The 57671-nt window shown below is 41.8% G+C and carries 54 protein-coding genes, 3 rRNA genes, 2 riboswitches and 1 other annotated feature (2 of these 60 running past the window's edge); of the genes, 44 read left to right on the forward strand and 13 right to left on the reverse strand.

Annotation, left to right across the window (positions count from 1 at the left end):
* Positions 1-632: the 5' portion of a potassium channel family protein gene (locus tag B7E06_RS08230; protein ID WP_082233521.1), read on the reverse strand. Its footprint begins 367 nt before the window's first position; the window shows 632 of its 999 coding nt (coding positions 1-632); the start codon lies at positions 630-632; its stop codon lies off the left edge, out of view.
* A gap of 107 nt (positions 633-739) precedes the next feature.
* Entirely contained in the window at positions 740-1294 is a 555-nt protein-coding gene (locus B7E06_RS08235; RefSeq protein WP_082233522.1) for a thioredoxin family protein, read from the reverse strand.
* Between the two features lie 118 nt (positions 1295-1412).
* Here B7E06_RS08235 and B7E06_RS08240 point away from each other — a divergent pair, with 118 nt between their 5' ends.
* Positions 1413-2471 carry a M20/M25/M40 family metallo-hydrolase gene (locus tag B7E06_RS08240; RefSeq protein WP_082233523.1) on the forward strand — a complete coding sequence of 353 codons (1059 nt, stop codon included), beginning with the start codon at positions 1413-1415 and terminating at the stop codon, positions 2469-2471.
* Positions 2472-2617: 146 nt separating this feature from the next.
* Positions 2618-2755: riboswitch (FMN riboswitch) on the forward strand.
* Positions 2756-2947: 192 nt separating this feature from the next.
* Complete coding sequence (locus tag B7E06_RS08245) at positions 2948-3496, forward strand: ECF transporter S component (RefSeq protein ID WP_245807804.1); 549 nt, start codon at positions 2948-2950, stop codon at positions 3494-3496.
* A gap of 36 nt (positions 3497-3532) precedes the next feature.
* Here B7E06_RS08245 and B7E06_RS08250 read toward each other — a convergent pair whose 3' ends face one another.
* The 4 genes from B7E06_RS08250 to B7E06_RS08265 all read right to left on the reverse strand — a co-directional run bounded on the left by B7E06_RS08250 (position 3533) and on the right by B7E06_RS08265 (position 5990).
* Positions 3533-3823, reverse strand: a complete 291-nt coding sequence (locus tag B7E06_RS08250) for a TspO/MBR family protein (protein ID WP_082233525.1) — start codon at positions 3821-3823, stop codon at positions 3533-3535.
* Between the two features lie 8 nt (positions 3824-3831).
* Entirely contained in the window at positions 3832-4206 is a 375-nt protein-coding gene (locus tag B7E06_RS08255; RefSeq protein ID WP_082233526.1) for a TraR/DksA family transcriptional regulator, read from the reverse strand.
* Between the two features lie 31 nt (positions 4207-4237).
* The gene (locus B7E06_RS08260; protein WP_082233527.1) at positions 4238-4624 is read right to left on the reverse strand and encodes a hotdog fold thioesterase; all 387 of its coding nucleotides are present in this window, start codon (positions 4622-4624) and stop codon (positions 4238-4240) included.
* 424 nt (positions 4625-5048) lie between these two features.
* Positions 5049-5990 (reverse strand): 1,4-dihydroxy-2-naphthoate polyprenyltransferase, encoded by a 942-nt coding sequence (locus B7E06_RS08265; RefSeq protein ID WP_082233528.1) that lies wholly within the window; start codon positions 5988-5990, stop codon positions 5049-5051.
* 214 nt (positions 5991-6204) lie between these two features.
* Between B7E06_RS08265 and B7E06_RS08270 the strand changes: the two genes are divergently transcribed.
* The 9 genes from B7E06_RS08270 to ytkD all read left to right on the forward strand — a co-directional run bounded on the left by B7E06_RS08270 (position 6205) and on the right by ytkD (position 15484).
* Positions 6205-7596 (forward strand): isochorismate synthase, encoded by a 1392-nt coding sequence (locus B7E06_RS08270; protein WP_082233529.1) that lies wholly within the window; start codon positions 6205-6207, stop codon positions 7594-7596.
* Positions 7596-9323 carry a 2-succinyl-5-enolpyruvyl-6-hydroxy-3-cyclohexene-1-carboxylic-acid synthase gene (gene menD / locus B7E06_RS08275; protein ID WP_082233530.1) on the forward strand — a complete coding sequence of 576 codons (1728 nt, stop codon included), beginning with the start codon at positions 7596-7598 and terminating at the stop codon, positions 9321-9323. Before B7E06_RS08270 ends, menD begins: the two co-directional genes overlap by 1 nt.
* A 5-nt stretch (positions 9324-9328) precedes the next feature.
* Positions 9329-10129 (forward strand): 2-succinyl-6-hydroxy-2,4-cyclohexadiene-1-carboxylate synthase, encoded by an 801-nt coding sequence (gene menH / locus B7E06_RS08280; RefSeq protein WP_082233531.1) that lies wholly within the window; start codon positions 9329-9331, stop codon positions 10127-10129.
* Between the two features lie 38 nt (positions 10130-10167).
* Entirely contained in the window at positions 10168-10986 is an 819-nt protein-coding gene (gene menB / locus B7E06_RS08285; RefSeq protein WP_082233532.1) for a 1,4-dihydroxy-2-naphthoyl-CoA synthase, read from the forward strand.
* Positions 10987-11068: 82 nt separating this feature from the next.
* Positions 11069-12532, forward strand: a complete 1464-nt coding sequence (locus B7E06_RS08290; RefSeq protein WP_082233533.1) for an o-succinylbenzoate--CoA ligase — start codon at positions 11069-11071, stop codon at positions 12530-12532.
* 1 nt (position 12533) lies between these two features.
* Positions 12534-13628 carry an o-succinylbenzoate synthase gene (gene menC, locus B7E06_RS08295; RefSeq protein ID WP_082233534.1) on the forward strand — a complete coding sequence of 365 codons (1095 nt, stop codon included), beginning with the start codon at positions 12534-12536 and terminating at the stop codon, positions 13626-13628.
* A 59-nt stretch (positions 13629-13687) separates the two neighbouring features.
* Positions 13688-14443, forward strand: coding sequence for a hypothetical protein (locus B7E06_RS08300; protein WP_082233535.1), 756 nt, complete (start codon positions 13688-13690; stop codon positions 14441-14443).
* A gap of 60 nt (positions 14444-14503) precedes the next feature.
* The gene (locus B7E06_RS08305; protein WP_082233536.1) at positions 14504-14839 is read left to right on the forward strand and encodes a hydrolase; all 336 of its coding nucleotides are present in this window, start codon (positions 14504-14506) and stop codon (positions 14837-14839) included.
* A 174-nt stretch (positions 14840-15013) separates the two neighbouring features.
* On the forward strand, positions 15014-15484 hold the full coding sequence (gene ytkD / locus B7E06_RS08310; protein ID WP_082233537.1) for an RNA deprotection pyrophosphohydrolase: 471 nt from the start codon (positions 15014-15016) through the stop codon (positions 15482-15484).
* 67 nt (positions 15485-15551) lie between these two features.
* On the opposite strand, the gene pckA is transcribed toward ytkD, so the two are convergent.
* A complete protein-coding gene (gene pckA / locus B7E06_RS08315; RefSeq protein WP_082233538.1) occupies positions 15552-17144 on the reverse strand; it encodes a phosphoenolpyruvate carboxykinase (ATP) in 1593 nt (530 codons plus the stop codon).
* Positions 17145-17306: 162 nt separating this feature from the next.
* On the opposite strand from pckA, the gene B7E06_RS08320 reads away from it, so the two are divergent.
* A complete protein-coding gene (locus tag B7E06_RS08320; protein WP_179134013.1) occupies positions 17307-17687 on the forward strand; it encodes a thiol-disulfide oxidoreductase DCC family protein in 381 nt (126 codons plus the stop codon).
* Between the two features lie 60 nt (positions 17688-17747).
* Positions 17748-17859, forward strand: a riboswitch (SAM riboswitch).
* 176 nt (positions 17860-18035) lie between these two features.
* The gene (gene metK / locus B7E06_RS08325) at positions 18036-19238 is read left to right on the forward strand and encodes a methionine adenosyltransferase (RefSeq protein WP_082233540.1); all 1203 of its coding nucleotides are present in this window, start codon (positions 18036-18038) and stop codon (positions 19236-19238) included.
* Positions 19239-19441: 203 nt separating this feature from the next.
* On the opposite strand, the gene B7E06_RS08330 is transcribed toward metK, so the two are convergent.
* Positions 19442-19954, reverse strand: coding sequence for a gamma carbonic anhydrase (locus B7E06_RS08330; RefSeq protein ID WP_082233541.1), 513 nt, complete (start codon positions 19952-19954; stop codon positions 19442-19444).
* 61 nt (positions 19955-20015) lie between these two features.
* Here B7E06_RS08330 and B7E06_RS08335 point away from each other — a divergent pair, with 61 nt between their 5' ends.
* Positions 20016-20786, forward strand: coding sequence for an alpha/beta hydrolase (locus tag B7E06_RS08335; protein WP_082233542.1), 771 nt, complete (start codon positions 20016-20018; stop codon positions 20784-20786).
* Positions 20787-20804: 18 nt separating this feature from the next.
* Complete coding sequence (locus tag B7E06_RS08340) at positions 20805-21884, forward strand: tetraprenyl-beta-curcumene synthase family protein (RefSeq protein WP_281249051.1); 1080 nt, start codon at positions 20805-20807, stop codon at positions 21882-21884.
* On the opposite strand, the gene mnmM is transcribed toward B7E06_RS08340, so the two are convergent.
* Positions 21879-22451, reverse strand: coding sequence for a tRNA 5-(aminomethyl)-2-thiouridylate-methyltransferase MnmM (gene mnmM / locus B7E06_RS08345; protein WP_082233543.1), 573 nt, complete (start codon positions 22449-22451; stop codon positions 21879-21881). The genes B7E06_RS08340 and mnmM overlap by 6 nt on opposite strands.
* Positions 22452-22769: 318 nt before the next feature.
* Positions 22770-22982 (forward strand) — a binding site (T-box leader).
* A gap of 52 nt (positions 22983-23034) precedes the next feature.
* Here mnmM and leuS point away from each other — a divergent pair.
* The 7 genes from leuS to B7E06_RS08380 all read left to right on the forward strand — a co-directional run bounded on the left by leuS (position 23035) and on the right by B7E06_RS08380 (position 31695).
* A complete protein-coding gene (leuS, locus tag B7E06_RS08350; RefSeq protein WP_082233544.1) occupies positions 23035-25449 on the forward strand; it encodes a leucine--tRNA ligase in 2415 nt (804 codons plus the stop codon).
* A gap of 118 nt (positions 25450-25567) precedes the next feature.
* Positions 25568-25879: a rhodanese-like domain-containing protein gene (locus tag B7E06_RS08355; RefSeq protein WP_245807704.1), complete on the forward strand. Its 312-nt coding sequence runs from the start codon at positions 25568-25570 to the stop codon at positions 25877-25879.
* Between the two features lie 18 nt (positions 25880-25897).
* A complete protein-coding gene (locus B7E06_RS08360) occupies positions 25898-26230 on the forward strand; it encodes a rhodanese-like domain-containing protein (protein ID WP_245807705.1) in 333 nt (110 codons plus the stop codon).
* A 296-nt stretch (positions 26231-26526) separates the two neighbouring features.
* Positions 26527-28093, forward strand: a 16S ribosomal RNA gene (locus B7E06_RS08365).
* A 165-nt stretch (positions 28094-28258) separates the two neighbouring features.
* Positions 28259-31183 (forward strand): 23S ribosomal RNA (locus tag B7E06_RS08370).
* Positions 31184-31249: 66 nt separating this feature from the next.
* Positions 31250-31363 (forward strand): 5S ribosomal RNA (gene rrf / locus B7E06_RS08375).
* The 16S, 23S and 5S rRNA genes sit together here, the layout of an rRNA operon.
* 80 nt (positions 31364-31443) lie before the next feature.
* Positions 31444-31695, forward strand: coding sequence for a hypothetical protein (locus B7E06_RS08380; RefSeq protein WP_245807805.1), 252 nt, complete (start codon positions 31444-31446; stop codon positions 31693-31695).
* A gap of 14 nt (positions 31696-31709) precedes the next feature.
* Here B7E06_RS08380 and B7E06_RS08385 read toward each other — a convergent pair whose 3' ends face one another.
* Positions 31710-32972, reverse strand: coding sequence for a BaiN/RdsA family NAD(P)/FAD-dependent oxidoreductase (locus B7E06_RS08385; protein ID WP_082233545.1), 1263 nt, complete (start codon positions 32970-32972; stop codon positions 31710-31712).
* A gap of 103 nt (positions 32973-33075) precedes the next feature.
* On the opposite strand from B7E06_RS08385, the gene B7E06_RS08390 reads away from it, so the two are divergent.
* Positions 33076-34695 carry a putative polysaccharide biosynthesis protein gene (locus B7E06_RS08390; protein ID WP_082233546.1) on the forward strand — a complete coding sequence of 540 codons (1620 nt, stop codon included), beginning with the start codon at positions 33076-33078 and terminating at the stop codon, positions 34693-34695.
* A gap of 9 nt (positions 34696-34704) precedes the next feature.
* Positions 34705-35430, forward strand: coding sequence for a pseudouridine synthase (locus B7E06_RS08395; RefSeq protein WP_082233547.1), 726 nt, complete (start codon positions 34705-34707; stop codon positions 35428-35430).
* Between the two features lie 45 nt (positions 35431-35475).
* Here B7E06_RS08395 and B7E06_RS08400 read toward each other — a convergent pair whose 3' ends face one another.
* Positions 35476-35694, reverse strand: coding sequence for a DeoR family transcriptional regulator (locus tag B7E06_RS08400; RefSeq protein ID WP_082233548.1), 219 nt, complete (start codon positions 35692-35694; stop codon positions 35476-35478).
* Between the two features lie 157 nt (positions 35695-35851).
* Here B7E06_RS08400 and B7E06_RS08405 point away from each other — a divergent pair, with 157 nt between their 5' ends.
* From B7E06_RS08405 to B7E06_RS08440, 8 genes are all read left to right on the forward strand, one after another.
* Positions 35852-36871 carry an ion channel gene (locus B7E06_RS08405; protein ID WP_082233549.1) on the forward strand — a complete coding sequence of 340 codons (1020 nt, stop codon included), beginning with the start codon at positions 35852-35854 and terminating at the stop codon, positions 36869-36871.
* The gene (gene pepV, locus B7E06_RS08410; protein ID WP_082233550.1) at positions 36871-38238 is read left to right on the forward strand and encodes a dipeptidase PepV; all 1368 of its coding nucleotides are present in this window, start codon (positions 36871-36873) and stop codon (positions 38236-38238) included. The genes B7E06_RS08405 and pepV overlap by 1 nt, the downstream gene beginning before the upstream one ends.
* Before the next feature lie 65 nt (positions 38239-38303).
* Complete coding sequence (gene thpR, locus B7E06_RS08415) at positions 38304-38876, forward strand: RNA 2',3'-cyclic phosphodiesterase (protein ID WP_082233551.1); 573 nt, start codon at positions 38304-38306, stop codon at positions 38874-38876.
* A gap of 78 nt (positions 38877-38954) precedes the next feature.
* A complete protein-coding gene (locus B7E06_RS08420) occupies positions 38955-39758 on the forward strand; it encodes a hypothetical protein (protein ID WP_082233552.1) in 804 nt (267 codons plus the stop codon).
* A 116-nt stretch (positions 39759-39874) separates the two neighbouring features.
* Complete coding sequence (locus tag B7E06_RS08425; RefSeq protein WP_281249150.1) at positions 39875-40759, forward strand: diacylglycerol/lipid kinase family protein; 885 nt, start codon at positions 39875-39877, stop codon at positions 40757-40759.
* 148 nt (positions 40760-40907) lie between these two features.
* Complete coding sequence (locus B7E06_RS08430; RefSeq protein WP_245807706.1) at positions 40908-41720, forward strand: phosphotransferase family protein; 813 nt, start codon at positions 40908-40910, stop codon at positions 41718-41720.
* A 521-nt stretch (positions 41721-42241) separates the two neighbouring features.
* Positions 42242-42883: a tRNA (guanosine(46)-N7)-methyltransferase TrmB gene (gene trmB, locus B7E06_RS08435; RefSeq protein ID WP_082233555.1), complete on the forward strand. Its 642-nt coding sequence runs from the start codon at positions 42242-42244 to the stop codon at positions 42881-42883.
* Between the two features lie 62 nt (positions 42884-42945).
* The gene (locus B7E06_RS08440) at positions 42946-43806 is read left to right on the forward strand and encodes a YtnP family quorum-quenching lactonase (protein WP_082233556.1); all 861 of its coding nucleotides are present in this window, start codon (positions 42946-42948) and stop codon (positions 43804-43806) included.
* 45 nt (positions 43807-43851) lie between these two features.
* On the opposite strand, the gene B7E06_RS08445 is transcribed toward B7E06_RS08440, so the two are convergent.
* Positions 43852-44172 (reverse strand): PepSY domain-containing protein, encoded by a 321-nt coding sequence (locus tag B7E06_RS08445; RefSeq protein ID WP_082233557.1) that lies wholly within the window; start codon positions 44170-44172, stop codon positions 43852-43854.
* Positions 44173-44323: 151 nt separating this feature from the next.
* Here B7E06_RS08445 and B7E06_RS08450 point away from each other — a divergent pair, with 151 nt between their 5' ends.
* Both B7E06_RS08450 and B7E06_RS08455 read left to right on the forward strand, forming a co-directional pair.
* A complete protein-coding gene (locus B7E06_RS08450; protein WP_082233558.1) occupies positions 44324-45391 on the forward strand; it encodes a M42 family metallopeptidase in 1068 nt (355 codons plus the stop codon).
* 74 nt (positions 45392-45465) lie between these two features.
* Positions 45466-45984 (forward strand): DUF84 family protein, encoded by a 519-nt coding sequence (locus B7E06_RS08455; RefSeq protein WP_082233559.1) that lies wholly within the window; start codon positions 45466-45468, stop codon positions 45982-45984.
* 941 nt (positions 45985-46925) lie between these two features.
* On the opposite strand, the gene B7E06_RS08460 is transcribed toward B7E06_RS08455, so the two are convergent.
* A complete protein-coding gene (locus tag B7E06_RS08460) occupies positions 46926-47366 on the reverse strand; it encodes a YtoQ family protein (RefSeq protein ID WP_082233560.1) in 441 nt (146 codons plus the stop codon).
* 205 nt (positions 47367-47571) lie between these two features.
* Between B7E06_RS08460 and B7E06_RS08465 the strand changes: the two genes are divergently transcribed.
* From B7E06_RS08465 to ytxJ, 10 genes are all read left to right on the forward strand, one after another.
* Complete coding sequence (locus tag B7E06_RS08465) at positions 47572-48591, forward strand: PTS sugar transporter subunit IIC (RefSeq protein WP_245807707.1); 1020 nt, start codon at positions 47572-47574, stop codon at positions 48589-48591.
* Positions 48592-48627: 36 nt separating this feature from the next.
* Positions 48628-48945 (forward strand): thioredoxin family protein, encoded by a 318-nt coding sequence (locus tag B7E06_RS08470; protein WP_082233561.1) that lies wholly within the window; start codon positions 48628-48630, stop codon positions 48943-48945.
* A 149-nt stretch (positions 48946-49094) separates the two neighbouring features.
* A complete protein-coding gene (locus tag B7E06_RS08475) occupies positions 49095-49913 on the forward strand; it encodes a DUF1444 domain-containing protein (protein ID WP_082233562.1) in 819 nt (272 codons plus the stop codon).
* Positions 49914-49915: 2 nt separating this feature from the next.
* Positions 49916-50521, forward strand: a complete 606-nt coding sequence (ytpR, locus tag B7E06_RS08480) for a YtpR family tRNA-binding protein (protein ID WP_082233563.1) — start codon at positions 49916-49918, stop codon at positions 50519-50521.
* A gap of 150 nt (positions 50522-50671) precedes the next feature.
* On the forward strand, positions 50672-53578 hold the full coding sequence (locus B7E06_RS22075; protein WP_245807708.1) for a DNA translocase FtsK: 2907 nt from the start codon (positions 50672-50674) through the stop codon (positions 53576-53578).
* A gap of 96 nt (positions 53579-53674) precedes the next feature.
* Positions 53675-54787 carry a nicotinate phosphoribosyltransferase gene (locus tag B7E06_RS08490; protein ID WP_082233564.1) on the forward strand — a complete coding sequence of 371 codons (1113 nt, stop codon included), beginning with the start codon at positions 53675-53677 and terminating at the stop codon, positions 54785-54787.
* 210 nt (positions 54788-54997) lie between these two features.
* Positions 54998-56305 (forward strand): UDP-N-acetylmuramate--L-alanine ligase, encoded by a 1308-nt coding sequence (gene murC, locus B7E06_RS08495; RefSeq protein WP_082233565.1) that lies wholly within the window; start codon positions 54998-55000, stop codon positions 56303-56305.
* Positions 56306-56464: 159 nt separating this feature from the next.
* Positions 56465-56899, forward strand: a complete 435-nt coding sequence (locus tag B7E06_RS08500) for a DUF948 domain-containing protein (RefSeq protein WP_082235963.1) — start codon at positions 56465-56467, stop codon at positions 56897-56899.
* On the forward strand, positions 56899-57318 hold the full coding sequence (locus B7E06_RS08505) for a YtxH domain-containing protein (protein ID WP_082233566.1): 420 nt from the start codon (positions 56899-56901) through the stop codon (positions 57316-57318). Before B7E06_RS08500 ends, B7E06_RS08505 begins: the two co-directional genes overlap by 1 nt.
* Before the next feature lie 58 nt (positions 57319-57376).
* A protein-coding gene (gene ytxJ / locus B7E06_RS08510) for a bacillithiol system redox-active protein YtxJ (protein ID WP_082233567.1) crosses the window boundary here: on the forward strand, positions 57377-57671 show its 5' portion. Its footprint extends 32 nt past the window's final position; 295 of the gene's 327 nt are visible here — the first part of the coding sequence; it begins with the start codon at positions 57377-57379; its stop codon lies off the right edge, out of view.

A 57671-nucleotide genomic window follows, 5' to 3' on the forward strand; every position in this document is an offset into this window, starting at 1 on the left:
TCTGGGTGATGCCCTTTTAGCGAGACAATTTGATGAATAACTGACTGGTCGGCTTCTCGCTCCGTTTTTGACTGATCAGCAGTAATAATCGCTTTTTTAGCCTCACAAACATTTGCCTTTTCCAGTGTTTCCTCTACGGTTGGATCGCCATGAATGAAGTGAACATGAGAATGGCTTTCATAAAGCTTATTCATCGTACGATCGATGAGAACAATATGGTCTTTGCATTTATTACTTTCCATCATTTCAATGAGCTGTCGGGTCCGTTCATTCCAGCCCACAAGAATGATGTGGTCTTTTCCTTTAAACGTCACTTTCCCATTAGACAAATCTTGTTCATGTTTGACGGTTGCAGCCGATAAAGTAGCCATATAAAAAGTAACGAGCCCTCCACCAGTTAGAATAAGAAATATTGCAATAATTCTTCCCGGCATACTTAAAGGAACATAGTCCCCATACCCGACGGTTGCTCCCGTAACAAAAGCCCACCATAGACCATCAAAAAAAGTAGGAAAGTTTACAGGCTCATACAGGTGGATTAACATACCGAAAAAGAGCATCATAACGAAGACTGTAGCAAGCAGTCTTAAAAACAAAGGAATTTGAAAATATAATCGGATCCATTGCTGCATAAATACGGACGCTCCTCTTTTTTAGTCAGTATGTGTCTTTAAGAGGAATTTCAAACATTGTAGAGAAGCAAAGAAAGTATCCCACCACGTAGATGGAATACTTTCTCTTAAGGCGTGAGAACTTTTTTCAGATCTTTATAAACAAAAGCTCGAAAGTCCTCATTATCGCGAAAGGCTTTAGTAATAAACTGATACATTTCCTGCTGTTTGTTTTCAAAATCTTTCTCATCCTCTTTCGGAAGATGAGAGGAGGCTTTATCTAGGAATTGCTGAACTTCCGGAGCCCGTGGACCCCAGTTGAGGTATTCATTTCCTGCTTCGTTTATTATAATGATTTTAGGTATGGACCGGGATGTTCCATTGGACAAGTATTGATCCATTAATTCCAGGTTTTCATCCCGCTGCAGAAAGTGCGTATTAATGTGAGCCTTTTCAGCAATTCTGAGAAAAATCGGGATGTTAAGCATTGCATCTCCACACCAGTCTTCTGTCAAAATGATCGCTCGTAAATTCTTTGTTTTAAGTAAAGCAAATAAGGGTTCATCCTCTGTTGGGACTTTAAAATGTTCATAAATGTATATAAAGTTTTCTTTATGATTTTTCATAGAATCCACATATTCCTGGGCCGTAACCCCTTTTTCAAACCATTCATTTAATTCCATAAGAAAAACCTCCTCGTCAATTTCACACAGAGGTACATACCCTTATTCGTTTAACGTTACTCTCATTTTTTATATATATAAAGATGGTATAATTTAGATAACCTAGGAGGGATTACATATGAAACCACATGAAAAAGAATTCTTGTTTGACTTATTAAAGACGCCATCACCTTCAAGTATGGAAATGGTGATTCAAAAGAAATGGATGAAAGAAATTAAACCTTTCGCAGAAGAAATGGTGACAGACCATGCCGGAAACGCCATAGCTGTGCTTAATCCTCAAGCAGAATTTAAAATTTTGCTTGCAGGTCACTGTGATGAAATAGCCTTAGTAATAAATAGAATAGATGAGCGAGGTTTTCTTCATTTTGAAAAAATGGGAGGCATTAATCCTAAGGCTGCAGTCGGTATGAAAGTGAAGGTGCTCACTGAAAATAGAACGCTCGACGGGGTAATTGGTGTAAACGCCCAACATCATGGAGGGTTAAAAGGAGATTTTGATCTGGAGGATCTGTTCATTGATTGTGGAGCGGAATCTAAAGAGGAAATCAGTCAGTTTGTAAGTATTGGAGACTTAGCTGTATATAAACGTGAGCCGGAGTTATTAATGGACCGCTTCATTACTGGAAGGGGATTGGATAACCGAACAGGCCAATTTATTGTAGGCGAAGTAATCAAAAGGCTGTCTAAGAAGAAGTTAAATGTCGGCGTTTATGCAGCCAGTACAGTGAATGAAGAAACAAACATGGGGGGAGCTTATTTTGCGGCTGCTGGAGTGCAGCCTGATATGGCTATCGCCTGTGACGTCACTTTTGCCACTGATTATCCAGGAGTGAATACGAGTAAATATGGAGATGTGACGCTCGAAGGCGGCCCGGTTTTAGCAAAGGGTGCACCGATTAACCGCAAAATTAATCAACTTCTTATAAAAAGTGCCGAAGCACTTCATATAGATGTACAATATGAATTGACTTCTCGAGCGACTGGTACCGACGCTGATCGGATGCGGCTCACCGGAAAAGGGGTCCCGGTTAGTCTCGTGTCTCTGCCCCTAAGATATATGCATTCTCCAGTTGAAACAGCGAGTATAAAGGATATTGATGAGGAAATTGATCTCCTTGTGCACATGATTGAAAATTTAACAGGAAAAGAAAGTTTAAATCCACTCGATGATTAAGCAATACACCCCATGGAGAATGGATGGTTCATATGGAGTGTTCCCAAAGGCCATTAATCTAATGTAAAGGCCTGGGTTTGTGAAGAACATTATGCTTGCAGAAATATTATATTCTGTATAAAATAAAGCTACAAACCTATATCGATTCAAATCTTCGGGGCAGGGTGCAATTCCCGACCGGCGGTGTTAAGCGAGAGCTTTTAGTCCGTGACCCGCATTTTTTTGCGGTGGACCTGGTGAGAATCCGGGGCCGACAGTTATAGTCTGGATGGGAGAAGATGTCGAGCAAATAAAAGATAGTATATGGCTATCTTTATTTAACTTTGGACAATCCGAGCCCCTGAAGCTTTTAAGCTTTAGGGGCTCTTTCGTGCAGGATGCTCACCTTCATCTTGGGATGCGAATCGATATAACAGATGAAGGGGGCACGTAAAGTGTATTTAAATCAAGAGTCAAAACTGTTAAAGCTTGTAATTATGGCGTTGCTTGGAACGATCTCTATGCTGCTAATGTTTCTGAATTTTCCACTTCCAATGCTTCCGCCGTATCTAAAGGTCGATTTTAGTGAAATTCCAGCATTGCTGGCTGCCTTAATGTTTACTCCGGCGGCAGGCATTATAGTCGAGGGGTTAAAAAACCTGCTGTATTTAATATATACAGGCGCAGCTGATCCGATCGGCGTAGTCGCTAACTTTTCCGCAGGTGTATTGTTTATTGTACCTGCTGCTATGATTTATCATAAGTTTAAATCTACGAAAAGTTTAGTCGCCGGTCTTTCAACAGGAGCTTTAGTAATGGCAGTCGGCATGGGAATTCTAAATTATTTCATCGTACTTCCGGCATATGCCATGTTTATGGGGTGGGAAACGATGAGTTCACAGGTCAAGTGGGCCACCATTCTGGCAGGTATCCTACCGTTTAATCTTTTAAAAGGAATTATTGCAGGGGCATTGTTTGTACCTGTCTTCATAAAATTAAAGCCTTGGTTTCAACAAAAAGTTTGGCAGAAATCACCTGCTGCATAAGAAAAGAGCGGTCCTCAAGCGGACTGCTCTTTTTCTTTAAAGAAATATTGTTTCTGAGGGGTTCATTCGATAGATAGTAAATGCCAGATACACAGCGAAGCTGCTCCACAAAATATAAGGGATGAGAAGCAGGCTGCTGACCTTACTGATTTTCCATAATAAGACGGATAGGAAAAGAGCTGTGAGGGCTACCAATACACTGTCTATAAAAGCCAGCAGCAAATCCTTTTGTCCAAACTGGAAATAACTGAACAACTGGTTGAAAAGATAGTTAAGGATAAGTAATGCAATCACTAACTTTGGGGGGCGGGTGAATCCTGTTATCATAAGTCTTCTTACAACTGTTCTTCTTCTGCTTCGTCAACATTAATTCGCGCCGTTGGCATAACCTCAAGTCTTTCTAAAGGTATCTCTTTGCCTGAAACTACACTTTTACCGTAGGTTCCTTCTTCAATTCTCTGCAGGGCATCATTTATATCGATTAGTTTTTCTCTTGTCTGCTCATATAAGGTTTGTTCCTTTGATCTTTCATGGGCAAAGGTTCCTAAATCACCTGGGTGATCAGATACACTGGATAACTCCCCTTCAAAGTCACTGGATGAATCCTCGTTCGATTTTTCCTCCCTGTATCGGTCTAATTCTGCTTCTGTTTCTTGCTTCATTTCTTCGAGCTGTTTCTTAAATTCCTGAACCTGTTTTTCAGATAGCATATTTTAAACTCCTTTCCTGTCGCTAGGAGCCTTAACGCGCTACGACTCCAATCGTACATCTGGAGACCGAGATCAGTTGATCTTTTTCATCGGTGATTTTAATTTCCCAAACCATTGTTGCTTTTCCAATATGAAGGGGTACAGCTTTACCTGCAACTTTCCCTGTACGCACGCTTTTAACATGATTTGCGTTTATTTCAATCCCAAACACCTGCTGTTTCTCAGGGTCTATGTTTAAAAATGCCCCGATGCTTGCCGCTGATTCAGCAAGTGCTACAGATGCTCCTCCATGTAAGAAGCCCATTGGCTGATGTGTCCTGTGATCAACCGGCATACTCATGATGACCTCTGAAGGAGTCGCGCTTTCGACTTCGATTCCTAACGATTCCATTAGTGTGTTTTTTAGTGAAAAATCCATGTGATCGCTCCTTTAAATAATTCCCTTATGTACATAAATCAAACCTAACGCAAAAAGAATGGTTTTACCATTCTTTTTTAAGAATTTTAAGCGATACTTTGAAAATAGGAAAGGAAACCGGGGGAAATTATCGTTAAACTTAAAGCTTTCCGTTTTTCGATATTATAAAGCAAGAGTCATGTTAATAGCGAGATTTCTGCAGGGAGAAAAAGCTGTGGTGAGATCTGCGAGTGCAGCGAGCTAGCTCACCGGCTCCCCGTGGAAAGGGAGGGAATTCCGAGCCGCTTTTTCTCTCATTGCGGTACCTCAGTTTAATAAAGCTCACTATTAAAGCTTTGCAAGTAACGGTTCACAAAAAAAGACGTGAAATCAAAATGAACATCTTGATTTCACGTCTTTATAGCAGCTGCCTCTTTTCCTGGCTTTAAAGCGGTACAATTAGTTGCAGAAGCAAAGAAATACCGAGAAGCAGGCCATACATTGTGTTTGTCTGTGCTGTGGCTTTCATAGCCGGCATCATTTCGAGCGGCTGTTTTTTTCCAGCGAAACCTTTAACAGCCTGAACGGCTTTTTTAATACTCAGGAATGAAATAAGTGACCATATCGGCAGACTGCCTGAAATGATAAATATTATTGTCAGCAGATAAGCCAGTGTGAAAATGATGGCAAGAAAGCGGGTCGCTCCTTTATGACCGAACATGATGGCGAGTGTTCTGCGGCCGTTTTCAGCATCTCCTACACGATCACGAATATTATTTGCAAGCAGAATAGCTCCGATGAAAATAGCAACGGGTATAGAAATCAGAAGGACTGTCCAGTTGATGCTTAATGTCTGGATAAAATAGCTGATTCCTATAATAATTGGTCCCATAAAAAAGCCTGCTGTAATTTCGCCTAGCGGAGTGTAGGCAATCGGGTAAGGACCACCAGTGTATAAATATCCAAACAGCATAGACACCAGACCGATTAATGCTATCCACCAGCTTGAGGAAGCACAAATGTAAACACCTAAAAGGGCTGCAGTGACCAGGCAGCCGATGGCTAAAAGAAAGACCGTACGCGGATTTATTCCGTCCCGTACAATAGCGCCGCCAATACCGACTGAATTTTCATTATCCAGTCCTTTGACGTAATCATAATATTCATTGAACATATTAGTAGCAATCTGTATAAGGATGGACGCTATTAACATGGCCATGAACAGTCCTAGATGAAAAGCCCCATCAATGGCGGCTAATACAGATCCTATAAAGACAGGGACAAAGGCAGCTGTCAAAGTATGGGGCCGTGTTAATCTCCACCATACTTGAAATCCGTCCCGTTCATTCAAGGAAGCTTTCATATTTTGATCAGAAACAGAGCTCATGGAGTTTCTCTCCCTTGTAGTAATATCATATCAATATAAGTTTAGGGAAAGGGTTCTAAAGTGTCAATCCTTGTAAGAATATGCTTTGAAAAGTAAGGATTCCTTGAGTCCTGGACGGAAAGGGAATAAAATAGAAGAGGGTCTGCATTTAAAGAAAGATAGATAATAGACCGATTAAAGAGTGCGTCCCTTGTCAGGGATGGGAGGAATTTCAATGCTTCATATAAAAATACCTCAGATTGAAGAAATCGTAGAGGAAGCTATAAATCGTGCGGCTTTAGAAAAGGAGCCGCAAGTCATAAGCTATGTAGAACAAATTGATACAGCGGACAGCATCGCCTTTTTAGATAGAGCTAAGCAAATTTCACCTCATCGTTTGTATTGGAGAAGTGCCGATGAAGAGTTTGTATTAGCCGGAGCCGGTTCTGCCAAGCGGGTTTATTCAGGGGATGATCATCGGTTTAATGAAATTGAAGCGATGTGGACAACCTTGCAGGAAAAGGCTGAAGTGTATGATATGTACGGTGAAAAAGGGACAGGGCTCGTCGCTATCGGCGGTTTCAGCTTTGATTCACTGGAGGAGAGAGCTGCTCCTTGGGAAGCTTTTCCCGACAGTCAGATGACTATCCCTATGTATTTACTTACAAACAAAGGCGAGAGTTCCTTCTTAACAACGAACCTTTTAATTTTTAAAGAAGATCATACTCAGCAGATTATTCATCAGATAAAGAGCGATAAGAAGCAGCTTTTACATGGGAAGCGAACAGAGCTTAACTTGCCGGAACGTATTAATACACTTGAAGTCCAGCCGGAAGAATGGAAGAGAAGTATCCAAAAAGCAACCGAATATATAAAAGGGGGACAAATGGAAAAAGTTGTTCTTGCCCGTGAGCTCCGTGCTTTATTTAAAGAGGAGGTTCAGTTGGCAGCTGTAATTGAAAAGCTGTCAGAAACTCAGCCTAACAGCTACATCTTTACTGTCGAAAGCGGAGGGTCACATTTTATCGGTGCTACTCCTGAGCGGCTGGCGAAAGTGGATAATCAGCAGCTGATCTCTACTTGTCTTGCAGGGACTGCTCCTCGCGGTAAAACGGACAAGGACGATAAAAAACTGGGCCAGGCTCTCCTTGATGATCCTAAAAACCGCCAGGAGCATGATTTTGTCGTGCAAATGATTCGTGAGGCTGTGGAAGCCTGCTGTTTTGATATCGAGATTCCTGAAAAGCCGGTACTATACCCGCTTAGAAATCTGCAGCATTTATATACACCTGTAACCGCAACGCTTGAAGACGGGTACACTTTACTGGATGTAGTCTCAAGGCTTCACCCCACACCGGCTCTCGGCGGCATGCCGCAGCAGAAGTCCGTTGATTATATCCGTAACAATGAGACGCTTAACCGCGGCTGGTATGCAGGTCCAGTCGGCTGGTTTGACGGCCGGAATAATGGGGAGTTTGCTGTAGCCATCCGTTCGGCTCTTATTCAAAAGAATAAAGCTTCTTTGTTTGCCGGTTGTGGAGTTGTCGAAGATTCTGATCCAGAAGCAGAATACGATGAAACAGGGGTTAAACTTAAGCCAATGCTGTCTGTTTTAGGAGGATATTGATGGATCACATAACTAACCTTTCTAGATATATCACGCACTTTGCCGACCAGTTTGTCGATTCAGGAGTTAAAGACACAGTGATTTCTCCTGGATCTCGTTCTACACCATTGGCTTTAGCATTTAAAGAGCATGAGGAAATGAATACATGGTTAAATTTAGATGAACGATCGGCTGCTTTTTTTGCTTTAGGTTTAGCTAAAGCAAAGCAAAATCCAGTTATTCTAGTCTGTACCTCGGGTACGGCTGCGGCTAACTATTACCCTGCTATAGTGGAAGCATACTATAGCAGGGTTCCTTTGATTGTTGTAACAGCCGACCGCCCGCATGAGCTGAGAGATGTCGGTGCTCCCCAGGCAATTGAACAGATGAACATGTATGGTTCTTATGTGAAGTGGTTCCATGATCTTGCCCTTGCGGATGAAAAATTGCTTTTTTATGTACGTAAACAGGCGTCGCGCGCTGTTTTAGAAGCAACTTCTGAACAGGAAGGCCCTGTCCATATTAACGTACCGGTTCGTGAACCGCTAGTGCCTGATTTTACAATGGAAGGGCTCTGGAGCAATGGAGCACCTTCTCTTCCAGTGCCTGCCAAAGGGGAAACGAAGCTTTCTGATGAGCAGGTGAAACGTTTTAAAGAGTTGGTGCTCAGCGATCAAAAGGGCTTAATTGTTTGTGGTCCCCAAACCGATATGAAGCTGCCTGAAGCTTTAACTAACTTGGCTTCAAAAGCGGGATTGCCGGTTTTTGCTGACCCTTTGTCCCAGCTGAGAACTGGAAAGCACGATAAGCTTAATATTATTGAAAATTACGATTCCCTGCTTAAAGGTGAGGATGTTAAGAATCTGCGGCCGGATTATATCATTCGTTTTGGAGCTATGCCTGTTTCAAAAGCATACCTAAAATGGATTCAGAAGCATGAATCTCAAATTACACATTATGTGGTAGATAAGAACAGCAGTTACCGGGAGCCAGCTGGTGTGGCCACTCATTTTATATGGTGCGATCCCCGGCTGTTCAGTGAGCAGTTATCTTCAGAGTTTGAAGCTGGAAGTGCTGTGAATACCTGGCTGGATACCTGGCAGAATTTTAACATCACGGCTAAAGAAGAAATGCTTCGTGACCCCGAAGAAGAGCTTAATGAAGGCCATGCCGTTGTTTATTTATCAGAAGCTATACCTGATCAATCAATTTTATTTATAGGTAACAGTATGCCGATTCGTGAAGTAGACAGCTTTTTTATGTCTTCTCCAAAATCGATTGAGCTGATGGCCAATCGTGGAGCTAATGGAATTGACGGTGTTGTTTCTTCGGCAATTGGAGCAGCGGCTAGTGGAAAGCCGGCGACATTGCTAATAGGCGATGTTTCATTTTTTCATGATATAAATGGACTGTTAGCAGCCAAACAGATGAATATTGATCTTACCGTTGTTGTCATCAATAATGATGGAGGCGGGATTTTCTCTTACCTTCCTAAAGTTGGCGAAAATGAGCATTTCGAAGAGCTTTTTGGTACACCGCTAGGGATTGATTTTACCGGAATTGTAGAGACATATGGAGGCGACTTCCAAAGAGTCACAAGCTGGGAAGGTTATAAAAAAGCCTTATCTCGAAGTTATAATGAAAAAGGACTTCAGGTGATTGAAGTTGTGACAAGCCGCGAAACTCATGTGGAGTTTCACAAAGAGCGCTGGAGAAATATTGAAGAAGCGGTTCGCTCAAGAAGGTGATAGACATGTATGTAAAAGTGAAGGATAGAAAGTATTGGCTGGAGGATACAGGAGGAGAAGGAATCCCTTTAGTATTTCTTCATGGATTTACCGGCAGTGCTGATACTTTTAATGAATCGATTTCCTTATTCTCCAGGACCTGGAGGACAATTAAGGTGGATATGCCCGGCCATAGAAAGACAGGAGAATTAGGTGAAATTCGAATGAAAGAGTTTTGCGAGGATCTTCATCATATTCTTAAGGAAATGAGCCTGAACAAAATTCACTTAATTGGATATTCGATGGGAGGACGCTCCGCTCTTTCTTTTGCTGCCTATTACCCGGAGATGATAGACAAGCTAGTGCTTGAGAGCGCCTCCCCTGGTCTTGCTAATGTAGGGGAACAACTGGAACGACAGAAGAAAGATCAACATCTCATTGAAAAGTTAATGGCTCAAGGACTAGAAAATTTCGTGAATATGTGGGAAAGAATTCCTCTATTCGATACACAGAAGATGCTTCGGAAAGAAGTAAGAGACCGTATAAGAAAAGAACGGATGAGCCACACGTCTAAAGGACTTGCAGAGTCTTTAGCCGGTATGGGGACAGGGAGACAGCCTTCCTGGTGGGAAAAGCTTCCTGAGCTGTCTCATGATGTACTTCTTGTTGCTGGAATGGAAGACTATAAATTCATCAAACTGAATGAAAAGATGGAAAAGCTCTTACCTCATGCAAGGTTTCATAAAATTCCTGATGCTGGGCATGCTGTTCATGTAGAAAAGCCGGAGTTTTTCGCTGAAATTGTAGAAGAATTCATGTTACAATAGATATTGCGCAATGAAAGCACGTTAGGAGGATTTGTCTTATGAAGTATAATTGGGTTACAGAACGTACGTATGATGACATACTGTACGAAACATTCGAGGGTATTGCTAGAATCACAATAAACAGACCGGAAGTGAGAAATGCTTTCCGGCCGCAGACGGTTCAGGAATTGATTGATGCTTTTGCCTATGCTCGTGATGATTCCAAGATTGGAGTAATTGTTCTTGCGGGAGCTGGGGAAAAAGCATTCTGTTCAGGCGGTGACCAGGGTGTCAGAGGACACGGAGGTTATGTAGGGGATGATAAGATTCCACGCTTAAACGTTCTTGACTTGCAGCGCTTGATCCGTGTGATTCCGAAACCTGTAATCGCTGAAGTTTCTGGTTATGCGATTGGCGGAGGTCATGTATTACATATCGTTTGTGATTTAACGATAGCTGCTGACAATGCGATCTTTGGACAGACCGGCCCTAAAGTTGGAAGCTTCGATGCCGGTTACGGTGCGGGTCTTCTTGCACGTATCGTAGGCCATAAGAAAGCAAGAGAAATCTGGTTCTTATGCCGTCAATATGATGCACAGGAAGCCAAAGAAATGGGACTTGTAAATACAGTTGTCCCACTTGATCAGCTGGAGGATGAAGTTGTGCAATGGTGCCGTGAGATTCTTGAGAAATCTCCAACCGCCCTTCGTTTCTTGAAAGCCTCCTTTAATGCTGATACGGATGGACTCGCTGGTCTTCAGCAAATGGGCGGAGATGCCACACTTCTTTATTACACAACAGAGGAAGCAAAAGAAGGACGAGACGCTTTTAAAGAGAAGCGTAAACCGGACTTCGATAAGTTCCCGAGATTTCCTTAATTCATTCATTGAAAAATGAACATACGAAAAGGGCTGTCCTTTAGGGCCAGTCCTTTTTATTAGATAAAAGGTGGGAAAAACTATGGAGATTCCTCATTGGCTGGAGAAACAGGCAGATCTGCAGCCGGACCGGCCGGCGATTGAATTAGAAGACGGCTTATCCATCACTTTTCTCGAACTGCGGAATCGAAGCAGGAAGACAGCTTACGGTTTAATAGCATCAGGCGTAAAAGAAGGAGATCATCTAGCCATCCTGGCAGCTAATCATGATCAATACGCAGTTTTAGTTCATGCCGCCAGTTACATCGGAGCAGTTGTTGTTTGTTTGAATACTCGTCTTACTGTTCATGAGCTTACCTTTCAGGTGAGTGACGCAGATGTATCACATTTGGCTGCAGATCAGGAACAGATGGGTAAAGCCGTGCAGGTTAAAGAAGAGCTGCGGAAGCCATTAGCTCTTTATGAGCTCAACGATCTTCCTGAAAGTAATGACAGTTTTACACTTCAGGAATTTTTAAACCTCGATAGTATTTTTACAATGATGTATACGTCGGGGACAACCGGACGCCCGAAAGCTGTGATGCATACTTATGGTAATCATTGGTTCAGCGCCGTTGCTTCTTCCTTGAACCTTGGTCTTTATGCAGAGGACAAATGGCTCGTCTGTCTTCCCGTCTTTCATGTAGGCGGCTTTTCTCTTTTAATGAAAAATGTTATTTACGGCATGGAGATTGTTTTATTTAAAGGCTTTGATCAGAAAAAAGCAGCAGAACAGATTTTAAACAATGGAGTGACCTTAATATCTGTTGTTACCGTAATGCTTCAAAGATTATTAAACAGTGAGATTAGAAAGTTTCCTGATCACTTTAGAGGGGCCCTGCTTGGCGGTGGGCCCGTGCCCGTACCACTTCTAGAAGAGGCAAAAGCTAGAAGGCTGCCTGTCTTTCAATCTTATGGCATGACGGAAACAAGCTCCCAGATTGCCACACTATCTCCGGAGGCAGCCTTTAAAAAGGTGGGTTCTGCCGGTAAAGCTCTGGGTCCTGCCAGCTTGAAAGTTATGGATGGAGATACTGAAGCTGCTGCGGGACAGATAGGAGAAATTTTTGTGAAAGGCCCTATGGTGACACAGGGGTATTATAAGCAAAAGAATATTTCTACAGATTACCTTGCTACAGGGGATTTAGGTTATTTTGACACTGAAGGTTTTTTATATGTTGTCGATCGGGTAAAAGATATGATTATTTCTGGTGGAGAAAATATATATCCCGCTGAAATAGAAAGTGTAATTCATGGAATACCCCAGGTTGCTGAAGTGGCCGTAACAGGACTGGCTCACGAAAAATGGGGAGAAGCGCCTGCTGCTTTTATCGTTTTAAAGGCCGGGGCTTCTCTCACATCAGAACAGGTGCTTAGTTATTTGAAAGATAAGCTTGCACGGTATAAGCTTCCTCAAAAGGTTTATTTCATAAATGAGCTGCCGAGAAATGCTTCAAATAAATTAGTGAGAAGAAAACTGCCTGAATATTTGCAGGAGCAGGATTAATATGAATATAAAAGAAGTCAGGCTTATAGAAATCGATCTTCCTTTAAAAAAACCGTTTACTACCAGTCAGGGGACCTTAAGGAATCGACCGGTAATCATTGTAGAAGTAAAGGATGACTGCGGATTAACGGGTTACGGAGAGGTGACAGCTTTTCCCACTCCTTTCTACACTGCAGAAACCACCCAGACAGCATGGCACATCCTGACAGACTTCTTGCTTCCCTCTGTTAAACACCTTGATCATCCCGAACAATTTCACCAAAGTGTGTCCACTATAAAAGGGCATCAGATGGCAAAAACGGGGGTGGAAGGTGCCCTATGGGATCTATATGCCAGACAACAGAAAATAAGCTTAAGTGAGCTTATCGGCGGTGTAAGAACAGAGGTGAAAGCAGGGGCGGTAATCAGCCTTGGCAGTCGTACTGCGGTTGAAATAGATGGTTTGCTGGCTGAGGGCTATTCCCGCTTCAAACTTAAGGTGGAAAAGGGAAAGGAAAGAGAGAAGATCATGGCTGTACGAAAAACACATCCTGATCTTCCGCTTATGATTGATGCAAATGGAATGTATGGAGAAGAGGAAGTGGAGCACTTGATCAGCTTAGACGATCTGGGTCTCTTAATGATTGAGCAGCCATTTCCAGCTGGGGATTTTTACTTGCATCATAAAGCTCAGAAGAGGATGAGTACACCTCTTTGCCTGGATGAATCGATTGAAAGCTGTGCCGATGCGAAACAGGCAATTGCATTAGAGAGCTGCCAGGTTATAAATATTAAAATCAGCAGAGTGGGCGGTTTATCGGAAGCCATTAAAATTCATGATCTTTGTCAGGCTCATGGTATTCCTGTCTGGTGCGGCGGTATGGTAGAAAGCGGTGTTTCAAAAGCCCATAATCTTGCACTGGCTTCACTGCCAAACTTTCGGTTTCCGGGAGACCTTTCCGGCTCTCAGCGCTATTTTGAACAGGATATTATAGAGCCTTATCTTGAAGTAAACCGTGGCTGTCTTTCTGTACCTACTGAAGAAGGTATTGGTGTATCTGTGAATGAAAATATCCTTCACCGTCTGGAAACGCGAAAATACAGCTTGTCTTTTTGACAACATTGGTTCTTTACGAATAAACTTAAAACCAGAAAAATGACGGCAGAGGTGACAGTATGGTTTTATTAACTAGAGATGAAGAAATCTTTCTAAGTGAAAATTTTAAATATTTCTTAGATACCACTCCTCAGGAAGAGAAGCTCGGAGTAGTGAAGGGCGATTCTTTGCTGTGTAAAAAAGGTGTACAGGAAACACTTGATGAGATTCATGCTTACATGGAGTCAGAGTTCTTTTTAACGACGGCGTCTATATTATCTAAGCGCTATGGAAATTTTATCGCAACGATTCCGTTGGCATCGATGACTTTATTTAATAAATTCCCAAATATGAATTTGAGCAATGTGGAATTCATAAGAGTAGATGAGAAGAAAAAATGGCTGCCGCGTCTGCGTCTGCTATCTAAAGAGGTAAGTCAGCCGGGGAATAAGTCGCGAGAGCAGTGGATGAAAGAGGAGCTTGAGCATCTTTTCCGTGAAGTAGTTCAGCCGGTGTTCCTCCATATTAACCATCTGACACGTTTGTCGTTGGATGTCATGTGGGAAAATATTGCGGTATATATGTTCCGTTTTTATGAAAGACAGGTGACCGAATGGTTCACACCTGATCAAGCAGAAAAGATGAAGCAGGACTTTTATTTTATTGTAAAAGACCTTCCCGGTGAAACATTCGGTGCCAGTAAAAATCCTTTTACGTACTTTCTTGATCAGCCAAAGCTTGATACAGGAGCGAGGCAGAGGAAGTGCTGCTGTTTATCCCATAGGCTGCATACAGACAGTGATTTCTGTAAAGTATGTCCAAAACGATTTAATTAAAAGAAACAATTAATAAAACCTTCTTAGTTGGCAAACCCTACAGCTAAGGAGGTTTTTTGAATGAGTAAGAAACCGTATTATGTGAACATGGGTACAAAAGAAATATCAATTAACCATGATGGAAATAACGATGACTTTATTATTTATGCAGATGAGTATGATTTGCTTTTGCTTAGAGAGATTTTTGATGAAGCGGATAATGCAGATATCCGTTCATTTTTTCGCTCTCATGTTCCATTTCAGCCTTATCATCAGGATAAAGACAATGATGAGTATGATCAGGATATGAAGAGCGCTTTTCGGATGATCTATGAGCTTGGCGATGAAAAAACAAGAAATCATATTGCAGGAATGGGCGTTCTGGAAGATCTTCAAAACAATAATCCGCAACAATAGGATAGCAGTTCCGGCTGTCGGGGATTTCCCGGCTGCCTTTTTTTACACTATTTTAGTGATATGCGGAAATACTACGTCTTCAGGAGTTTTTATTACTCTCCGCTTATGATACGATTTAAGACAGAGGAAATTAAAGAAAATTACATACTTCGTATTAAAGGCAGATGATCTGAGGTGAAGATTTTTTATGATTTTTATAGGAACCAAGTAAAGCTGTCCTTTGAGGACCACCCTTTTTCTAATTCTCCAAAGCATGTTTGGGTTATTTGCCGATATGAGGATCAGTGGCTGTTAACAAAACATAAAGATAGAGGAATCGAGTTTCCTGGAGGGAAAGTGGAAGAAGGAGAAACGGCAGAACAGGCTGCATTAAGAGAAGTATTCGAGGAAACGGGAGCTTATGTAGACAGCCTTCACTACATTGGCCAGTATTATGTCTCGGGTAAAGGCGGCACTATTATTAAAAACGTGTATTACGCTAAAATAAATAGGCTTGAGGAACAGCCTCACTACTTTGAGACAGATGGTCCGATTTTATTAAACAAGCTTCCCGGCAGCTTAAAGAATAATAAATCGTACAGCTTTATGATGAAGGATGAGGTGCTTCCTCAATGCTTAGAAATTATTGAAGACCGAGCCTTATAAACAAATAAAAAACCGCGCTTAAATCCAGCGCGGTTTTTTTATATATGAGGAGATGAGGAAACAATAATCAAGATCTGCCAAACAGCGGACCGGCCTCTTTAATTTCCTGAGTGGCTCCTTTAAACTGTTTGAAATTATCATGGAATTTGGATGCAAGCTCATGAGCTTTTTCATCGTAAGCATTCGTATCTTTCCAGGCTTTTCTCGGAACAAGTACTTCATCAGGTACACCCGGACAGTGTGTTGGGATTTCAAGGCCAAATACCGGGTCGGTATAAGTGTCAGCTGACTTAAGCTCACCCTCAAGTGCCGCATGAACCATGGCTCTTGTATGGGCCAGATTCATTCTTTTACCAGTGCCGTATGCACCCCCGGTCCATCCTGTGTTCACGAGATAAACTTCACTGTCAAATTGATCGATTTTCTCTCCCAGCATCTCCGCATAAACGGACGGTGCTAATGGCAGGAAAGGAGAACCAAAGCATGTTGAAAACGTAGCCTGCGGTGAAGTGACCCCCCGTTCTGTACCGGCTAACTTACTCGTATACCCGCTCAGGAAATGGTACATAGCCTGCTCTCTGGACAGCCTGCTAATAGGAGGCAGTACACCTGTAGCGTCAGCTGTGAGGAAGATAATTGTTCTAGGATGCCCCGCCACACTCGGGTTAATGGTATTATGAATATGTTGCAAAGGATAAGCTGCTCTCGTATTTTCGGTCAGTGTTGTATTTTCATAATCGGGTTCATGTGTATATGGATCCAATACTACGTTTTCCAGTACGGCACCAAATCGAATAGCACTGAAAATCTGCGGCTCTTTTTCCTCGGAAAGATTAATACATTTGGCGTAGCATCCGCCTTCTATATTTGAAACACCGTAATTTGACCATGCATGTTCATCATCACCAATCAGTCTTCTGTTGGCATCGGCTGACAAAGTCGTTTTTCCTGTTCCGGATAACCCGAAGAACAGACCGACATCACCTTCGCTTCCTACGTTCGCAGAACAGTGCATGGGAAGTACATTGTTCTGGGGCAGAAGAAAGTTCATAACAGAGAAGATTGATTTTTTAATTTCGCCCGCATATTCAGTTCCGCCAATAAGCACAATGCGGTGTTTAAAAGAAATTAAGATAAACGCTTCAGAGTTCGTTCCATCTGTTTCTGGGTTTGCTTTAAATGTTGGAGCTGAAATAACAGAAAATTCCGCTTCATGGCTGTTAAGTTCTTCGTGAGTAGGGCGGATAAACATCTGGTGGGCAAACAGGTTGTGCCAAGCGAACTCATTAATCACTTGGATAGGCAGTCTATAGCGGTCATCAGCACCCGCGTAGCCTTTAAAAACAAAAACTTCATCTTTTTCCTTTAAATAGTCCAGAACTTTGTGGTATAAATTAATGAAAACGTCCTCATCGATCGGGCGGTTAGTTTTTCCCCAGTTTATCTGATCTGATGAAACATCATCATTTACAATAAACTTGTCGTTTGGGGAGCGACCCGTATAAGCACCCGTCGTAGCCTGAATGGCACCACTTTCTGTCAAAGTTCCTTCTTTTCGGGAAAGTATTTTCTCAACTAAAAGAGGAACGGATAAATGGTGATGAACATTAGATTGGTTTAGTAATTGGTTAAGTTCAGACATTTGATTAATCGTACTCATATGTGTCTACCCGCCTTTACAAAAATATTGAATTGAACCCGAATGGTCAACTTTGAAATAAAGTATAACACATTAGAGTTATTAGTCCATACTAATTTTGAAAATGATTATTTTTATTTTATTCAGGAGTTTTCCATAGTGTTATCGAGAGGGTGTGAAAATATGAACAAAGCAATCGCATTATACGACGATCATTGTTTTTTGTGCCGGCAAACAAAGAAAATGCTGCAGCCTCTCGATTGGTTCGGGTTCATTAAATGGCAGCCCCTTGAACAGTTTGTAAATGACTATAAAATTTCCTACCAAAGTGCAGAAGTTCTTAAAAAAGAAATTCATATCGTTACATATAAGAAAGAAGTAAAAAAAGGATTTGAAGGGATGAGTTATTTATTTCAAAAAATGCCCCTGCTTTTTCCTCTTGGATTAGTAATGAACCTCCCGGGGGCTTCGCTTGTTGGAGCGCCCATATATAGATGGATAGCGAGAAATCGCTACCGCTTATTTAAGGCGCGGTGTGAAAGTAGTTCCTGTTCTATTTCATAAACCTGGGATACTAATTGACATGTTTCCTTGATTTCGATACTATTAGTCCGAACGGATACTCTCTTATCCAGAGCTGGTGGAGGGACAGGCCCTATGAAACCCGGCAACCCGTCATTCACTTGGCATGGTGCTAACCTGAAGCAAAGCTTTACATGGCTTTGGACGATAAGAGCGAAAGGAAGCGACACCTTTCCTCGAGTGTAGGAAGGGTTTTTTCTTTTTATAAGCACATATCGATACCCATAAAATTCTAATATATGAAATTTGTGCGTTTATAAACTTCTAAAAAAGATACGGGTAAAGAGTTCCGTCGAATCTTTGTACTTAACAGAAGGAGGAGTTTACAGAATGCCTGCCAACCGCCGGTTATTCACATCAGAATCAGTTACGGAAGGTCACCCCGACAAAATATGTGACCAGATTTCAGATTCTATTTTAGACGAAATTTTAAAAAATGATCCCAATGCCCGAGTGGCTTGTGAAACAACTGTAACTACAGGTTTAGTCCTCGTTTCAGGAGAAATCAGTACGAATACTTATGTAGACATTCCTGCAATCGTTCGCCAGACAATTAAGGATATTGGCTATACGCGGGCAAAATACGGCTTTGATGCCGATACATGCGCAGTACTTACAGCCATTGATGAACAGTCTCCTGATATTGCAGGCGGAGTAAATGCCTCTTTAGAAGCCAGAGAAGGAAAAATGACAGATAAGGAATTAGAAGCGATCGGTGCTGGAGACCAGGGTCTAATGTTTGGGTTTGCTAATAATGAAACGGCTGAACTGATGCCACTTCCAATTTCCCTTGCTCATAAATTGTCTAAACGCCTTTCAGATGTGCGTAAAGACGGTACACTTAACTATTTAAGACCCGATGGAAAAACCCAGGTAACTATCGAATATGATGAAAACGACAAGCCTTTTCGAGTAGATACGATTGTTATATCTACACAGCATGCAGAAGAGATTACCCTTGATAAAATTCAAAAAGATATTCAGGAACATGTGATTGCTTCAGTCGTGCCATCTCACCTTATCGATGACCAGACGAAATATTTTATTAATCCGACTGGACGATTTGTTATTGGGGGACCTCAAGGTGATGCAGGATTAACAGGAAGAAAGATTATTGTCGATACCTATGGCGGCTACGCCCGTCATGGAGGCGGAGCTTTCAGTGGGAAAGACGCGACAAAGGTCGACAGATCAGCTGCTTATGCCGCTCGTTATGTAGCTAAGAACATCGTTGCTGCCGGATTAGCTGAATCCTGTGAAGTACAGCTGGCTTATGCTATTGGTGTAGCTCAGCCTGTTTCTATCTCCATCAATACAAATGGAACCGGCCAAGTGGAAGAAGAGAAATTGGTGGAGGTTGTAAGAGAATTATTTGACCTTCGACCGGCAGGAATTATTAAGATGCTCGATCTGCGCCGTCCAATCTATCGCCAGACTGCAGCTTACGGTCACTTCGGACGTACAGATGTAGAGTTTCCTTGGGAAAAGACAGATAAGGCGGAACAAATTAAGAAAGTCTTAAACCAGAAATAACAATAAAAACCGCTGTCCTTAGGATAGCGGTTTTATTTGTTGAAAAACTTCTAATTGCTACTGGATTACGTTCTGAACAGGGAATCATAATGCTGAGGTATAGGATTTTCCTCCAACTATAGCGTTCCCGCTGCCCAATAATGTAAAGGCGGGAAATGGCGAGAAGCCTGAATGGAGATAGAGCCAAAGGTCTCTCTTCTAACTTAAGGCTGCAGTTTCTTATAAGCTTGTCCCTTATCAACATACGTTTTTCGTATTCGATCCAGTTCCTTATAGTCATTTTCTGTTAGTTCTCTGACAACCTTTGCAGGCCGTCCTAACGCCAGGGTGCGCGGTGGTATCTTTTTACCGGGCGGCACGAGACTGCCAGCTCCTATAAATGCTTCTTCCCCTATTTCTGCTCCATCAAGGATCAAGGACCCCATCCCAATCAGCGCATTTTTCTTAACATGAGCAGAATGCAAAGTTACTTGATGCCCCACTGTTACTCCGTCTTCAAGGATAAGAGGCTGATCAGGACTTTGGTGAAGCATACTCAAATCCTGAATATTCACCTGCTTTCCGATTTTTACCGGGGCAACATCTCCACGGATAACAGTCTTAAACCAGATGCTCGATTCTTCATCAATACTTACATCACCTGTAATAACCGCATCTTCCGCTACATACACAGAGTCGTCTATTTTCGGAAACTTTCCATTATATTCGCAAATCATAAGCATCCCCCTTATAATATTAGATAGATTTAGTATAGCAAATAGCAGGAGGAACGATTAAATGCTGAGTCCTAAAGCAACCGTGGTTATCGTTCATGGCGCTTTTGAGCATTCAAAGCGATATACTCATATTATTAACAAACTGAATGAGGATGGTTACAGTGTAATCACAGGTGATCTTCCCGGCCAGGGAGAGTCTGATGGTAAAAAGGGACATATTATCTCTTTTGATGAGTATTTACATAAAGTCATGGAATGGATCAATAAAGCAAATGAAGAAAGACCGGTTTTTTTACTTGGCCACAGCATGGGCGGCCTTATTTCAATAAGACTGATGCAGAAGCTATACCCGCATATTGATGGCCTCATTCTTTCCTCTCCGGCACTTGGGCTTGGACAGAGAGCTTCAAAACCAATGGAGCTGGCCAGTCTTGTGTTAAATAAATTATGGCCGAATCTGCTTGTTTCCTCTCCTGTAGATGCTGAGATGGTAACAGGTAACCCTGAGATTATCGAGAGCTATAAAAATGATCAGCTAATATTGAAAAAAGTATCCATTCGCTGGTATCGTGAGTTTCAAAAAGCGATTCAGCAGGCTTTTAAGCATGTGAAATATTTTCCGGACCTTCCTGTTTTAATTATGCAGTCAGGTCGGGATGTATTGGTAGATCCAAAGAAGACGTACGAATGGTTTCATCTTATTAATACAGAAGAAAAAACATATAAAGAATGGCCTGATTTTTATCACGAATTGTTTAATGAGCAGGAATGGGAACAAGCTTATATGTATATGCTTAATTTTATGGAACAGCAATTATCACGCAGGAAATAGGTTAAAGGAGAGAGTGTCGTGTCTGTAAAAGTCCCAACACAAGCCGTACCTTTGATGCTTAAAGTTTATAAAGATGTTTTTCCAAAAGTGCATAGGGAACTGAACAGTTGGAAGGAAGAGGCTGAATTAATTCCTGATCCCGAACTTCGCACACAGGCCCTGGCGAGTATTGCTTCAAAAACTTTCCACTGTGAAGGCGGAGGGATATATGCACTGCTTGCTGAAGAGCGGATGGGGGAAGCTGTTCGATTTATTGTCGCCTATCAGACTATAAGCGATTATTTAGATAATCTCTGCGACCGGAGTACATCTATGGATCCTGATGATTTCAGACAGCTTCATCAGTCGATGACAGATGCGCTTACGCCGTCTAATGAACTAAAAGATTACTATGCTTTTCGAAAAGAAAAAAATGATGGCGGCTATCTGGAGAATTTAGTTCGAACCTGCCAGTCCGTCCTGCGCCTGTCAAAAGAATATAAGGTAACTGAGCCTTATACGACGAGACTTGGCTGCCTTTATAACGACCTGCAGGTACATAAACATGTAAAGGAAGAAGAACGGCTGCCACGGTTGAAAAGCTGGTTTGAAAACCATCAGGAAAAGGGACAAAACTTAAAATGGTACGAGTTCTCTGCATGCACAGGTTCGACACTCGGCATTTTTTGTCTTGTGTCGTATGCCCTGGCAGGCAAAATGAATAAATCACTTGCTGAAAGAATAGAAGAGAGCTATTTTCCTTATATGCAAGGCCTTCATATCTTACTGGATTACTATATTGACCAGGAAGAGGACAGGATAGAAGGTGATTTAAATTTCTGTTCATATTATGAGCATGAAGAAATGATGAAGGAGCGGTTTGTTTATTTTGTGGAACAGACAAACCGCTCCATCCAATCCCTTCCTGACCGTGGTTTTCATGAAATGGTATATGAAGGTCTGGTAGGAATGTATTTAGCTGATCACAAAGTGAAAGCCATTCAACATGCGAAAGACTTTGTAAGATCTATGCTTAAAGCAAGCGGAAAAAAAGCTACATTTTTTTATATTAATACGAAAATGTACAATCGGTTTAGAGGATTTAAAACGGCTTTATAGCTTTTCGATGGCAATAATAAATGGCGGATTATTTTTCTGGTTAATAAAGCCGTATTGCAGGACTTGAAAATTTTTCTGGCTTAATTCACTTGTATATTCAAGAACTGCTTCCTTTTCTTCCGCCCCGCCCGGATGGCCATGATAGACGACTAATACAACCATTCCTCCAGGCTGAAGGTATTCAAGAATGGAGGATAGAGAGCTAATCGTCTGGTTTTGATGTGTCACAATTTTTTTATCGCTTCCCGGAAGGTATCCGAGGTTAAAAATTGCGGCTTTTAATTCTTCCAGATGCTCTGTAGGAATCGTTTCTTCAATTTCGTGATGACTCTTATGAAAAAGCGTAACATTTCTATCTAATCCCAACTCTTCCAGGCGGGCTTTCGTATTATCAATCGCCTGCTTTTGGACATCGAACCCATAGACATGACCGCTTTTTCCGACGAGTTCGCGTAGTAAAACTGTATCGTACCCATTACCGCATGTACCATCGATCGCTATGTCACCATCTCGAAGGGTGGATCTCATTAATTCATGCGCAAATGGAATCACTCTTTTTAAATTCATGCATAAAGCTCCTTTACCTTTTAATGCTGGCTAAGCTAGTTTAGCATGAAATTTATCATTTCTGAATTCTATTATTCAGAAGAACCGGGCTCAGTTTTTAGGGTAATTCCTTTTTGCCGGCTGAACGGTACGCTTTGGGGTCTTCTTCGTTTTATGAGAAGAAGCATTTGTACTGGCAGCTTTCCGAATCGGTTTCTTCACGGCCCGTCCTCCTTATATTTAAGGTATAAGTAAGGTTTCCTCTCATCTTTTTAAATAAACATGTTTTTCCATTGCTTGACAAAGAGCAGGGGTTTCATTAACATTACGGGTAGATATGTAATGACGTTGAAAAGGATTAGTAATATAAGCGCAAGAAATAGAGAGTCCGCGGATGGTGCAAGCGGTCCTTGTGCTTAGATGAACTCACCTTGGATGTCGAAGAAGTGAAAGGTAAGTAGCTTCTTCCGGTAAATGGCCGTTATCCATTCTAAGTGGGCGTTCCAGGCGCTAATTTGGGTGGTACCGCGGGAGAAGTCTCTCGTCCCTGATTTTGTTAGGGATGAGTGGCTTTTTTTTATTACTTTAAGCAGGAGGAATTTCAATGGCTTTCGATCACAAGAAAATTGAAAAGAAATGGCAGTCGTATTGGCTGGAAAACAAAACATTTAAAACAGATGCTGATTCTCATAAAGAGAAATTTTATGCGCTCGATATGTTTCCTTATCCTTCAGGTGCAGGCCTGCATGTAGGCCATCCAGAAGGTTATACAGCAACAGATATCTTATCCCGTATGAAGCGGATGCAGGGATATGAAGTTCTTCACCCGATCGGCTGGGATGCCTTTGGACTTCCGGCAGAACAATATGCTCTTGATACAGGAAACGATCCGGAAGAATTTACAGCTCAGAATATAGGTACATTTAAGCGCCAGATCCAGGAGCTTGGTTTTTCCTATGACTGGGACCGTGAAGTAAATACGACAGATCCTGATTATTACAAATGGACACAGTGGATCTTTTTGAAGCTTTATGAAAGAGGTCTTGCCTATATAGATGAAGTACCGGTAAACTGGTGCCCGGCTCTCGGCACAGTCCTTGCCAATGAGGAAGTAATTGATGGCAAAAGTGAGCGGGGCGGTCATCCTGTAGAACGTCGGCCAATGAAGCAGTGGATGCTGAAAATAACCGCTTATGCTGACCGTCTGCTTGAAGATTTAGAAGAGCTGGACTGGCCGGAAAGTATAAAAGATATGCAGCGCAATTGGATTGGGAAATCAGAAGGTGCTGAAATTACATTTGATGTCGCTTATCACGAGGCGTCTTTCGACGTATTTACTACCCGTCCTGATACTTTATATGGTGCAACATATGCAGTTCTATCTCCGGAGCATTCATTAGTGAGCAAGATTACAACAGATGAACAGCGTAGTAAAGTAAACGAATATGTAGATGCCGCTAAAAATAAGAGTGAGCTTGAAAGAACAGACTTAGCCAAAGATAAGACCGGAGTATTTACAGGAGCTTACGCGATTAATCCAATCGATGGCAATAAGCTGCCAATTTGGGTAGCTGACTATGTACTGATGGGATATGGAAGCGGGGCTATTATGGCTGTTCCTGCCCACGATGAGCGTGATTACGAATTTGCCACTAAATATGATCTTCCGATTATTGCTGTCTTAGAAGGCGGAGATGTTGATGAAGAAGCTTATACGGGAGATGGCAAACATATTAACTCCGGAATTTTAAATGGTCTGGATAAAGAGGAAGCTATTGAGAAATCGATTAAGTGGCTGGAGGAAAATAAGAAAGGTACACGCAAAACGACTTACCGTCTCCGCGACTGGCTGTTTAGTCGTCAGCGTTACTGGGGAGAACCAATTCCCATCATTCACTGGGAAGATGGCTCAATATCTGCTGTACCAGAAGAAGATCTACCAGTAACTCTGCCAAAGACAAAAGAAATTAAGCCGTCAGGTACAGGTGAATCCCCTTTAGCAAATATTGATGAGTGGGTAAATGTGACTGATCCTGTTACGGGTATGAATGGCCGCCGAGAAACAAATACGATGCCGCAGTGGGCGGGAAGCTGCTGGTATTTCCTTCGTTACATCGACCCTAAAAACGGAGAAGCTTTTGCGGATTTCGATAAACTTAAGAAGTGGCTCCCAATTGATGTATATATCGGAGGAGCCGAGCATGCGGTGCTTCACCTGCTTTACGCACGTTTCTGGCACAAAGTACTTTACGATGCAGGGGTAGTTCCAACGAAAGAGCCTTTCCAAAAATTATTTAACCAGGGGATGATCCTTGGGGAAGGCAATGAAAAGATGAGTAAATCTAAAGGGAATGTAGTCAATCCAGATGATATAGTATTTTCTCATGGTGCAGACACATTACGGCTTTACGAAATGTTTATGGGTCCTCTTGAAGCATCGATCGCCTGGTCTACGAATGGGCTAGATGGGGCAAGAAGATTCCTTGACCGTGTATGGCGTTTATTTGTGAAAGATGGGAAGCTATCGGAAGCTATCGTGGAAAGCAGTACAGATAAGACTCTCGAGAAAACGTACCATCAGACCGTTCAAAAAGTAACCGAGAATTTTGAGGAGTTAAGGTTTAATACAGGGATTTCTCAAATGATGGTTTTTATAAATGAAGGCTATAAAGCAGATGTACTTCCAAAACACTATGTGGAAGGCTTTGTAAAACTGCTGTCACCTGTAGCGCCACATCTTACAGAAGAGCTGTGGGAAAAGTTAGGTCATGAAGAAAGCATCACATATGAAACTTGGCCGACCTTTGATGCGTCTAAGCTCGTGGAAGATGAAGTGGAGATTGTTTTACAGGTAATGGGTAAAGTGAGAGCTAAAATGATGGTCAGCCCGGATGTTTCAAAAGAAGATCTTGAAAAAGCGGCACTTGAAAATGAAAATGTTCAAGAGTGGCTTGAAGGAAAAACGGTTCGAAAAGTAATTGCTGTTCCTGGGAAATTAGTTAACATTGTAGCTAACTAGATTTGAAGCCATCCTCGACTTAGCGGGGATGGTTTTTTATAAGACTTAATTCTTGACTCCCAGATGATTTTTATTAAAATGAAACCGTAACTATTCCTATATTAGGAGCGTGGATAAAGTGAGTAAAGTTAATCAAATGACTACAGAAGAATTACAAAAAGCTTTAGAGGAAAATAAATCCTTGAAGATAATAGATGTCAGGGAAGATGAAGAAGTGGCTCAGGGAATGATTCCGACAGCAACACATATTCCTCTTGGTCAGATTCCCGATGCTGCTGGGAGTCTTAATCCGGATGATGAGTATGTAATGGTCTGCCGCTCTGGGAAGAGAAGTCAGAATGCTTCAGAATACTTGCAATCTAAAGGGATTAAGAAAGTGCATAATCTAGATGGCGGAATGCTGGATTGGAAAGGCGAAGTTGTACTTTAAGTTAGAGAGGTTCCACTTATGTTAGAAATGACCATTCTTTTAATCATAGGACTAATCGTTTTTATATTTAAAAGTTTTTATCAAAAGAACTTGATACCTTTAGAAGAAAAGACACCACCTGCTGATGATTTTTGTGTGATCGATATTAGGGATTACATTTCTGCTCATCGTTCCCCTTACCCGGGTGCGGAAAATATTCCCCTGGATTATTTACCGAGGGAACTAAAGGGAAGATTTGATTGCCCGAAGAAAATACTTTTAGTTACAGATAATAAAAGAGGTGCACGGCTGGCAGCTCGAATGATAAAAAAGAAACGTGGAAATCCAGTTTATTATATTCGAGCCATTTAGAATCAGCATTTGCTGATTCTTTTTTTAGTATTGACGTAACAAATCCTAAGTGTTATTATGAATAACGTTGCTGTTTTCACACAACATGTAAAAGATAGTATAAAAAAATCTATTAATCTTATTGACAGATTCAGACGAATTATGCTAGAATTTATTTACTGTCGCAGGGCAGTTAACCAATTTGATCTTTGAAAACTGAACGAACCAACCAGTACGTCAAAACATTTCTTTCTATATTATATAGATCGAATTTTTTAAGAAGCACATTCGGTGTGCAAATGAGCAAGTCAAACTACTTTTTGGAGAGTTTGATCCTGGCTCAGGACGAACGCTGGCGGCGTGCCTAATACATGCAAGTCGAGCGCAGGAAGCTAACCGATCCCCTTCGGGGGTGACGTTAGTGGAATGAGCGGCGGACGGGTGAGTAACACGTGGGCAACCTGCCTGTAAGACCGGAATAACCCCGGGAAACCGGGGCTAATGCCGGATAACCTCTTCTCTCTCATGAGGAAAGAGTAAAAGATGGCCTTTGGCTATCACTTACAGATGGGCCCGCGGCGCATTAGCTAGTTGGTGAGGTAACGGCTCACCAAGGCGACGATGCGTAGCCGACCTGAGAGGGTGATCGGCCACACTGGGACTGAGACACGGCCCAGACTCCTACGGGAGGCAGCAGTAGGGAATCTTCCGCAATGGACGAAAGTCTGACGGAGCAACGCCGCGTGAACGATGAAGGTTTTCGGATCGTAAAGTTCTGTTGTGAGGGAAGAACAAGTACCGTGCGAATAGAGCGGTACCTTGACGGTACCTCACGAGAAAGCCCCGGCTAACTACGTGCCAGCAGCCGCGGTAATACGTAGGGGGCAAGCGTTGTCCGGAATTATTGGGCGTAAAGCGCGCGCAGGCGGTTCCTTAAGTCTGATGTGAAAGCCCACGGCTCAACCGTGGAGGGTCATTGGAAACTGGGGAACTTGAGGACAGAAGAGGAGAGTGGAATTCCACGTGTAGCGGTGAAATGCGTAGATATGTGGAGGAACACCAGTGGCGAAGGCGACTCTCTGGTCTGTTTCTGACGCTGAGGTGCGAAAGCGTGGGTAGCAAACAGGATTAGATACCCTGGTAGTCCACGCCGTAAACGATGAGTGCTAGGTGTTAGGGGGCTTCCACCCCTTAGTGCTGAAGTTAACGCATTAAGCACTCCGCCTGGGGAGTACGGCCGCAAGGCTGAAACTCAAAGGAATTGACGGGGGCCCGCACAAGCGGTGGAGCATGTGGTTTAATTCGAAGCAACGCGAAGAACCTTACCAGGTCTTGACATCCTTGGACCGCCCTAGAGATAGGGTCTTCCCTTCGGGGACCAAGTGACAGGTGGTGCATGGTTGTCGTCAGCTCGTGTCGTGAGATGTTGGGTTAAGTCCCGCAACGAGCGCAACCCCTAATCTTAGTTGCCAGCATTCAGTTGGGCACTCTAAGGTGACTGCCGGTGACAAACCGGAGGAAGGCGGGGATGACGTCAAATCATCATGCCCCTTATGACCTGGGCTACACACGTGCTACAATGGATGGTACAAAGGGCAGCGAAGCCGCGAGGTGTAGCAAATCCCATAAAACCATTCTCAGTTCGGATTGCAGGCTGCAACTCGCCTGCATGAAGCCGGAATCGCTAGTAATCGCGGATCAGAATGCCGCGGTGAATACGTTCCCGGGCCTTGTACACACCGCCCGTCACACCACGAGAGTTGGCAACACCCGAAGTCGGTGAGGTAACCTTTATGGAGCCAGCCGCCGAAGGTGGGGCCAATGATTGGGGTGAAGTCGTAACAAGGTAGCCGTATCGGAAGGTGCGGCTGGATCACCTCCTTTCTAAGGATATAAGGAGCGGCGTTTGCGCCGTTTCCTTCGGAAAACGTACTGGTTGGTTGTTCAGTTTTGAGAGATCAAACTCTCAAACTTGTGAACCTTGAAAACTGGATAAGATATGACAAGACATCAAACCAACGTAAGAAAAAGTCTTTTCACGAAGATGAAAGTTAAGTGAATAAGGGCGCACGGTGGATGCCTTGGCACTAGGAGCCGATGAAGGACGGGACTAACACCGATATGCCTGGGGGAGCTGTAAGTAAGCTTGGATCCCAGGATTTCCGAATGGGGAAACCCGCTGTTCGTAATGGAACAGCATCCTTCGCTGAATACATAGGCGTTGGACGGCAGACCCGGGGAACTGAAACATCTCATTACCCGGAGGAAGAGAAAGCAAATGCGATTTCCCAAGTAGCGGCGAGCGAAACGGAATCAGCCCAAACCAGAAAGCTTGCTTTCTGGGGTTGTAGGACACTCCTTTGGAGTTACAAAGAGAGAGGATAGACGAAGCGATCTGGAAAGATCCGCCAGAGAGGGTAACAGCCCCGTAATCGACATCCTTTCTTCTCCGGAGTGGATCCTGAGTACGGCGGAACACGAGGAATTCCGTCGGAATCCGGGAGGACCATCTCCCAAGGCTAAATACTCCCTAGTGACCGATAGCGAACCAGTACCGTGAGGGAAAGGTGAAAAGCACCCCGGAAGGGGAGTGAAAGAGATCCTGAAACCGTGTGCCTACAAGTAGTCGGAGCCCATTGATGGGTGACGGCGTGCCTTTTGTAGAATGAACCGGCGAGTTACGACCGTATGCAAGGTTAAGCTGATGAGAAGCGGAGCCGCAGCGAAAGCGAGTCTGAATAGGGCGAATATAGTATGCGGTCGTAGACCCGAAACCGTGTGATCTACCCATGTCCAGGGTGAAGGTCAGGTAACACTGACTGGAGGCCCGAACCCACGCAAGTTGAAAATTGCGGGGATGAGGTGTGGGTAGGGGTGAAATGCCAATCGAACACGGAGATAGCTGGTTCTCTCCGAAATAGCTTTAGGGCTAGCCTCAGAATAGAAAGTCCTGGAGGTAGAGCACTGATTGGACGAGGGGCCCCTACCGGGTTACCGAATTCAGTCAAACTCCGAATGCCAGAGACTTTGTTCTGGGAGTCAGACCATGGGTGATAAGGTTCATGGTCGAGAGGGAAACAGCCCAGACCGCCAGCTAAGGTCCCTAAGTGTGTGTTAAGTGGAAAAGGATGTGGAGTTGCTTAGACAACCAGGATGTTGGCTTAGAAGCAGCCACCATTCAAAGAGTGCGTAATAGCTCACTGGTCGAGTGACTCCGCGCCGAAAATATACCGGGGCTAAACACACCACCGAAGCTGCGGATTGATCCGGATGGATCAATGGTAGGAGAGCGTTCTAAGGGCTGTGAAGTCAGACCGTAAGGACTGGTGGAGCGCTTAGAAGTGAGAATGCCGGTATGAGTAGCGAAAAAAGAGTGAGAATCTCTTTCACCGAAAGCCTAAGGTTTCCTGAGGAAGGCTCGTCCTCTCAGGGTTAGTCGGGACCTAAGCCGAGGCCGAAAGGCGTAGGCGATGGACAACAGGTGGATATTCCTGTACCGCCTTCCTTCCATTTGAGTGATGGGGGGACGCAGGAGGATAAGGAGAGCGCACCATTGGAAGCGTGCGTCCAAGCAGCAAGACGGTCGGAATAGGAAAATCCGTCCGGCAACGTCGAGCTGTGATGGGGAGGGAAATTGAGTACCGAAGCTCCGGATTTCACACTGCCAAGAAAAGCCTCTAGCGAGGAAGGATGGCGCCCGTACCGCAAACCAACACAGGTAGGCGAGGAGAGAATCCTAAGGTGAGCGGGAGAACTCTCGTTAAGGAACTCGGCAAAATGACCCCGTAACTTCGGGAGAAGGGGTGCTCCTCTGCCGAGGAGCCGCAGTGAAAAGGCCCAAGCGACTGTTTACCAAAAACACAGGTCTCTGCGAAGCCGTAAGGCGAAGTATAGGGGCTGACACCTGCCCGGTGCTGGAAGGTTAAGGGGATGCGTTAGCCGTAAGGCGAAGCGTTGAACCGAAGCCCCAGTAAACGGCGGCCGTAACTATAACGGTCCTAAGGTAGCGAAATTCCTTGTCGGGTAAGTTCCGACCCGCACGAAAGGTGCAACGACTTGGGCACTGTCTCAACGAGAGACCCGGTGAAATTATACTATGCGTGAAGATGCGCATTACCCGCGACAGGACGGAAAGACCCCGTGGAGCTTTACTGTAGCCTGATATTGAATGTTGGTACAGCTTGTACAGGATAGGTGGGAGCCTGAGAAGCCGGAGCGCTAGCTTCGGTGGAGGCGCTGGTGGGATACCACCCTGGCTGTACGGACATTCTAACCCAGGACCGTGATCCGGTCCGGAGACAGTGTCAGGTGGGCAGTTTGACTGGGGCGGTCGCCTCCCAAAGAGTAACGGAGGCGCCCAAAGGTTCCCTCAGAATGGTTGGAAATCATTCGCAGAGTGTAAAGGCACAAGGGAGCTTGACTGCGAGACCTACAAGTCGAGCAGGGACGAAAGTCGGGCTTAGTGATCCGGCGGTACCGTATGGAAGGGCCGTCGCTCAACGGATAAAAGCTACCCCGGGGATAACAGGCTTATCTCCCCCAAGAGTCCACATCGACGGGGAGGTTTGGCACCTCGATGTCGGCTCATCGCATCCTGGGGCTGTAGTCGGTCCCAAGGGTTGGGCTGTTCGCCCATTAAAGCGGTACGCGAGCTGGGTTCAGAACGTCGTGAGACAGTTCGGTCCCTATCCGTCGTGGGCGTTGGAAATCTGAAAGGAGCTGTCCTTAGTACGAGAGGACCGGGATGGACACACCGCTGGTGTACCAGTTGTTCCGCCAGGAGCATCGCTGGGTAGCTACGTGTGGACGGGATAAGTGCTGAAAGCATCTAAGCATGAAGCCCCCCTTGAGATGAGATTTCCCCTAACTATAAGTTAGTAAGATTCCTCAGAGACGATGAGGTCGATAGGTCTGAAGTGGACGCGTGGTGACACGTGGAGCTGACAGATACTAATCAATCGATGACTTACCTTTTATTTCTTTCAATGGTTTGATAGAAATCAGTCTTATTCAGTTTTGAAGGTTCACCCTTATATAAGATGAGGTGGCGATAGCGAAGAGGTCACACCTGTTCCCATGCCGAACACAGCAGTTAAGCTCTTCAGCGCCGATGGTAGTCGGGTTTATCCCCGTGAGAGTAGGACGCTGCCTCGTCTCAGATGAAACCTTAGAAGAACATCTTCTAAGGTTTTTTATTTTTCCAAAAAGGGAACGAGGAATAAAAATTGTCTGAGGTGAAAAGTATCGAACTTGTGAAGTGGAGCTATTCAGGTATAAAGAAAGTACGGGGCTATTTTAGTAAGTTTCCCCACTCAGTTATATATTTCAGAAGAGCAAGAAGCTACTATTTAGTCTATACGCTCGATTGGGATGAGCGAGATCCTGTAATGACAGAAGGGGACAGAGAAGAGATGCAGGTCCTTCTCAATGAAGAGTTAGGCCATATTTCTGCCTATAAAAAGAGAAAGTCGAGAAGAATCCATTGATTCTCTCGACTTTCTTATTTGGCCATGGATTCATAGGCGGCATGCATTCCAGCTACGCGTCCTGTTACCATTGCCGCTGTGATGTTATATCCACCCGTATACCCGTGGATATCCAGGATTTCGCCGCAGAAATATAAGCCGTGCATAAGTTTAGATTGCATGGTGTTAGGGATAATTTCTTTAATAGAGACGCCACCACCGGTTACAAATGCTTTCTCAATTGGTTGGGAGTCATAAATATTGACTTGAAAATGCTTAAGGTAGTAAATAAATTTCCGAATTTGCTCGTTGGAAATATTGCCCGCATTTTCAGTGGAAGAAATATTGATTAAATCAATCATGTAATCCAGTAAGCGTTCAGGTACAAGGCCTTTAACTACATTTCGAAAGAGTTTTTTTGACTGGTCTTTCATTTGCTTTTGAAGAGAATCTATTAACTTCTGTTCTTGCTCTTCCGGCAGGCAGTCGATCTCAATAATCACGGATTTACGTCCCTTTCTCAGTTCTTTTACTGCATATTGCGAGCAGCGCAGTATGGCAGGCCCGGACAGACCAAAGTGGGTAAAAAGCATGTCCATTTTATGTGTGACGATCTTTTTATTTTTTTCATTTAATACAGATACATCAACATTTTTTAAAGAAAGGCCCTGTAAGGTTTTATTTTTTATAAATGGATCTTTTGACAGTAAAGGAACCTCTGTAGGAAAGAGGTCTGTTATCGTGTGCCCTGCCTTTTTAGCCCATGCGTACCCATCACCTGTTGAGCCTGTATGGGGGACGGCTTTACCTCCTGCCGCTAACACTACAGCTTTGGTCTCCAGCTTCTCCCCAGATTTTAAAATGATTTTATGGGTTTGCTCACCGTAATGAATAGCCTCTACAGGAGTTTCTTTACGCACTTCCACGTTTAACTTATTCAGTTGGTCAAGAAGAGCATTAACTACATCTTTTGCTTTGTTACTGACAGGGAACATTCGACCATGATCTTCTTCTTTCAAAGCGACACCGAGTCCTTCAAAGAAATCAATAATGTCATAGTTGTTAAATACAGAAAAGGGGCTGTACAAAAACCGTCCGTTTCCTGGTATGTGTTTAATGACTTCTTCCTCGGGAAGGCGGTTGGTTACATTACAGCGTCCTCCTCCCGATATTGCAAGTTTAGTCCCGAGTTTCTTTCCTTTATCAATAAGGAGTGTTTTTACACCCTGCTCTGCTGCTGCGATGGCGGCCATCAATCCTGATGGACCTCCGCCGATGACAATCACTTGGTAGCTCATGAGTGACTTCCTTTCTTTTATAACTATAAAACGATGGTTTTCGATAAATTTATGATAAAATAGACATCGTTGATCATAAACTAATGAAGGTGAAGGTTTTACTATGTCGAAAATATTAAAAGGCACAATGATTTTAACGGGTGCCACATTTTTATCAAAGTTTCTAGGCATGATTTACGTTGTACCATTTGAACAGATGGTAGGGCCTAAAGGAATGGCTCTGTATTTCTACGCTTATACACCATACAACATTTTGCTCAGTTTATCTACACTTGGTGTACCTATGGCTGTTTCAAAATTTGTATCGAAATACAATTCTCTTGAGGATTATCAGACAGGAAGGGATATGTTTAAGTCCGGCGTCCAGCTTATGGCTCTGACAGGCATAGTCACATTCCTGATGCTGTTTTTTGGAGCAGAAGCTATTGCTTCCTTTAGTTTATCAGGGGAAGACAGCAGCACCTCCGTTGAAGATACGGCCATGGTTATTCGCATGGTAAGTTTTGCTTTATTGATTATTCCTAGTATGAGTATTATAAGAGGATTCTTTCAGGGAAATGAATCTATGGCTCCTACTGGAGTGTCTCAGGTCATAGAACAGATCGTACGTATCGCCTTTTTATTAATTTCAGTCTACATTGTTATTTATGTAATGGATGGCGGTATTCCAATGGCTATTGGCTACTCTACTTTTGCTGCGTTTATAGGAGGGGTAGCCTCACTCATCGTCTTGATACTTTATTGGAAAAAAAGAAAACCATATCTGGACCGACAGCTTGAGCAGCAGGAATATACCTATGATATTACTAAAAAAGATATGTTTAAAGAGTTAATCAGCTACGCTGGGCCATTTGTGCTAGTAGGGATAGCTACGCCTCTTTATCAGCTGATTGATCAGTTTACCTTTAATAAGGCGATGGCTGCTGCAGGCTTGGCTTCCATTTCCGGAGAAGCCCTATCAGCTATTCATGTATTAAGTCATAAGCTCGTCATTATTCCCGTAACTTTAGGAATTGGTTTGTCGCTGGCTTTACTGCCTGCCATTACTAAATCTTTTACCGGGAAGCATATGAAGCAATTAAATCATCAAATTAATCAGGCACTACAAATTATTGCTCTATTAATCATTCCTGCTGTCGCAGGGCTTTCTATCCTGGCGTTTGAAGCATTCGGCTCTTTCTATGGGGTAGATGATGATCTCAGCTATTATGGGGACCTGCTAAGGTGGTATGCTCCTGTTGGCCTGCTATTTGCTCTTTACACTGTTACTTCTGCTATTCTGCAAGGCATTAACCGTCAAAACTTTGCTCTGATCAGCTTAGGATCTGGATTATTGGTTAAAGTTTTAACAAACTCGTGGTTCATTGTTTTGTTTGGGGCAAAAGGGTCCATCATATCTACAGGAATAGCCGTACTTATTGCAGTATCGTTAAATCTGTGGAAAATTCACCAGGGGATTCATTTCTCCTATCGTCATGTCTTCAAACGAACATTACTCATTGCCATATTAACAATGATAATGGGTGCAGCTGTCTGGGTGATTAAATGGTTGATTGGACTTGCCTGGGATCCTATGGAAAGCCGTATGGCAGCCTTGTTTATTTTAATGATAAGCGCTGGCTTTGGAGGGCTTCTTTATCTGTGGATGGCTTATCAAACAACACTGCTTGAACGAATTCTTGGCGGAAGAGTTCGATTTTTGGATAAGTTTTTAAAAAGGTAGGTGAAGGGCATGAGAATTGATAAACTTCTCGCAAATATGGGATATGGCACCCGCAAAGAAGTGAAAAGTCTCTTAAAAGGGGGCGGTGTCCGGGTGAATAATGAACCGGTGAAAAGTCCAAAAACTCATGTAGATCCGGAAAAAGAGCACGTAACAGTAATGGGAAAAACCGTTGAGTATAGAAAATATATTTATCTAATGCTTAACAAACCAGGAGATGTACTTTCAGCGACAGAAGATCCGCACGATCTTACCGTCATTGATATTCTCCAGCCAGAGGATCAAATATTCGAGCCTTTTCCTGTTGGCCGACTTGATAAGGATACAGAGGGCCTGCTGCTGCTAACCAATGATGGTCAGCTGGCCCATAGGCTGACATCACCAAAAAAGGATGTTGGGAAAACGTATTTTGCTGTAATCGATGGAGAAGTAACTGAAGAAGATGTCCGCTCCTTTTCAAAAGGCGTAGAACTGGACGACGGCTATGTAACAAAGCCTGCTGAGCTGACAATTTTGAAAAGCAGTAATGAATCTGAAATAGAACTTACAATTACAGAAGGAAAATTCCATCAGGTTAAAAGAATGTTTGAAGCCGTAGGTAAACATGTCACTTATTTAAAAAGAGTAAAGATGGGTGATTTGCCTCTCGATGAGGAGCTTGACCTTGGAGAATACAGAGAGTTGAGTGATAAGGAGCTCGAATATCTTTTAACTATAACAAACCTGCAAGATTAAGAAACACCCGGGATCTAAAAATTCCGGGTGTCTGTTTTACATATATTAAGATATTTTTACTTTCTTTTCTGTTGCTTTCCATTTGCCTTTATGCGGACTTGATACAAGGCCATTGTACTCCAAAATGCTTAAGTCTCTTTGCATCGTCCTATCCGTAATACCGAATTCTTCAGCCAGCTGATTTGTCGTCACCATTCCTTGCTGGTGAATATAAAAGTATACCGCCTTGATTCGATTGAGCATACGGGATGATGGATGATTCAAAAAACCACTCCTTGTTCAGATTAATAAAAAATGTGGTGCGCTTGAATCTTGAAGTTATAATTATTTTACATCAAGGTGTAGATCGAAGCCACTTTAATTTTCGGATTTAACAGAAAATTTATAGAATTTACAAATTAATCATAAAGGTGGGAGCAATGTGCTGATTTTAAAAAGGTTTTTTCGCAAAATGGTGGAAATTAACAATTATATTTTATTCCTTTCAAGCGGGTTGCTAATAATCGTCTCTACAAGTTTAATTGTTCTTATTGAGCCTCAAACTTTTCCAACATTTTTTGATGGATTTTGGTGGGTGATGACAACGGTTACTACCGTAGGGTATGGAGACTACTCTCCGGTAACAGCAGCTGGGCGCTGGGTTGCCATTTTACTGTATATTATTGGTATAGGTCTTATAGGTATCGTGATAGGAAAAATTATAGAAGGTTTTGCTTTATTTAAGAGGAAGAGGTTGGAGGGAGATATTATGTATAAAGACAGTAATCATTTCATTATTATTGGTTGGTCTCAAAAAGCACAATTTGCTGTGGAAGAAATTAATGATACAAATCCTGATGCAGAAATAATAATTATCGATCAATTGAAGGAAGCACCGATATTAAAAAATAACATCCATTACATAAAAGGAGACGCTTCAGATCGTGAGACTTTGCTCAAAGCTAATATTAATCAGTCGAAAGCGGTACTAATTTTTGCCGACGATTCACTGATCAATAAGCAGATAACTGATGGACAAACGCTAATGATTGCCTCTACCATTGAAAGTCTTGCTCCTCATATACATACAGTTGTAGAAATTTTGGATGAACGTCATATTCCTAATTTTAAACATGCTCGTGTAGATGAATTTATACTATCAAACGAAACTATCTCTTCATTAGCTGTGCGCTCAGCATTTAGAAAAGGAGTCTCTGGGATTTACAGCCAATTGTTAAGCCGATCAGTCGGTGATGATCTTTTTTACATAAAGCGTAAGACAGCTTGGCAAACTTACCGGGATGCTTTTGAAGAACTTCTTAGTGAAGGAGCTACATTAATTGCTGACAAAAATGACTTAACTATTAACAGACGTCTTGATGACAAGCTTTCGCAGGATTCGGAACTATATGTAGTCTGTAATCAGGAAACGTACGAGAAAATTACAGGAGGTAAACGTTAATGAATATTTCACTGGGACCCGTAGAAGAACAGAAATATGTTCAACGTTTATGTGAACTGTTAAAAATAGAAAGTGTATATGAAGAGAGTGACCGTTATCCGTATGGCCAGAACATTGATAAAGCTTTAAATTATATGCTTGAAATGGGGGAGAAAGACGGGTTTCAAGTAAAAAACGTGGATGGACATGCCGGCCATATAGAATTTGGTGAAGGAGAAGAAATTCTTGGAATTCTTGGCCACCTTGATGTCGTTCCTCCTGGGGATGGATGGGAGAGTCCTCCTTTTGATCCTTTAGTTATAAACGGAAAAATTATAGCAAGAGGCGCACAGGATGATAAGGGCCCTGTGATGGCCGCGTATTTGGCAATGAAGTATTTAAAGGATCAAGGGTTTATACCAAGAAAAAAAGTGCGATTGATTTTAGGAACAGATGAAGAGAGAGACTGGCAAGGCATTGACTACTATTTCAAAAAAGAGAAGATGCCAGCCTTCGGTTTTACCCCTGATGCTTCCTTTCCAGTTATTCATGCGGAAAAAGGCTTAATAGACGGTTATATCGAATATAAACTTAGCGAAGAACAAAATGTTATAGAGTATATTCAAGGTGGAGAACGTCTAAACATGGTTCCTGCAGCTGCAGAAGCTATGCTGTCTAATGATCCAGACAATCTAAACGAAAAGTTTCGCGACTTCCTTGCTGAAAACAATTTAACGGGAGAAATAAAGACAGAGGGTAAGAAAGTAAAGGTGAAAATTACGGGGAAAACTGCCCATGCAAGTACTCCTGAAAAAGGAAAAAACGCTGTGTCGTCCCTTCTTTATTTTTTATCAAGATTGCAGCTTCCTGAAACTTCTTTTCTTGAAAGCTTATATAGAGGGCTTTCTAAAACTGCCGGCGAAGGGATGGATCTGGCTGTTTCGGATATGCCATCAGGGCCTCTAACCATAAATTTGGGATCGCTTGATTGGAAAAAAGGACAATTCTGTAAAATTGGGATTAACATTCGTTATCCTGTTACTTTGTCATATCAAACGGTTAAAGAAAAACTGGATGCATTTGCTGAAAAAGACAGAGGACAATTTAAACTCTATGAGCATCTTGGGGCTCTTTATGTAGAAAAGGATGAGGAAAATATCCAAAAGCTTATCCATGTTTATAATAAATGGACAAAGGAACACGCCTCACCTGAATCGATGGGAGGAGCTACTTACGCCAGAGCTCTTAAAAGCGGCGTGGCTTTTGGTGCACTATTTAAAGACAGTGAAGATACAGCACATCAAGCGAATGAGTATGTATTAGTATCGGATATGATGAAAGCTGCCCATATTTATGCGGATGCCATTTACCAATTGACTTCAGTATAATGGTAGTAGAATAAAGGGCAATCTATAACAAAATAAGAATCAGCCGATATTAAAGGAGAGCACATATGACTTCCCATTATTTTGTAGGAATACCTATTGACCCTTCAGTTATTCCGTTTTTATCAAACTGGCAGGAAACTTTGCAACAGCACATGGATTATAAAGTCTGGACACATCCTGAAGATTTTCACATTACATTAAAATTCCTGGGCCCCAGTTCTGCTGAGCAGCTACAGTCCTTTGTTACACGTTTGGACGAATGTGATTGGCCAGAAGCATTTTCACTTACGATCGGTCCGGGAGGGTACTTCGGCAACCCGGAAAAACCGAGAGTTTTTCACGTGAATGTCAATCTCGTACCTGCTCTTAAAAAAATCCATCAGTTGGTGGAAGAAGCGGGAAAGCATGCAGGATTTGCTTTGGAAGATAGAAGGTATACTCCTCATATTACTCTTGCAAAAAAATGGAAAGGCGGTCAGTCTCCTCTAATAAAGGAAGCAGACTTATTTGCAGAGAAAGTTGAATTAAAGGTAGATCGTTTTTGTATATTTCAAATTCACCCTCAGCAAACGCCAAAATACCATAAGACAGCTGTATATAATTTGAGGAAAGGACCTATTAATGGCACAGCTAATTAAAATGTTTGACCACATTTCAAGATATGAGGACAATATTTATCAATACACCAAAAATTTTATCCGATTAAAAGAGGAAAAGTGGGAGAAACTGCAAAAAAATTGGGAACAGCGGATCATTTCTTAGAAGACCAAATGGCAGAGGTGGAAAAGAAAATAACCGGAAAACTATTTTTTAGAAAGCGAAAGAAAGAAGATCCGCCTCAGGAAAAACTGGAGACATGGCTTCACATCGAATCAGAAGGTGAGCTTAAACAGCACTTTTTAAATGAGCTGCTTTCTTTTCAGTTGAAATGGGCATCTTCCACTCTGCAGGCTACTTCTTTTTACGATCCTTGCGTAGAAGGCAATGAGCATTTGAAGCTGTTACTACAGAGAATCCCTGATCATTACCTCGTATTATTTAAACCGGTAGCGATTTTAAATGATGTACCTCTTCAAGTGGAAATTTTAATCTTAGGCCCCCACGAAATTGAACTTATTACTTTTATAGATGAAAAGAAGCACACCATTGTCTATCCAACAAAGGAAAATTACTGGAAAATCGACACAGTGGGGCAGCGCAGGAGTATGGTAAGTCCTCTCGTAATGCTGAAGCGCACGGAAACCTACCTGCGCAGTGTACTGAACTCATATAATCTGAACTATTCCTATAAAAAGATAGTACTTGGCCCCAACCATAGAATTCAGAAAGGCTACCACCCATATTCTACTGACTACATAGATGTAAACACCTTTGAAGAGTGGCTGCACAGCAAAAGAAAGCTGTCTTTACCTTTAAAGCACCAACAGCTAAAAGTTGCCGAGAAGCTCCTTTATCATACGAAAACTAATGCTGTTAATCGAATGGAATGGGAAACAGCACTTAATTTTAATGAAAAATAATTTAACACCAGTCTTAGACTTCTTCTTAGAACCATATTTTGTTATGCAGTATAAAAATTCTTGTCTGTTATATCATCCTTTTACTTGAATGGGAGAAATGACTTATTAATATTGTTATTACTAATCCTCATGCTGGAAAGGGGAAAGCTTTAAAAATTCTTAAGCTAATTCAGGATGAACCTCTATTTAAGCAGGAAAAGTGCAGGTCCTATAAGACAAGTGGTCCAGGAGATGGCGAAAGACTTATCCGCTCACTTATAAAAATGCATACAGATTCCGTTAAAAGAGTGATTGTAATAGGAGGGGACGGAACACTCCATGAAGTGGTCAATGGCTTGTCCGGCTCTCCGCCTATCCCGATCGGTTTCATTCCCGCTGGCACGGGAAATGACTTTGCAAGAGGAGCAGAAATAAAAAAAGGTGGTGTCGAGCGATTTAAAGAGATCATCTTAAATGAAAAACTTACACAACTAAGGTTGGGAGAATACCGTCAAGATTTGAAAAACAGAGTTTTTTTGAACAGCCTGGGAGTCGGGCTGGACGGAGCAGTAGTGAGAAAGGCGGCCCTTCAGAAAAGAAAAACGATTCTCCCTTACGTCTCGGCATTACTAAAATCGCTCAGCAGTTTTAAAGAATTTGAGGCAGAAGTGATTATAGATAAAAAGAAACTAAGATGGAAAAGGTTTACGATGATAATCATTGCAAACCACCCCTATTTTGGAAAGGGTATGAAAATAGCCCCGCAATCTTCTATCGATAATCAGGAGTTTTCTGTCCTTATTGTAGAAGTTATGTCAAAATGGAAAATTCTCTTTTTGTTTATCTCGGTATTTTTTGGATACCACACCCGATTAAAAAAGGTCCATGAGATCAAAGGCAAATCGATTCAGATTTACCCTAAGGAAGTCATATTAGGACAAGCTGATGGCCAGCCTGTAGAAATAGGGAAGTGTGCAATCAGAAAATCTGCTCAGAAGAACCCCTTTATCTTGAAGGTGTAGTTATTTCTTGAAAAAAGCAATGCACTTAGGTTACTCTAAATTTAAGTGTCTATTTGTACTATGGAATAATGACTATAGTTTTATTTAATAATGAGATTTACTAGAACACACTATAAAACGTGATACCATCACAGGAAGATTTGAGGAATTGAAGGTGAATTGGTTGGAAGATATTTTAGGACAAGACTGGACAATAACTCCTGCTGGAGGATCAACAGGAGAAGCATATTATGCTCAACATGAGGGTAAACGTTTATTCTTAAAGCGAAATTCTTCCCCCTTCCTTGCTGTACTTTCTGCTGAAGGTATCGTACCTAAGCTCGTATGGACAAAAAGGCTGGAAAACGGGGACGTTATCACAGCTCAGGAATGGTTGGAAGGTCGGGAATTAAACACCGAAGAAATGAAGCACCCGCGTGTAGCTGCCCTGCTAAGTAAAATTCACCATTCTACAGAATTACTTGATATGCTGATGAGAATCGGTAAGCACCCTTTAAAGCCTGAAGAGATCCTTATTGATTTAAAAGAGAATCAAAAGATATTGGATCAAATAGGTCCGCGGATTGAGGTCCATCATGCCCTTAAGTATATTGAAAGCAGGGTCCAATATGTTTATTATGATAAACATGTTGTCTGTCACTGTGATACGAATCATAATAACTGGCTGCTGTCCTCTAATGATCATCTCTATTTAATTGATTGGGATAATGCGATGGTTGCAGATCCAGCACTTGATTTAGGGATGCTGCTCTATACCTATATTCCGAAGAATGAATGGAGTCAGTGGATGAACCAGTATGGTATTACTCCTACAGATCATCTAATGGAGCGGATGAAGTGGTATGCTGTATCACAGTCGCTGTCTTTCATTCAATGGCACATGATGCGCGGGGAAGATAAAGAAGCTTCGATACGGATCAATAAACTAAACGATATGATGTTCCGCCATCATCTGAAATAAAAAAAGAAACTGACAGTTTACTTTTTAAACCGCTAAAAAAACTCTCCATCACCGGAATAAGTGGCCGGTAATGGAGAGTTTTTTCTATTTGAATCTTAAGAAAAGGTAGCATATTTAACTTTTTTCTCACGAACTTCCGAACTTAGCTTTTCATTAAGTTTTTCAAATGGATAAATGAAAACGGCGTAACCAGCGAATAGAAAAGAAAAAACGGATAAAACAAGAACCTCAGCAGTTTTTGTAAACAATGTCATAAAAGTAAGCTACACTCCCCATAAAGTATTTAATATTCACATAGTACACATCATAAACTAGGAAGCGTTTACAAACCAACAGTTAGTTTTTAGGGAAATGGACCAACTTTAAGCATTCCATTTAATATAGAAGGGTTAACGTATTAATAGTATGTATTTTGGCGGTATAATCCTGTTTTCTCCGTTATCCTCCATTTATTATAAAAACTTTTATCATAGTAGGTTTCATGATAAGATTTTGAAAGACAAGAAGGAGGATATCAACATATGCGTTTAAGAAACAAACCTTGGGCCGATGACTTTATGAGAGAGAATGATAACATTGTTATACAAAATACATTTGACTATAAAGGAAATTGGCAGGAAGCTTTTAATAAGAAACAGCCGCTCCACTTAGAGATCGGTTCAGGGAAAGGACAGTTTATTTCAGGAATGGGAAAACAGCATCCTGAATTTAACTTTATCGGTGTAGAGAGAGTAAAAAGCGTCATTGTAGGTGCCTTAAAAAAAGTACTTGATGCAGAAACTGAAAATGTAAGATTAGTGAATGAAGATGCAGAGGATCTAAGGGATATGTTCGCTGAAAATGAGGTTGATCACTTGTACCTTAACTTTTCTGATCCATGGCCAAAAAATCGTCATGAGAAGCGTCGTTTAACCTATCACGCCTTTTTAGAACAGTATGAAGCAATTCTTAAGGATAATGGAAAAATTACATTTAAAACCGATAACCGTGGGTTATTTGAATACTCGTTAGCCAGTTTTTCTCAATACGGAATGATTATAGAGGAAGTTTCACTGGACTTACATTCTCTTGAGGATGATCTAAATATAATGACAGAGTATGAAGAAAAATTTTCAGCTAAAGGACAGCCGATTTACCGATGTCGTGCAAAGTTCAATATATGATATCGCTTTCATTCTACCTTCGGTATGATAAAATAACATCATAATACCGGGGGTGAATTTTTATGGAATCTATGAATATAGGTGTTGCGAAGCTTACTTGGTTAAACGGCGGAGTTACTCATTTAGATGGTGGTGCAATGTTTGGAGTAGTACCGCGGGCTTTATGGAGCAAAAAGTATCCTGTTAATGAAAAAAACCAGATTGAGCTGAGGACCGATCCAATTCTTCTGCAGACTGGCGGTAAGAATATTTTGATCGATTCAGGTATTGGAAATGACAAAATGAATGAAAAACTGAAACGAAATTTTGGCGTTAAAGAGGAATCCCATATTGTACAGGATTTAGAGCAGCTCGGATTAGATCGCGAGGATATTGATGTCATCTGTATGACACATATGCATTTTGATCATGCATGTGGGTTAACCTATTTCGAAGGTGAGCAGCTCTTCTCTAGTTTTCCTAAGGCAGAAATTTATACAAGCCAAGTGGAATGGGATGAAATGAGGCGTCCCAATATGAGATCTAAAAATACATACTGGGAATCAAACTGGCGGGCCATCGAAGAACAAGTTCTTCCGTTTAAGGAGCAAAAAGAAATCGTTCCCGGACTGCGGATGATTCATACGAGCGGTCACAGTAATGGCCATGCAATCATCGTATTTGAACAGGAAGATGATATATTTATTCACATGGCTGATTTAATGCCTACACATGCTCATCAGAACCCGCTTTGGGCGCTTGCTTACGATGATTATCCTGTAACTTCTGTTCATGAAAAAGATAAATGGATGAAATTTGGCTATGGTAAACAGGCGTGGTATACCTTTTATCATGATGCTGTTTACAGGGCCATAAAGTTCGATGAAAATGGGGAGACCATTGATAAGATTGATAAGCCTAAATCTGAGTATTCAGCGAAATAAAAGAAGCCCCCGTTCGAAATAGAACGGGGGCTCTTACTCATAGAATTAAGAAGCACTTTGCTCGGCTACATCAATGATTGTTCCTGTTTCTGAATCGATAAAGAATTCATACTGTGACGTTTCACCGTCTTGATTTTTGGAAATTCCTCCACGATATACATCATAGTTAATACCGTTTTTGTTAAACTCTTCTGGTTTCATGTAAATCCAGGAACCGCTGATCGGTCCTTGTTTTTTAAATGCTTCTTTGGCAATTTTAAGAGCTTTCTCTGGAGTGACGCCCTGTTTGTTGGCTACCTGATCTTTTACAACATACCCAGCCAGTGCTCCAACACCTGCAGCTATGGCAACTTTTTTCCAATTCATAGTTCACTCACCTCTAATTTCAGTATACTAACTATCAGTATACAAGAATTTCCCCTTAAAAGGAAATTAAAACATCAGATAGGATTTGTAGAAACTGACTCGGTTTTCAGATAAACTATAACCAGATACTTGAAAAGGAGATGTACATAAAATGAATCTAGTCACACAGGATTTGTTTAAAAACCTTACTGAACTTCCTGGTGCTCCAGGCAATGAACATCTTGTCCGCCGTTTCATGAAAAATGAACTTGAGAAATATTCAGATGAGATCATTCAAGATGGATTGGGGGGAGTCTTTGGTGTCCGAAAAGGCAAGGGCCCCCGTATTATGGTAGCGGGCCATATGGATGAAGTCGGCTTTATGGTAACTCAAATTACGAAGAACGGGATGCTGCGTTTCCAAACATTAGGCGGCTGGTGGAACCAGGTGCTTTTGGCACAGCGTGTTCAGGTAATTACTGAAAATGGCCCTGTTATTGGTGTGATTGGTTCAATTCCTCCACATAATCTTACACCTGAACAAAGAAGAAAACCGATGGAAATTAAGAATATGATGATTGATATAGGTGCGGATGACAAAGAAGACGTAAAATCAATGGGAATAAAGCCAGGACAGCAAATCGTTCCTTTATGTCCTTTTACCCCGATGGCGAATAAAAAGAAAATTTTAGCTAAAGCGTGGGACAACCGCTATGGCTGCGGGCTGGCTATTGAGCTTCTGAAAGAATTAAAAGATGAGAAACTTCCTAACCATTTATTTTCAGGAGCCACCGTACAGGAAGAAGTAGGACTCCGCGGCGCCCAGGCAGCCTCCCAGATGATTGACCCTGATCTGTTCTATGCACTTGATGCTTCTCCCGCAAACGACATGAGCGGAGATGATAAAGAGTTTGGTCAGTTAGGGAAAGGTGCTCTCCTGCGTATTCTCGATAAATCAATGGTGACACACAGGGGAATGAGAGATTTAATTTTAGATACAGCAGAAACACATGATATTCCTTATCAGTACTTTATTTCTCAAGGCGGCACAGATGCTGGCAGGGTTCATACGACAAACCAGGGAGTTCCTTCAGCTGTAATTGGCATTTGCTCCAGGTATATTCACACTTCTTCATCAATTATTCACGTCGATGACTATGCTGCAGCTAAAGAATTACTTGTAAAACTTATAAAAACAACCGACCAATCCACGGTCGACTCTATTAAAGCAAGGGTGTAAACTAAGGCTTCTTAACCAGTGTATATGGTTTAGCCTTTATTCTAACTACAGGCGAAACGGGGAGGTCAAACTTCATGAAAATATACGTTGGCTCATTGAATCCAACAAAGATCGCAGCGGTACAAAAAGAATTTCCGTTTGACGACATAGTAGAAGTAGAAGTGGAATCAAAGGTAGCGGCTCAGCCGTTTTCTGATGAAGAAACCCTGGAAGGCGCGATTAACAGAGCTCGGGAATGCGCCATGATGCAAAAAAGTCAGCTTGGCATCGGACTAGAGGGCGGTGTAATGGAAGTTGAGGGAGATTTATATCTCTGTAATTGGGGGGCTTTAGTGGATAATAAAGAAAATATATACAAAGCCAGCGGCGCCCGTATTCCCCTTCCTGAGGAGGTCCAGAGAGGTTTGGAAACCGGCCGGGAATTAGGAGAGGTTATGGATGCTTATACGAAAAAATCCAACATTAGCCACAAAGAAGGGGCCGTTGGAATCTTTACGAATTCTCAAGTTGAGCGTGGTGAGATGTTCTCCCATGTCGTTAAACTCTTAAAAGGCCAGTGGGAGCATGCTAACTTAGAAAGAAAAAATACTTGAAGTCCAGTAACAATAAAAGCAGCCGCCTGTAATTCAAAGGCGGCTGCTTTTATTTGAAGGGTTTATAAATATTATTTTATATAACAAGATTTATTTTCCATGTGGAACGGTGGGCTTCCAAGCAGGCTTCTTTGATTCTCACCAAACGGGAAGAGAGTCCCGTTTGCTTGTATATAGATAACCGGGCCTGGTGAAAGACTGGCTTTCCGTGGGCGAACGGTGAGCTTCCTCGGGCTTATATCATTCCGGGATCTCACCTTTGTTCTGTACTCCCATAAAGGGTTCTTAGATTAAAGAGAATTCTGTTCCGTTTGCCTGAAAATGAGAACCGGACCGGGGGAAACAACTCGCTTTCCATGGGTGCACGGTGAGCTTCCTCGGGCTTTTAGCACTCCGGGATCTCACCCTGTTCTATCCTCCCATAGGAGTCTCGCCGTTTCCCCCGGCCCTTTATGTTTTTTAAGAGTAACGGAACATTATGTTAGAGAAAACTATTTCCTGTAAAGTGGTTACTGAAACTACAGCGTTCCGTTCATACCATCGCCGTTAAAGAGGCTGGGAAATGGCGAGACTCCAGCAGGGAGATAGGGCCAAGGTGAGATCCGCGAGTGCAACGAGCTAGCTCACTGGCTCCCCACGGAAAGCGAGCGATTACCCAGCCGCGTTTCTCCGTACTTGATAAACGGAACAGGTCTTTCTCTTTCACCATTAAGAAGAATATAAAGCAATAACGAGACTCTAGCAGGGAGATAGAGCCAGGTGAGATCCACGAGTGCAGCGAGCTAGCTCACCGGCTCCCGTGGAAAGCGAGCGATTTCCGAGCCGCTTTTCACTTTCTTCAGTAAACAAAACAGCTTATTTACGCAATTAGAAACGAGTAAGATTAAAGGGATTAAAAGAAATGCACACCTGCTTTTGTTCACAGGTGTGCATTTCTTTTTTTATTCAAATACGTAAGCGAGAACATCGATGGCCTGGTCAATCGTTTCTACTGTTACATTGGCTTGATTAGAAAGTTCTTTAAGCGGATGTATCAATGATTCAGGGCGAATCAATATTAATGGTTTATTAGCTTTTAAGGCGATACCGGCATCCATAGCCGTATTCCACTGCTTATATTTTTCTCCGAACAGAGCAATTACTGCGTCAGATTTTTGAAGCAGAAGTTCTGTACGAAAGTTATTAATATCTGAAGCGGCATCATCGACAAAGAGCTTGCCCGGCTGTTCTCCCAAAATTTCTTCCCCAATCCGGTCAGAAAGTTCATGGTTTTCCTGAGGACCCGTAAAATTGATAGATAGTCCCTTTTCTTTTGCTTTTTCTCTTATTTCATTGCGCCATTCATCATGAATCTGACCGGCAAGGTAGATTGTAAGATCCATAAAATACATCCTTTCTTCTTTTTATAAATTAAGTATGACTAATAAGAGTCAGCTTTGTCCAATTATTAAACACACACTGCATGTTTAATAAGAATTAAGGTAATAAAACATAATAACGATAGAAAAGATAAAGGTTTCCAAGTGTCTTTACACATGTAAAATTATTTAGTACTATTAAGAGCGGTAAAGGAAGGGGAGGCTGGCAGTGGTTAAGGATTTCTTAAGGAAAAAAGGGGTAATTATAAGTGCCCATACTTATTTAATAACGGCTTTAAGCTACATGGCTCTTGGATTATTTTCATCACTGATTATTGGGCTGATCATAAAGACAATCGGTGATCAGCTGGGTATAAATATTCTTACAGAAATGGGCAGTTTTGCAATGGATGTTAAAATTTGGGGAGGTGCGATAGGAGTAGCCATTGCCTATGGGTTAAAAGCTCCTCCGCTCGTCCTGTTTGCGGCATTGTTCAGCGGCGCATTTGGAGCAGAACTGGGGGGGCCGGCAGGTAGTTATGCTTCCGCATTAATAGCAACAGAATTCGGGAAACTGATTAGCAAAGAAACTAGACTCGATATCATTTTAACTCCGTTAGTAACCATATTTACCGGCTTTTTAGTAGGATCTTTTATCGGACCGCCTATTAATCAATTTATGACGGGCTTTGGAGAAGTTATAAACTGGGCAGCTTATCAGCAGCCGTTACTCATGGGGATCATCATTGCGGTGCTGATGGGATTGGCATTGACCGCACCGATATCCAGTCTGGCCATTGCTTTAATGCTTTCAATTGATGGGATAGCAGCCGGAGCTGCCACTGTTGGTTGTGCTGCGCAAATGGTCGGATTTGCAACAATCAGTTATCGAGACAATGGGATTGGCGGGGCTATTGCCCAGGGGATAGGAACTTCAATGCTCCAGGTTGCGAATATCATAAGAAATCCTATGATTCTCCTGCCTCCTACAATAGCAGGAGCAATATTAGGACCTGTTTCTACAGCTTGGCTTGCGTTGGAAAATAATGCGGCTGGAGCAGGGATGGGGACTAGTGGGTTAGTCGGACAGATTATGACATTTGAAACGAATGGATTTAACTGGGATATCGCTATTATTATCCTTTTCTTACATTTTATTGCACCTGCAATTATCAGTTTTACAATCGCCGTCTGGCTGAGGAAAAAAGGCTGGGTCAAGCCTGGAGACATGGTGATTGAATATCAGTGAAGCTGTGCTAGAATAAAGCGCGGAGGTGTTTTTACTATGAAAAAACTTGAATCAGAAGTACAGTTTAAAGAATTAGTTCAGCAGGAAAAGACGATTTTTCTCTTTTCTGCCGACTGGTGTCCCGACTGCAGAGTGATCGAACCCATTCTGCCGGAAATTGAACAGAAATATGATCAATGGACATTTATTTATGTGGATCGTGATGATTTTATTGATATTTGCTCGGACCACAATATTTTTGGTATTCCGAGCTTTCTGGCTTTTAGCAAAGGAAGTGAAGTTGGGCGTTTTGTTAGTAAAGATGCAAAAACCCAGCAGGAAATTGAAACCTTTATCAATCAGATAAGTGTTTAATAATAAACAAATGGGCACAAAAGCTTGCAGAGAAGCTATAGTTTTCTGCAGGCTTTTTTATTTTTGAATCCTACATTTCGTTTCTTACCCAGAGTTGTGCTAAAATAGACAGCGGAATTAACCTCTTAGCGTAAGGAGGAGGATCGCTTATGAAAATCACCAGTATAAAAATGAAAAAGATGCTGGAAGATCGTTTAAAAAACGATAAATGGAAAACTAGCTTTAATAGAGATAAAGATACGTTTCGAATTGAATGGAAAGAAACAGGAAAAGGGATTACGATTACCCTGCCAAATGTTATCGCTAAATATGAAGGCCGCGGTGAAGCAGCACTTGCTGAGCTTGAAGACCATGTAAAAGAAGCTCTCAAAATTATGAATAAGACACACACTCTGGAGGGAAAGGAGCAGCAAATTTTCCCTGTTATTCGTGCAGGTTCTTTTCCAAAAAAGACATCAGATGGCAATAAGCTGCTTCATTCAGACCATACAGCGGAGACGACTGTATTCTATGCTCTAGATCTTGGTAAATCTTATCAATTAATAGATGAAGCCATGGCAGAAGAAGAAGGATGGACGGCTGAAAGAATTAAGGAAGTAGCCAGCTTTAACGTTCGCTCTCTCCCAGTGGAAATGAAAAAGGATACGGTATACGGAAATGATTTTTATTTTCACTCCACGCAAGATGGCTATGATGCCAGCAGGATCTTAAATGAAGCACTGCTTGAAAAGTTACAGGCTGAGTTTGAAGGGGAGCTGGCAATCAGCATCCCGCATCAGGATGTAATTATTTTTGCAGACGTAAAGAACCCTGAAGGCTACGATATTTTAGCTCAGATGGCGATGAAATTTTTCGCAGAGGGAACCATACCTGTTACATCACTGTCATTTTTGTATGAAAATAAAACATTGGAACCTATTTTTATTCTCGCTCAAAAAAGGCCCAAACAGAATAGAAAGGAAGATTGATTATGGATGTATTCTACAATCCTAAAGGAGTAGGGGATGTTTTAATTTTCCCAATTGAAGAAGGCGATCGCCTTCTGACAACATTTAAAACATACGGGGATATAGTAAGAATTACAAATAAAGAAAATGGAAAGCTGCTCGGCTATAATATCTTTAACGCCTCCCGTCACTTCAGTCTTGAAGAGGAAGGGAAAATTGTCCTAAATGAAGGGCTTCTAAACGAGATAAAGCAGCTATTTGAAAAAAATAATTTAGAAGACAATCTTAATTTCGATCTTTCTCCAAAGTTTGTAGTTGGTTATGTAGAAGAAAAGAGTCCTCATGAAAACGCAGATAAGTTAAGTGTGTGTCAAGTAAACGTTGGGAATGAAACCCTTCAAATCGTATGCGGAGCTCCGAACGTGGACGCGGGTCAAAAGGTTGTTGTTGCAAAAGTAGGAGCGACTATGCCAAGCGGTATGAAAATAAAGGACGCTCAGCTGCGCGGAGTTGATTCAAGTGGAATGATCTGCTCAGCAAAAGAACTGGGCTTAGAGAATGCCCCTAAAGAAAAAGGGATTCTCGTATTAAATGAGTCCTATGAAGCAGGACAGCCTTATCAATTTTAAGCCAAAAGAAGTAAAGGGGAGACAAATACTATGCCCTTTGCTTCTTTTTTTGTCTAAAGATCACTTTTTTAAGGGAATGTAAACCAAAAAGCCGGTAAAACCTGTTAAAATATACATATCCTTAAGTATTTTAAAGAAAGTGTGAGATAGATGTGGAATAACTTTAAAAACAAACTGAAACAGTTTCTTGAGCCAGAAGATGAACAGAACTACACAACAAAGAAAAACTTATCACCCAGAAAACAGGACAATCAGGAACAAAAAGAGTCTGTGGCTAATACTAGGATGACTTATAAGTACCCGAAGCAGGGGAATTTTCGTTTTCCTGTCATTCCTGACCAACAAGACTCTAAACATGAATCTAATCAGGAACCTAATGAGAAACCTGAAGAAAAGCCGCCTTATAAAGAGCGCCAGCCGAGAAGACAGAATCGAAGCTACCCTTCTTACGTATCACAAGATTACAATGAATCTTATAGAAGGAAGAAGAAAAAGCCTGAAATAGAGAGTAAGCAGGATGAACCGGCCGTTCCTTTCACGCCTTCAAATGTTCCTTCGCCTATTTTTGGATTTCAGCCAAGAAATACACCAAAGAGCAATGCGGAAAAATTGTTTGGTCCAAGGGAAGAAAGTGGAAAAACAGCAAGTATGGAACAGGCCAGAATCGATGAGGAACATTGGCAGTCTGTTCGACAGCGAGTATTAAATTCTAAACCTAACATGGGGGAGCTGCCCGTTGAAAAAGCAAAAGCAAGCCAGCCTTCAAGTATAGAACAGGCACGTATCGATGAAGAACACTGGCAAGCTATCCGTCAGCGTGTCCTTGGTAAAATTGGAGCACAAAAAGAAAGGCAGCAGCACGATGATAAAGCTGACAACTTTCATAACGATAAAGACGATGAAATTGACCAAGGGACTTTAGAGTCAGCTGCTTCAATAGAAAAGGAAAAACAGCAGGAAAAAGATAGTATAGATCCTGAGAACAGTGGAACGGTAGATAATTTAGAAGAAAATTTTATTTATGAAGATGAACCAGAACATGAACCAACACTGGAAGTTCCTTATCTGGAAGAAGAATCAGTTGGAAACCCGAGTGAAGAAATAAGTTTCTATCCAGAAGAAGCAGAAGAAAATCAAGGGTCAATAGCAGTTCAAACAGAAGATGACGTTTCTCATTTAAATGAACCAGAAGATAACCATTGGCCGGAAGTTCCTTATTTCAATGAGGAAGATCTTGAAGAGCATAATGAAGAAGAAGAGCCAGTCCATGAAGCTCCTCAACTAGAATATAATGCAGCTGACTCTCTGGGCGATGATGATTTTTATCAGTTTTCAACTCAGGAACAAGAGAGTTCTGTCGAAGAACTTCAGCAACATGAAACAAGTCGAGAAGCTAAAGAACAGTTCAGTGATGGAGTGCAGCATACAGAACAAGAAGCTCATAAAGACGATAGCGCTTCGAAAATGAACATTCAAAAGGAGACGCGTACTCAAGAACGGAAACTAGATTCAAGAACTACAGAAAGAAGAAGTGTTCCGTTTAATGTACTAATGACTCCTAGAGATAAAAGAACGAGAGACAAGCAAAAAAAAACTTTAAATAGTTTGTCAGTTGCTGAGCAACCATCTGAAGAGGAAAACAAGGAGTACTTTACACCTCTTCATCTCCTTAATGATAAAGATCGAACGGCAAGTCAGGACGAAGCCTGGGTGAAAGGTCAAATGGAATTGCTTGAAACCACTCTTCGACAGTTTCATGTAAGGGCGAAAGTTGTCCACGCTATGAAAGGGCCGGCAGTTACTCGTTTTGAAGTCCAGCCGGAGCCGGGAGTTAAAGTTAGTAAAATTACAAACTTATCAGACGACATTAAACTTAGCATGGCAGCCCGTGATATTAGGATAGAAGCACCAATTCCTGGAAAACAGGCCGTTGGTATTGAAGTACCGAATCAAAAGGCTGAAATGGTCGGACTGCAGGAAATTTTTGAATCAGAAACTTTTACAACAGAAACGTCACCACTTACTGTCGGATTAGGTCTTGATATAGGCGGTGACGCTGTTGTTACAAACTTAAAGAAAATGCCGCATGGTTTAATTGCTGGAGCTACAGGATCAGGAAAGAGTGTGTGTATTAACACCATCCTTATAAGCATGCTCTACAAAGCCCATCATGACGATGTGAAGTTTCTTTTAATTGATCCGAAAATGGTAGAGCTTGCCCCTTATAACGGCTTGCCGCATCTCGTATCACCAGTCATAACTGATGTTAAAGCAGCTACGACTGCACTAAAATGGGCAGTAAAAGAAATGGAAGAACGCTATGAAAAGTTCGTAGCGGAAGGCGCCCGGGATGTAGAGCGTTATAATGAAAAAATGCTTAAACAGGGAAGAGCTTCAGAAAAGCTTCCATACCTTGTCATCGTTATCGATGAATTGGCAGACCTCATGATGGTTTCTCCTCAAGATGTTGAAGATTCTATCTGCCGTATTGCACAAAAAGCGAGGGCATGCGGTATTCATTTACTCCTTGCTACCCAACGTCCGTCTGTTGATGTTATTACCGGTTTAATAAAAGCTAACATCCCTACTCGGATTGCATTCAGCGTCTCTTCCCAAATAGATTCCCGTACCATTATAGATACAGGAGGAGCCGAGAAGCTGTTAGGAAAAGGGGACATGCTCTTTATTGAAAATGGTTCCGGCCAGTCACGAAGAATTCAGGGGGCATTTGTTTCTGATGATGAAATCGAGAGAATCACTGGATATGTAAAGAGGCTTGCCCCGCCAAACTACCTGTTTGAGCAGGATGAACTAATTAAGCAGGTGGCAACGGAAGAGGAAACAGATGCTCTTTTTGAAGAAGCAGTGGAATTCGTATTAGAACATAATGGAGCGAGTGCTTCCTTACTCCAACGAAGATTTAAAGTAGGATATAATCGTGCTGCCCGTTTAATCGATCAGATGGCTGAATACGGAATTATTTCCGAATCCAAAGGAAGCAAACCACGGGATATTCTGCTTACAAGACAGCAGGTTGAAGAAATGAAGGCTAGATAAGCAGTTTTCTATAAGGGCTTGTGAAAAGCTCGCTAATTCTATATGATTAACAGAGAAACTGCAAAAGACGGACCTAAATGTTTAAGGAGTTTATTCATGAAAAAAGAAATAGAAAAGAAGTTAAACGGTGAAATTTCCCGTTTAACCAACAAAACTTTTAAATTTGATCAGCGTGTAGCAGAGGGGTGGTTCTCTGCTGTCTACTTTCTTAAAACAAAGAAAATAGTAGAAAACTATCTGGAAGACAATATCGTAACAATGCAATTTTTCCAAAAGGATTATGCCGTTCTCTGTGGAACTGATGAAGCTATTGCCTTAATTCATACGTTTGGCAATCATCCAGAAGACCTTGAGATTCATTCTTTAAAAGATGGAGATCGAATTGAGCCGTATGAAACCGTGATGACCATTACGGGTCCATACCAGAACTTCGGCTATCTTGAAGGCATTATTGACGGTATTTTAGCGCGCAGAACTTCTGTCGCCACTAATGTTTATAATGTGGTAAAAGCTGCCCGTACTTCCGGGAAAGAGAAGCCTGTAATTTTTATGGGAGACCGTGATGATCATTACACCCAACAGGCAGGAGACGGGTATTCAGCATTCATTGGCGGTTCTACTGCTCAGGCCACTCATGCTATGAATGAATGGTGGGGGAAAAAGGGTATGGGAACCATGCCGCATGCCTTGATACAAATGTTTAAAGGAGATGTCGTAGCTGCATCAAAAGCTTATAGTTCTCAATTCCCCGATGATGACCTTGTGGCTCTTGTGGATTATAACAATGACGTTATTACAGATTCGCTAAAAGTCGCCCGTGAATTTGGGGATGAATTAAAAGCGGTAAGACTCGACACCTCAAGAACTTTGGTGGATAAATATTTCTTAAGAAATGAGCATCTAATGGGGACATTTGATCCTCGTGGTGTTAATCCTGAACTCGTGTTTGCTTTAAGGCGGGCGCTTGATGATGAAGGTTTTCAACAGGTGAAGATTATGGTCAGCGGAGGCTTTACTGAGGGACGAATACGTGCTTTTGAGATAGCCGATGTACCTGTGGACATGTATGGAGTCGGAGGAAGCCTTCTTAAAATCAATATAGGTTTTACCGGGGATAATGTCATTATTAACGGAGAGCATGAAGCTAAGGAAGGCCGAAGGTATCATCCGAATCCGCGTTTAGAGAAAGTGGATTATACACAGGTATAAATCCTAATAATTCTAAATAGAAGCTTGCTCTTTTCCGAAGTCTGTAAAAGAGTAAGCTTCATGTTGTTTTGCGCTTTTTCTGAAGAGTTTTCCGTGTTAGAATAAGTTATTGATTTATTGAAAAAGAATATGTAAACAAAGCATTCGCATGCTAAGAAAAGTTACATATAATACTTAAAGTGTTCCACTTTACTTTGGAGGTTCTTATGTATGACTACTTACCATTTTGTTGGTATAAAAGGAACAGGAATGAGTGCGCTCGCACAAATATTGCATGATTCAGGTGAGGATGTGCAGGGCTCTGATATAGAGAAACACTTTTTTACAGAAGCTGCTTTAAATGAAAAGAATATAACTATTTTGCCTTTCTCTGCTGACAACATCCATGATGGGCTTACTGTGATTGCAGGAAATGCCTTTAACGATGAGCATGAGGAAATAGTCAAAGCTAAGAAGCTTGGACTTCCTTATTTCCGTTACCACGAATTTTTAGGGGAATGGCTCAGTCAATATACAAGCATTGCCGTAACCGGTGCTCATGGAAAAACATCAACTACAGGTTTATTAGCCCATGTCCTTACCGAGAACTACCCAACCTCTTACTTAATTGGAGATGGGACAGGTAGAGGGCATGAAGACAGCAAATATTTTGCTTTTGAAGCCTGTGAGTATCGTCGTCACTTTCTTGCGTATCATCCCGATTATGCGATAATGACAAATATTGATTTTGATCACCCAGATTACTTTACGAGCATAGACGATGTTTTTCACGCCTTTCAGCAGATGGCCAAACAAGTAAATAAGGGGATTATTGCTTGCGGAGACGATGAACATTTACAGCATATTCAGGCTAACGTTCCTGTATTATATTATGGTTTATCGGATACGAATGATTTCCAGGCCCAAAATATAAGCGAGAATGAAAATGGAACGTCATTTGATGTTTTTGTTCGTAATACGTTTTATGCAACTTTCACAATTCCTCAGTTTGGGACACATACGGTGCTAAATGCACTGAGTGTTATTGCCTTATGTCATTATGAAGATATGACATACGAACAGATCAGCAAACTTTCAACCTTTGGTGGTGTAAAACGGAGATTTGACGAAAAAGAATGGAATGATCAAATTTTAGTTGATGATTATGCTCACCACCCTATAGAAATTACTGCAACTATTGATACGGCTAGAAAGAAATATCCTGGTCGTGAACTGGTTGCTATCTTCCAGCCGCATACGTTTACGAGAACAAAAGCTTTTCTTAATGAATTTGCGGAAAGCCTTAAACTAGCTGATGATGTATATCTCTGTGATATCTTTGGTTCTGCACGCGAGGACAGTGGAAAGCTTACGATAGAAAATCTTCAAGAACTTATTCCGGAATCCCAAATTCTTGAGCTTGAAGAAACACAACAGCTTAAACACCATAAAGAGAGTGTGCTATTATTTATGGGGGCTGGGGATATACAGAAATTCCAAGAAGCTTATGAGAGACAAAATCAGGAAAAAAGCGTGTAATTTTTGCACGCTTCTTCTATTTTTGTGAATTTATAGAAGGATTTTTCATATAAATCAGCGAATATATTATCTATAACAATTAGTGTTTATATTTTTTGCCTCAGTGGTACATACTAATTGTGGTAAATACATATTGTGGAGGAGTGTAAGGCCTTGGATATGGTTATCATCTTGTACATTGCAGCATTGATTGCGGCTGTCGCCTTTGCAGTGCTTGTGATCTTTATTTCAAGAACACTGATGGCAGTGCGCCGTACAATGAACAATGTAGCAGACACCCTGGAAGGTGTAGAGAAACAAATGGAGGGTATGACCCTTGAAACTACAGCATTATTGAATAAAACCAATAAATTAGCTGAAGATGTAGGCGAAAAATCGCAAAAGTTAAATACCTTAGTCGATGGAATTAAAGGAATTGGAGACTCTGTTCAAGAGTTTAACCAGTCGATTCGCAAGTTTTCGAAGGGTTTACAAGATTCCGCCCACAGCCACACGGATTCAGCAGCCCAAGCCATGAAGTGGGGACAGGTTGCTTTGAATTTATGGAAGCAAAGCAAGAAAAATGATATTAATCAAACAGGAGGCAGATTGTAATGGGGAATCAAAATTTAAAGAATCAAGAAAAGTCTACGGGTAAGGATTTTGTTTTAGGCTCACTAATTGGAGGAACAGTAGGGGCATTGGCAGCATTGCTTCTCGCTCCTAAATCCGGTAAAGAACTTCGCGGAACCATCAACGAAAGTTCAACTGAATGGAAGAGTCGTGCTGGAGAATGGAAAGATCGCGCTGTTGATTCTTCTTCCCAGTTCTCTAAAAATATTTCAGAAAAGTCCCAGGAATTTGGAGCTAAAGTAAAAGATTCTACAAAGGGTCTGCAAGGAAAAGTAAAAGGCAGTAAGAGCAGTGAAGATGATGAAGCAGAAAAAGCTGCTCAGGAAGTCGCTGATGCTATAGAAGAAGCTGCTCAGGAGCTTGAACAGCAGCAGAATTCTACTACCTCATCAAATCTTTAATGAAAAAGTCAGAGGCTTATTACAGCCTCTGACTTTTGCTTATAAAGGAGTGTCCATAATGACGCAGGTGCTTAACTCAAAAGTAATGCTGGATGAAGCAATAGAAGATAATAATATTTTCCTATTATTGAAGCATAGCTTGACTTGCCCGATCAGTGCTTCGGCAAAAAGAGAATTTGAAGCATTTTGTGCAGAATCTGATTATCCTTGTTTTATTCTAAATGTCCAGGAAACAAGGAATTTAAGTCATTCAATTGCAGATGAATATAAGGTAAAACACGAATCACCACAAATTCTTTTATTTAAAAATAGTAAAATTGTGTGGAATGAAAGTCATGGAAACATCACACATA

The sequence above is a fragment of the Halobacillus massiliensis genome, from assembly GCF_900166625.1.
GTDB classification, from domain to species: Bacteria; Bacillota; Bacilli; order Bacillales; family Halobacillaceae; genus Halobacillus_A; species Halobacillus_A massiliensis.

Coding starts and splice junctions, on each gene's coding strand:
- B7E06_RS08235 (WP_082233522.1), bottom strand. CDS start 1,294: ATGGAATTAAATGAATGGTTTGAAAAAGGGGTTACGGCCCAGGAATAT.
- B7E06_RS08240 (WP_082233523.1), top strand. CDS start 1,413: ATGAAACCACATGAAAAAGAATTCTTGTTTGACTTATTAAAGACGCCA.
- B7E06_RS08245 (WP_245807804.1), top strand. CDS start 2,948: ATGGCGTTGCTTGGAACGATCTCTATGCTGCTAATGTTTCTGAATTTT.
- B7E06_RS08250 (WP_082233525.1), bottom strand. CDS start 3,823: ATGATAACAGGATTCACCCGCCCCCCAAAGTTAGTGATTGCATTACTT.
- B7E06_RS08255 (WP_082233526.1), bottom strand. CDS start 4,206: ATGCTATCTGAAAAACAGGTTCAGGAATTTAAGAAACAGCTCGAAGAA.
- B7E06_RS08260 (WP_082233527.1), bottom strand. CDS start 4,624: ATGGATTTTTCACTAAAAAACACACTAATGGAATCGTTAGGAATCGAA.
- B7E06_RS08265 (WP_082233528.1), bottom strand. CDS start 5,990: ATGAGCTCTGTTTCTGATCAAAATATGAAAGCTTCCTTGAATGAACGG.
- B7E06_RS08270 (WP_082233529.1), top strand. CDS start 6,205: ATGCTTCATATAAAAATACCTCAGATTGAAGAAATCGTAGAGGAAGCT.
- menD (WP_082233530.1), top strand. CDS start 7,596: ATGGATCACATAACTAACCTTTCTAGATATATCACGCACTTTGCCGAC.
- menH (WP_082233531.1), top strand. CDS start 9,329: ATGTATGTAAAAGTGAAGGATAGAAAGTATTGGCTGGAGGATACAGGA.
- menB (WP_082233532.1), top strand. CDS start 10,168: ATGAAGTATAATTGGGTTACAGAACGTACGTATGATGACATACTGTAC.
- B7E06_RS08290 (WP_082233533.1), top strand. CDS start 11,069: ATGGAGATTCCTCATTGGCTGGAGAAACAGGCAGATCTGCAGCCGGAC.
- menC (WP_082233534.1), top strand. CDS start 12,534: ATGAATATAAAAGAAGTCAGGCTTATAGAAATCGATCTTCCTTTAAAA.
- B7E06_RS08300 (WP_082233535.1), top strand. CDS start 13,688: ATGGTTTTATTAACTAGAGATGAAGAAATCTTTCTAAGTGAAAATTTT.
- B7E06_RS08305 (WP_082233536.1), top strand. CDS start 14,504: ATGAGTAAGAAACCGTATTATGTGAACATGGGTACAAAAGAAATATCA.
- pckA (WP_082233538.1), bottom strand. CDS start 17,144: ATGAGTACGATTAATCAAATGTCTGAACTTAACCAATTACTAAACCAA.
- B7E06_RS08320 (WP_179134013.1), top strand. CDS start 17,307: ATGAACAAAGCAATCGCATTATACGACGATCATTGTTTTTTGTGCCGG.
- metK (WP_082233540.1), top strand. CDS start 18,036: ATGCCTGCCAACCGCCGGTTATTCACATCAGAATCAGTTACGGAAGGT.
- B7E06_RS08330 (WP_082233541.1), bottom strand. CDS start 19,954: ATGATTTGCGAATATAATGGAAAGTTTCCGAAAATAGACGACTCTGTG.
- B7E06_RS08335 (WP_082233542.1), top strand. CDS start 20,016: ATGCTGAGTCCTAAAGCAACCGTGGTTATCGTTCATGGCGCTTTTGAG.
- mnmM (WP_082233543.1), bottom strand. CDS start 22,451: ATGAATTTAAAAAGAGTGATTCCATTTGCGCATGAATTAATGAGATCC.
- leuS (WP_082233544.1), top strand. CDS start 23,035: ATGGCTTTCGATCACAAGAAAATTGAAAAGAAATGGCAGTCGTATTGG.
- B7E06_RS08360 (WP_245807705.1), top strand. CDS start 25,898: ATGTTAGAAATGACCATTCTTTTAATCATAGGACTAATCGTTTTTATA.
- B7E06_RS08385 (WP_082233545.1), bottom strand. CDS start 32,972: ATGAGCTACCAAGTGATTGTCATCGGCGGAGGTCCATCAGGATTGATG.
- B7E06_RS08390 (WP_082233546.1), top strand. CDS start 33,076: ATGTCGAAAATATTAAAAGGCACAATGATTTTAACGGGTGCCACATTT.
- B7E06_RS08395 (WP_082233547.1), top strand. CDS start 34,705: ATGAGAATTGATAAACTTCTCGCAAATATGGGATATGGCACCCGCAAA.
- pepV (WP_082233550.1), top strand. CDS start 36,871: ATGAATATTTCACTGGGACCCGTAGAAGAACAGAAATATGTTCAACGT.
- thpR (WP_082233551.1), top strand. CDS start 38,304: ATGACTTCCCATTATTTTGTAGGAATACCTATTGACCCTTCAGTTATT.
- trmB (WP_082233555.1), top strand. CDS start 42,242: ATGCGTTTAAGAAACAAACCTTGGGCCGATGACTTTATGAGAGAGAAT.
- B7E06_RS08440 (WP_082233556.1), top strand. CDS start 42,946: ATGGAATCTATGAATATAGGTGTTGCGAAGCTTACTTGGTTAAACGGC.
- B7E06_RS08445 (WP_082233557.1), bottom strand. CDS start 44,172: ATGAATTGGAAAAAAGTTGCCATAGCTGCAGGTGTTGGAGCACTGGCT.
- B7E06_RS08450 (WP_082233558.1), top strand. CDS start 44,324: ATGAATCTAGTCACACAGGATTTGTTTAAAAACCTTACTGAACTTCCT.
- B7E06_RS08455 (WP_082233559.1), top strand. CDS start 45,466: ATGAAAATATACGTTGGCTCATTGAATCCAACAAAGATCGCAGCGGTA.
- B7E06_RS08460 (WP_082233560.1), bottom strand. CDS start 47,366: ATGGATCTTACAATCTACCTTGCCGGTCAGATTCATGATGAATGGCGC.
- B7E06_RS08470 (WP_082233561.1), top strand. CDS start 48,628: ATGAAAAAACTTGAATCAGAAGTACAGTTTAAAGAATTAGTTCAGCAG.
- B7E06_RS08475 (WP_082233562.1), top strand. CDS start 49,095: ATGAAAATCACCAGTATAAAAATGAAAAAGATGCTGGAAGATCGTTTA.
- ytpR (WP_082233563.1), top strand. CDS start 49,916: ATGGATGTATTCTACAATCCTAAAGGAGTAGGGGATGTTTTAATTTTC.
- B7E06_RS22075 (WP_245807708.1), top strand. CDS start 50,672: ATGTGGAATAACTTTAAAAACAAACTGAAACAGTTTCTTGAGCCAGAA.
- B7E06_RS08490 (WP_082233564.1), top strand. CDS start 53,675: ATGAAAAAAGAAATAGAAAAGAAGTTAAACGGTGAAATTTCCCGTTTA.
- murC (WP_082233565.1), top strand. CDS start 54,998: ATGACTACTTACCATTTTGTTGGTATAAAAGGAACAGGAATGAGTGCG.
- B7E06_RS08500 (WP_082235963.1), top strand. CDS start 56,465: ATGGTTATCATCTTGTACATTGCAGCATTGATTGCGGCTGTCGCCTTT.
- B7E06_RS08505 (WP_082233566.1), top strand. CDS start 56,899: ATGGGGAATCAAAATTTAAAGAATCAAGAAAAGTCTACGGGTAAGGAT.